This window comes from Sphingomonas silueang, assembly GCF_040049155.1.
GTDB lineage: Bacteria > Pseudomonadota > Alphaproteobacteria > Sphingomonadales > Sphingomonadaceae > Sphingomonas > Sphingomonas silueang.
Genome location: NZ_JBDZDK010000010.1, coordinates 57672 through 112399 on the forward strand (window position 1 = coordinate 57672; position 54728 = coordinate 112399).

Genomic DNA, 54728 nt, shown 5'->3' on the forward strand with positions numbered 1-54728 from the left:
CCGACCGCCCTATATGGCCCGATGCTCCGCATCACCGAACTGAAACTGCCGCTCAACCACCCGGAAGAGGCGCTGACCGCCGCGATTCGCGACCGGCTGCGCATCATGCCCCGCGACCTGATCCGCTATACGATCGCCAGGCGCGCGCATGACGCCCGCGACAAGGACGATATCCAGCTCGTCTATTCGATCGACGTGACCGTGAAGAACGAAAGCGCGGTGCTGGCGCGCGTGCGGCGCGACCGCAATGTGGGGCCGACCCCCGACACCGGCTACCGCTTCGTCGCCAAGGTTGGGCCGGACTATGCCGGGCCGCGTCCGATCGTCGTCGGGGCGGGGCCGTGCGGGCTGCTCGCGGGCCTCATCCTCGCGGAGATGGGGTTCCGCCCGATCATCCTCGACCGCGGCAAGGTGGTGCGTGAGCGCACGCAGGACACGTGGGGCCTGTGGCGCAGGAGCGAACTCAACCCCGAATCGAACGTGCAGTTCGGCGAGGGCGGGGCGGGCACCTTCTCCGACGGCAAGCTGTGGAGCCAGATCAAGGACCCGCGCCATCTCGGCCGCAAGGTGCTGGTCGAGTTCGTCAAGGCAGGCGCGCCCGAGGATATCCTGACCGAGGCGCATCCGCACATCGGCACCTTCCGCCTCGTACAGATGGTCGAATCGATGCGCGCCACCGTCGAGTCGCTCGGCGGCGAATATCGCTTCGGCCACCGTGTCGACGATCTGGAGATCGCGACGGCGGCGGACGGCAGCCGGCGGCTGACCGCGCTGCACCTGTCCACGGGTGAGGTGATGCCGGTCGATGCGCCGGTCGTGCTGGCGCTCGGCCACAGCGCGCGCGACACCTTCCACATGCTCCACGATCGCGGCGTCACGCTGGAGGCCAAGCCCTTCTCGATCGGGGTGCGCATCGAGCATCCGCAAAGCTGGATCGACCGCGCGCGCTTCGGGGCGTGCGCCGGGCATCCCGATCTGGGGGCGGCGGCCTATACGCTGTCGCACCACTGCGCCAATGAACGCACCGTCTACAGCTTCTGCATGTGTCCCGGCGGCACCGTCGTCGCCGCGACCTCCGAACCGGGGCGCGTCGTCACCAACGGCATGAGCCAGTATTCGCGCAACGAGCGCAATGCGAACTCCGGCATCGTCGTCGGCATCGATCCGGCGCGCGACTATCCGGGGCATCCGCTGGCGGGAATCGCGCTGCAACGCGAACTGGAGAGCCGGGCCTATGTCGCGGGCGGCGGCGACTATCGCGCGCCCGCGCAGCTGCTGGGCGACTTCGTGGCCGGTCGCCCGTCGAGTGCGCTCAGGAGCGTCATCCCCTCCTATCGCCCCGGCGTGACGCTGACCGATCTGGGGCAGGTGCTGCCGGACTTTGCGGTCACGGCGATGCGAGAGGCGCTGGTGGCGTTCGGGCGGACGATTCCGGGTTACGACCATCCGGACGCGGTGCTGACCGGCGTCGAGACGCGGACCTCCTCGCCGGTGCGGATCCCGCGGGGCGACGATTTCCAGAGCGTCAATACCGCCGGGCTGTATCCGGCGGGCGAGGGCGCGGGCTATGCCGGCGGCATCCTCTCGGCAGCGGTCGACGGGATCAAGGTGGCGGAAGCGGTGGCGCGCGCGCTTACGCGAGGCTAGGCGGCGCGCTCGCCACGATCGCGGCGACGGTGAGCAGGAAGCTCAGGATCGTCACCGCGACCGGATGGTTGCGGCTGGCGGTCATCACGCGACCGGCACGATCGGCGCGGCGACCGAGAACAGGACGGCGGAGACGAACAGTGCGGCCGAAAGGGCGGCGACGTTGCGCTGAAGGTCGACGAAACGGAACATGGTGCTTACTCCCTGAGGTTCCGGCCGAGGTCTTTCGTGCCGGTACCGAGAGATTTGCACGGAGCGTGCCAGTTTCAAAAACGGCGGATTTCCATCGTTTTCAGCCGGGATGGGCAAATCGCACCGCAAATCTGCGGTGAATCCCGTCAACTATTGGTGCATTTCACCAAGGGTGCGGTTGCGCCCGGCCTCCTTGGCGCAATAGAGGAACCGGTCGGCGCGCGCGATCGCCTCCGCCGTGCTCTCGCCCTCGCGCAGCGTCACGATCCCCGCCGACAGCGTCACCCCCTCGATCAGCCGGTCGTCCTCGCGCAGGCGATAGCGGCGCTCGGCCACGGCGAGGCGCGCATCCTCCAGCAGCAGCCGCGCATCGGCGGCGGAAATGCCGGTCATCAGCACGCAGAATTCCTCGCCGCCGTGGCGCGATACCAGATGGCCCTCGCATGCCCGCGCCAGCGTCGCGCCGATCGCTTTCAGCACCCGGTCGCCGACCGGATGGCCGTAGCGGTCGTTGATCGACTTGAAGTGATCGACGTCGCACAGCGCGATATGGCACGGGTCGACCGGGCGGGTCGCCATCGCCTCCTCGAACGCGCGGCGGTTGGGCAGGCCGGTCAGCGCGTCGCGCCGGGCATCGCCCTGCGCGGTCGCCAGCTGCCGCCGCAACTCGCCCGCCTCCAGCGTCGCCTGCGCCAGCTGCGATTCGGCGACATCGACCCGCTGGCGCATCGCCGCGGTGATCCGCGCCAGTTCGGCGATGACCGTGTCGGTGCCCGCCTGCTGCAATCCGGGGCGGCGCAGCGCGTCCTCGCTCGCCGCCAGGTCGCGGCCGAAGGCATGGGTCTCGTCGCGTATCGCGTGCATCATCGATTCGAATCCCGCCATCTGCCGCTGCGTCTCGGCTGCCCATGCCGCGGACACCGGGCCGCGCCGTTCGGGCAACCTGCCCCCCTCGATCCGCTCGCCGAGCGTCGCGATTTCGGCGCTGGTCAGGCGGAACCCGCCGTCGGTGCGCTCCGCCACCGCCTGCGCCAGCGGCCCGGCGGGGTCGCTGAGCACATGATAGGCGAAGGCATAGTTGACCGGCGTCGGCTCCAGCCGCTGGTCGGCGAGGAAATGGCCGATCGCATGGAACAGACCGTCGACCGCGCCCAGCGGTGCCGTTCCTTCCCATCGCGCCATGAACATCGCCTTCGCCTCCCTTCCGGTGCACGACAGGCTAGGGCGCGAGTGCTAAGATCGGGTTTCCGGCGCGTTAACCGGCTGTGAAGCCTCCGTTTCGGTGGCGTATCGAATCAGCGCAAGCCCTGCACCGCCGCCAGCGTGGTACGGACGTGATCGGCGGGGTTCATGTCGGAATGGACGAAGGTGATGCGCCCGTCACGGGCGATGACATAGCTGGTGCGCGTGGTCAGCATGCGCGGCTTGCCGTCCGGGCCGGCGGGGCGGGCGAGCGCCACGTCGAATCCCTTGATGACCCGCGCATCGGCGCTGGCCACCGCGAAGCGTCCGGCGCAATGCTCGCTGCTGAACGCCTGCAGCTTCTCGATCGGGTCGGCGGACATGCCGATCACGGTCGCGCCCGCCGCCTTAAAGCGATCGACCGCATCGGCGAACGCCTTCGCCTCGGCATTGCAGCCGCCGGTGAAGGCGGCGGGGAAGAAATACAGCACCACCGGACCCTTGCGCAGCTGCGAGCGCAGGTTGAGCGTGAACGCCTTGCCCGCGATCGCGGCGCGGGTGGTGAAATCGGGTGCCTTCGCGCCGGGGGCCAGCGCCGCCGACACGGGAACGGCGAAGGGCAGCGTGACGGCGGCGGCAAGCAGGGCGAAGCGCATCGGATCGGTCCTCGGGACGGCGGTGATGCGCGCGAGCCTAGCAGCTTCGCGCGGCGATGCCAGATCGGGCGCGTACCCTGGGGGTGGCGGATCGACATGCAACGCCACCCGTACCTACTCCCCTCTGGAAGGGAGGGGAGAAGTTGAGCGGGGGTTCTCGCTAAACGCCGCCCCCTACCGCGTGAACGCCACCCCCAGCCGCGCGCTGCTGCTGCGCAGGCGATAGTCGTCCAGCGCCTCGCCGTACCCGCTGAACCCCTGCGCGAAGAGATACAGCCCGGTGCCCCCGCCCGGCACCGCCAGCGGCCAGGACACGTACAACTCCCCCGCGCGCCTGGCGCCCAGCGGGTTGCGCAGCCGTGCCTCGACCTTCAGCCCGTCCGCCTGCACGATCGCTGCACCCAGCGACCAGTTGCCCCAGTACCGGTCGAGATCGCGATAGCCGGTGCCGACATAGGTCCAGACCTTCGGCGACCCCTCCACCCGCCAGCCGTCGCCGATCGGCAGCGCGTAGGTCGCCGCCGCATAGAGCCGGTTCACGTCGATCGAGCCGATATCGCCGCGCCCGTTCGAGTCGTGCGCATAGCCGACCGCGGCGACGACCCGCTCGCCGAACCCGCGCTCATAATAGACCTCGGGGCTGTAGGTCGTGGCGCGGAACGGCCCCGACGACTGCTCGATCGCCCAGAACATCGTCTGCGTCCATGCCAGCCGCACCCCGTCCAGCGCCCCGCCGGTGTCGAACGGGCGAAAGGCGAGGCTGAGTTGCAGCTTCGCCCCGTCCGATCCGCCGCCGAACGCGCCGTAGATCGGCTCGTGCGGCGCGAACCGGTCGAGGAAGCCGCTCGCGCTGCCCCGCGCCGCCGCGACCACCGTCTCGCCGCGCGGGGCGGGCGCGTCGGGTGCCGCCGCCGCCAGCGCGGGCGCGATGATGCGATAGCGCAAGGGGCGGAAACCGCCGGGCGGCACCGCCTGCGCCGCGGTATCGGTCGGCGCGAGGGTCAGCACTACGCCATCGACGGTCGTGACGCGGACCTCGGGTGGCGGCGTCACCTGGGTCGCGGTATCGCCACCGTTCAGCGCATAGACGGTGACGCCCTCCTGCGCCGCCGCGACGGTCGCGGGCGGTTCCGGCACGATCCGGACTTGCGGCGGGGCGGCGGCGAGCAGGGCGAGCGCGATCATGCCCGCCGGTGTGGCAGCGAATCGCGACGATCGCGAGCATCGTTTGCGCTTTGCCGCCTGCCCCGCCTATGCGCAGGGCGCACTCCTCGAAAGGCCTGCCATGCCCGTCACCGCCGCCGACCTCGCCCTCGCCGCCCGACTCGCCGATGCGGCGGGCGCGGCGATCCGCCCGCGCTTCCGCAGCGACTATGGCCTCGAGATCAAGGACGACGCCTCGCCGGTAACGCTGGCCGATCGCGAGGCGGAGGCGGCGATGCGGGCGATCATCGAGCGCGAACGCCCCTCGGACGGCATCCATGGCGAGGAATATGGCGTGGCCGAGGGGACCAGCGGGCGGAGCTGGGTGCTCGACCCGATCGACGGCACGCGATCGTTCATCGCGGGCCGTCCGATCTTCGGCACGCTGATCGCGCTGGTCGAGGACGGCTGGCCGGTGCTGGGCATCATCGACCAGCCGATCATCGCCGAACGCTGGGTCGGCGCGATCGGCCACGGCACGATGTTCAACGGCACGCCCGCCCGCACCCGGCGCTGCCGCGATCTGGCGCACGCGCTGCTCGCCACCACCAGCCCCGCGCTGTTCGACGACGGCCAGCTCCACGGGTTCGAGCATGTCGAGGCGCGGGTCGCCTCGACCGTACTCGGCGGCGACTGCTATTCTTATGGCACGCTCGCCTCGGGCCATATCGACGTGGTGGTGGAGGCCGGGCTGAAGCTCCACGACTTCGCCGCCCTCGTACCGGTGGTCGAGGGGGCGGGCGGCAGCATGAGCGACTGGGCGGGCGATCCGCTGCATGCGGGCAGCATCGGCGAGGTGATCGCGCTGGGCGACGCGGCGCGGCTGGAGGATGTCGTCGAACTGCTCGCCTGTCGCGGCCACTGACGCAACCGGCAGGCCCGCGCATCGTTGGGGGAGGATCGGAGTCTGATCCAGCAACGCTGGATCAGAGCGGTACCAGCCCGCTCCCCCACCCGACCACCCACAGCGTATCCTGATTGGGTGGCCGGGTGGGGGAGCGGGCTGGTACCGCTTCCACGCAAGTGGATCAGACTCTGGCCTCCAGCGACGAAGGAACCTGCCATGGGTCTGTTTTCCAAGGATATCGCGACGCTCGACGACCTGTTCGTCCACCAGTTGCAGGACGTGTATTACGCCGAGAACCAGATACTGAAGGCGCTGCCCAGGATGGCGGCGAAGGCGACCGACCCCGAGCTCAAGGCCGGGTTCGAGCAGCATCTGGCCGAGACCGAAGGGCAGATCCGCCGCCTCGACCAGGTGTTCGCGCTGCACGGCGCGACCAAGAAGGGCGTGACCTGCCCGGCGATCGACGGGATCATCAAGGAAGCGAACGAGGTCGCGGGCGAGATCGCCGACAAGAAGGTGCTCGACGCGGCGCTGATCGCCTCGGCGCAGGCGGTCGAGCATTACGAGATCACCCGCTACGGCACGCTGATCGCCTGGGCGCGGCAGCTGGGCCGCGAGGACCTCGCCGCGCTGCTTTCCGAAACCCTCGCCGAGGAACGCGCCACCGACGAGAAGCTGACATCGATGGCCGAGCACAAGCTGAACGCGAAGGCCGAACTGGCGTAGCATCAAGGGCGGGGTCGAACGGCCCCAACATCGTCATTCCCGCGGAGGCGGGAATCCATACACGCTACCACTCCGGTTCCTGCCGGACCATCGGAGCATATGGATTCCCGCCTGCGCGGGAATGACGAGCCAAGGCATGAGGCGCGGTTCCGCCGCCCCCTATTCCTTCGGCGCGGTCGACAGGATCGTGCGCGGCTTGCGGGTGCACAGTTTCAGGCCGATCAGCCCGCACGGCGCGCCGGTCGCGCGCAGCCCGTCCGACTTGCGGTCGAACGACTCGTCTTCGTCGCCCTCCAGCCGGTAGCGCGCCGGTCCCTTGCGACAGGCAAGCGCGCCCGGCGTCGCCGCGCAATCGACCGGATCGTCGATGCCGATCGTCGTGGCGCGCACCGGTGCACCCTGCAACAGCAGCGCGAGCAACAGCATCGACATCGGCGGCCCCTTCGGCGCGGGCGGCGGAAGAACCCGTTCCCGGTCGACAAGCTACCCGGTTTTCCCGGGCGGCGCTACTTTGCCAGCGGGCGCGGCGTCGCGCCGCCCGAAACCCCGCTGCGGCTGCTGGCGGTCGCGCCGACCATGCCGCAGCCGGTAAGGAACAGGTTCATGCCGCATGCCGGGCCGGGCACCGCCAGCAACCGCTCACGCTCGCCCAGCGCATCCACCGCCCTGGGATCGCCCGCGACCGGCGGGGTCTTGAGCGGCACGCGATAGCGATCGGCGGTGCGCCCGCCGCAGATCACGACCTCGTCGGCATCGGCGTCGCGGCGGCACGGGCGGTCGATCGTCGTCATCGCCCGGGCGCGGGCCACCGCCTGCGCCACGGCGGTTTCGTCGGCGGCGATCGCCAGCAGCATCCAGACCGGCATCGTGCATTCCCCCGCACCAACGGCATCGCCTGCGACTATCCGCCGACTTGCCTTGCCCGGCAAGGGCCGCGGGCCTATCGCGCGTCCAAAATATCGAACGGAGAGGACCACCGCCATGAACGCCGCCAGCAACACCCTCGACCGCGTGCTCGTGCTCGAGATGGTGCGCGTCACCGAAGCCGCGGCGATCGCCGCATCGGCGCTGGTCGGGCGCGGCGACGAAAAGGCCGCCGATGCCGCCGCCGTCGCGGCGATGCGCGCCGCGCTCAACGAACTCTACATGGACGGCACCGTCGTGATCGGCGAGGGCGAGCGCGACGAGGCGCCGATGCTCTACATCGGCGAGAAGGTCGGGCTGGGGAAGGGACCGCAGATCGACATCGCGCTCGATCCGCTGGAGGGCACCACCATCTGCGCGACGGCGGGGCCGAACAGCCTCGCGGTGCTGGCGATCGCGGAGAAGGGCGGGCTGCTCAACGCCCCCGACGTGTACATGGACAAGATCGCCTGCGGGCCGGGCTATCCGCCGGGGGTGATCGACCTCGACCGTTCGCCGACCGAGAATGTCCGCGCGGTGGCGGCGGCCAAGGGCGTCGATCCGCGCGACATCATCGTGTGCGTGCTCGACCGGCCGCGCCACGAGCGGATCGTCGCCGAGCTGCGCGCGATCGGGTGCGGCGTGGCGCTGATCGGCGACGGCGACGTGGCGGGCGTCATCGCGACCACCGATCCCGACACCACCATCGACCTGTACATGGGGCAGGGCGGCGCGCCCGAGGGCGTGCTGGCGGCGGCGGCGCTCCGCTGCGTCGGCGGGCAGTTCAAGGGGCGGCTGGTGTTCCGCAACGACGACGAGCGCGCCCGTGCCGCAAGGTGGGGCGTGACCGACCTCGACCGGCAGTACGACCTGACCGATCTGGCGCGCGGCGACTGCATCTTCGCCGCGACCGGCGTGACCGACGGCTCGCTGCTCGCCGGGGTGAAGCGCCGCCGCGACCGGATGACGACCGAAAGCGTGGTGATGCGCGCCAGCTCGGGCACGGTGCGCTGGGTGAAGGGCGAGCACCGGTTGTAGCCCGCTGCCTGCTCCCCTCCCTGGCAACGGAGGGGCCGGGGGTGGGTAGGTGTGGGGCGGGCGCGACGCTTCCCCGCAAGCCAACCCACCCCCAACCCCTCCCTTGTCAGGATTTCTCTGCGAAAGTCCTTTGCCGCACCCCCGCGCAGGCGGGGGGCCAGCAGTCGCGGACGCAAGCCGCTGTTCTACTTGGCTCTGGACCCCCGCCTGCGCGGGGGTACGGCAGGATCAAGCGCTGACCTTGGACTTGTGCATGGGAATCCTGTCAGGGAGGGGAGTCCATAGAACGCAACCCATGGGTTCACGCCGCGTTCAACGCGCCGACGCTACCCCCGCCCCATGATCCGGAGACCGACCATTCGCCCGTTTGGCCTTGCGCTCGCCCTTGCCGCCCCCGTCGCGCTGGCCGCGCCTGCCGTCGTCCATGCCCAGGCGCAGCAGAACGACCTCGCCGCCGTGCAGCGCCACCTCTCGGCGGTAGAGACGATGACGGCCGACTTCACCCAGACCGATCGCAGCGGGCGGGTGCTGTCCGGCCAGCTCACCCTCAAGAAGCCGGGCAAGATCCGCTTCCAATATCAGCAGGGTGTGCCGATCCTGATCGTGTCGGACGGCAAGTCGCTCTATTTTCTCGACTATCAGGTCGGGCAGAAGCAGCGCTGGCCGATCGGCAACTCGCCGCTCGGCATCCTGCTCAACCCCGCGCGCGACGCATCGAAATACGCCCGCGTCATCCGCTCCAGCGACCCGCGCGTCCTGAGCGTCGAGGCCTATGACCCGAAACGCCCCGAATATGGCCGGATCACGATGATCTTCGTGCGCCAGCCCTCGGCGCCGGGCGGGCTGATGCTGCAGAGCTGGGTCGCGCTCGATGCGCAGGCGAACCGCACCACCGTGCGGCTCAGCAACCAGCGCTTCAACGTGCCCGTCGCCGACAGCGCGTTCCGCTTCAACGAACCGCGTCGCGCGCGGCGTTGAGGGATTTTCCGACCCGCCCGGTCCGTTCGAGTCGAGCGCAGTCGAGACACCGCGGGCTGCGCTCGACACGAACGGACCCGGGTGTTGCTATCGATCGCTACGGTGATCGACAGGGTTCGCTCGCCGAACCACGCCGCCTGCGAAACCCATCGTTTCAATAAATATAAACAACGTTCATCCTGGCGACAGGTTTGCCGTCCTATCAATGCCCTTGCGGCGTCGGGGCGCGTCCGGGATTTTTCCCCCTGTTGCCCGGGACCTCGATGCCCGCCTGCGTGACCAACGCCAGGTCGGCCCTCGTTCCATGCCCCCGGAGCGAGGGCCTTTCCATGTCTGGCGCAGGCCATCGCCGCGCGATACAGGGTCGCGCATGGACACGCTTTCGGTCGCCTCGTGGAACATCAACTCGGTCCGCTTCCGCATGGACATCGTCGAACGCTTCCTCCGCGAAGTGTCGCCCGACGTGCTGTGCCTTCAGGAAACCAAGGTCGAGAACAAGGACTTCCCGCACGAACCGCTGCGGCGGCTGGGCTATACCCATATCGCGATCAACGGCCAGCGGATGCACCACGGCGTCGCGGTCCTCTCGAAGCTGCCGCTGGCGGAGGACGACCGGCTCGACTGGCAGGCGAACGGCGAGGCGCGGCACATCGGCGTCCGCCTTGCCAACGGTCTCAGGATCGAGAACGTCTATGTGCCCGCGGGCGGCGACGTGCCCGACCGCGACGTGAACCCGAAGTTCGGGCAGAAGCTCGACTTCCTCGAACGCATGATCGCGTGGTCGCAGGGGCTGTCGGGCGTGCCCACGCTGCTGGTCGGCGACTTCAACATCGCCCCGCTGGAAAGCGACGTGTGGAGCCACAAGGCGCTGCTCGACGTGGTGAGCCATACGCCCGTCGAGGTCGCGACGCTCGCCCGGTTGCAGGCGGCGAACGACTGGGTCGATCTCGGCCGCCATTTCGTCGCGGCGCCGCAGCGGCTCTACACCTGGTGGAGCTACCGCGCGAAGGACTGGGCGGCGTCGGACCGGGGGCGCAGGCTCGACCATATGTGGGCCAGCCGCGACGTGGCGGCAAAGGCCGTGGCGCACCGCGTGCACGAGGATTGCCGCAGCTGGCTGAAACCCTCCGACCATATCCCGATCGTCACGGAGTTCGCCTTTTGAGCGATCCCCGTGACGTCGCGCGCGCGATCGACGCGTTGCGCCGCGGCTGGCCGATCGCGATCGCGAACCCGCCGGAACCGGTGCTGACGCTGCTGCCGATCGAGACCGCCGATCCGGTGCGGCTCGACGCCTTCGATCCGGCGGGCGTGGGACAGGTGCTGCTGTCGTTCGGCCGGGCCGAGACGCTGAAGATCGTCAACCAGCGCGCCGCCGCCGCCCCCGACCAGCCGGTCGCGATCGCGCGGGAGCCGTGGACCGATTTCGCCGCGATGACCGCGCTCGCCGATCCGCAGCTCGATCTCGCCACGCCGCTGAAGGGACCGTTCCGCGGGGTCGCCAGCCCGTCGCCTGCCGCCGCCGCCGCCGCGCTGCGCCTCGCCCGGATCGCCGGGCTGCTCCCCGCCTATGTCGCGGGCGGATGGGGCGCGGAGGTGACGATCACCCCGCAGGCGATCGATGCGCATGAGGATGCCAACCGGCTGGCCGTCGTCGCGCGCGCCCGCCTGCCGGTGGCGGGGGCGGAGGATGCCGAGATTATCGCCTTCCGCACCCCCGATGCGGCGGGCGAGCATGTCGCGCTGGTCATCGGCCAGCCGGACGGCACGCCGCCGCTGGTCCGGCTGCACAGCGAGTGTCTCACCGGCGACGTGCTCGGCAGCCTGAAGTGCGACTGCGGCCCGCAACTCCACGCCGCGATCCGCGCCATCGCCGATGCGCGCTGGGGTATCCTGCTGTATCTCCGGCAGGAAGGGCGCGGCATCGGCCTCGTCAACAAGCTGCGCGCCTATGCCTTGCAGGATCAGGGGTTCGACACGGTCGACGCCAACACCCGTCTGGGCTTTGCGATCGACGCGCGCGATTTCGGCGTGGCCGGGCGGATGCTGGCGCTGCTCGGCCAGCGACAGGTGCGGCTGCTCACCAACAACCCGGCCAAGGTGGCGGGGCTGGAGGCGACCGGCGTGACCGTGCTCGAGCGCGTCGCCCACCACCTGCCGCCCAATCCGCACAACGAACGCTACCTCGCGACGAAGCGCGACCGGACGGGGCACCAGTTGTAGGGGGGGCGGGGCGGAGGTTCCGCCGATTGCGCCGTCGTTGCGATTGCCGACGTCATGTCTGGCCATTCGGGGCGCGTCGATCCCTTCGCCTCCCCGGCGGCACAGGCGGACCCGGTTTCCCGGAATCGATGGGAAATGGGAATGCGGCAAAATTCCCGATAGCTGGTTCACGGGAGCGCCGGGAGTTACGGCTGAAGCTCGCCTATGATCGAAAGGAAACGCTGTAGCGCGGGCGTCAGGTCATCCGTTCGCCAAGCCAGACCGATTTCCAGGCACGGCGCACCTTCTGCAAGGTCGATATACTGCACGTCGGACCGAGCCAGCTTGCGCAACGATGCCGGCACCAACGCGATTCCCATTCCCGCAGACACCAGGCTGATGATGGTCTGCATCTGGATCGCCTCTTGGGCAATTCGCGGTGAGCCGCCATGCGTCGAGAGATAGTCGGTAACGAGATCGTGGAGCGCGGGAGCTGATGGGCGGGGAAACATAACCAGCGGTACGTCCGCTATCTCCGCCGGGTGAAGGCGCCCCCCTTCAAGCGGCAGCCGTCCTTCTTCCGACCAATGTTCTGGAACGACTGCGATCAGCGGTTCCGATAGCAACCGACAATAGCTCAAGGTCGAATGTAGCGTACCCGCCGGAGGCGGGACGATAATTCCGGCGTGGCCTATTCCATCCAGCAGTCGCGCAATCTGCACTTCGCTGGTCGCCTCTTGGAGGACAAGGTCGACCTCGGGGTGACGGTCGGCAAAAGATCGGACTAGCGCCGGGAGGACGTTGTAATCGGCGACGCTGACGAACGACAATTCCAGCCTTCCGATTTCCCCGCGACGCAGGCGTTGTGCGGTTTCTGGCAGAAGGGAAAGGATGCGGAGAGCTTCGCGGACGTGGTTCAACCATTCCTGGCCGAACGGCGTCAGCGCGACGGTTCGCTTGGTCCGGACAAATAACGGTGCGCCAAGCTCACGCTCCAAGGCCATGATGGACTGGCTCAGCGGGGGCTGGGTCATATTCAACCGGATCGCCGCGCGATTGAAATGCAGCGTCTCGGCCACCGCCACAAACTGTCGAAGCTGTCGGACCTCCATCACTGAAACCTACAGCGACCTAATAAGCCGCTACAAGTATATTTCCCATATCATAGTCGGCAACGTAATCGGGACACACCGACGAATGGCGCGGTCGCAACCCGCATAAAATCAAGGACGCCGATCAGTGAGCAGAACCATCGTATCGTATGAAGGAAATCTGCGCTCGCAGGTGAAACATGATGGCTCGCATGCCGTCATCGTCATGGACGCACCCAAGGAACTGGGCGGTCTGGAGGAAGGGTTTTCAGCAAGCGATCTCTTGGGAGTGTCGCTGGGCGGCTGCATCCTTGGCATCATGGGCGTTGCTGCCCGTTCGATGGCTATCGACATTCCCGGAGCCACCGCAACGATCACCAAGGAAATGGCGAACGCGCCCCGCCGCTTCGCGCACCTGTCAGTCGTCGTCAGAATTCCAGGCTCGTTTGATGAAAGGCAGCGTCATAAATTGGAAGCAGCTGCGCACGCCTGTCCGGTTCACAATGCGCTCGGTATCGACGCCCCCATCATGTTCGAATGGGTCGACTGACTTGTAGGTTTCCCAATTGGGAACCAGCGACCGGAATCCCGCTGCGTCGATCATGCTGACCGTCGCCTGCGAGTTCCGCCTTGCCGAAATCCGTTCCCGATTGCGCTTTCCCGCTGCGTCCGGTCCCCGACCGCGGCCTCACCCCGCCGCCCGTTCCCCCGTCCGCAGCGTCAGCACCTCCACCCCGTCCGCCGTCACCGCCACGGTATGCTCGAACTGCGCCGACAGCTTCCCGTCCGCCGTCTCGACCGTCCAGCCGTCGTCGCGCTGCACGGTGCGGCGGCTGCCCTGGTTCAGCATCGGTTCGATCGTGAAGGTCATGCCCTCGCGCAGCACCTCGCCCGTCCCGCGACGGCCGAAGTGCAGCACGCTCGGCTCCTCGTGCATCTCGCGCCCGATGCCGTGGCCGCAATAGTCGCGCACGACGCTTAGCCCATGCGCCTTGGCATGGCGTTCGATCGCGAAGCCGATGTCGCCCAGCCGCGCGCCGGGCCGGACCGCACGGATGCCGTGCCACATCGCCGCCTGCGTGTGCTGCACCAGCCGCCGCGCCTGGGGTGCCACCTCGCCGATCAGGTACGTCTTGCTCGAATCGGCGATATACCCGTTCTTCTCCAGCGTGATGTCGAGGTTGACGATATCCCCGTCGCGCAGCACGTCGTCGGCGCTCGGCACGCCGTGGCACACGACCTGGTTGATCGAGCTGTTGAGCACGAAGCCGAAGCCGTACTGCCCCTTGCTCGCCGGGCGGCTGGCGAGGTCGTGGGTGATGTAGCGCTCGACCAGATCGTTGATCGCCAGCGTCGACATGCCCGCCATGTCCAGCGTGTCGAGCATCTCGAACACCTGCGCCAGCAACCGTCCCGACTGCCGCATCAGCGCCAGTTCGTGCGGCGTCTTGGGCGCGCTCATGCGGCGACGCCCGGGGTGTCGGCATGCGCGGCGGCGATCTCGCGCGCGACGATCTCGTTGAAGCTCAGCGTCGGGCTGGCTTCGGCGAGCATGCCGATCTTCATCCAGAACTCGGCCTGCGCGTTGATCGATCGGCACAGCACCGTGGCGGAGCGCCGCGCCGCTTCGTGCAGCGCGTCGTCGATCTTCACGATACCCATGCGGCGACCCCTGCCAGTATATGAAACATATATGGTCCATATACGGACACGGGCCGTTCCGCGCAACCTCAAGGTCTGATCCACTTGCGTGGAAGCGGTACCGGCCCGCTCCAGCTTTGCTGGATCGAACGCCTATGCGGGCGGCAACCCCAGCAGCGCCGCCACCTCGTCGAAGCCATGCGCGATCTCGGTCACGCCCAGCGCCCGCAGCCGCGCGTCATGCCCGACCCCGCAGTGCGTGCCCGCGCACAGCCCGATCACCCGCGCGCCCGATGCCACCGCCCCGGTCACGCCGACCGGCGAATCCTCGAGGATCGCGCAATCGCCGATCGGCACGCCCAGTTGCTGCGCGCCGTACCAGTAGAGGTCGGGCGCAGGCTTGCCGTTGGCGACATGCTCCTTGCCGCTGTAGATATGGTCGCCGAACGCATCGCGCAGGCCCAGATGGTCGAGATGCGCCCCGATCCAGCGCGTCGTGCTGGACGAGACGATCGCCCGCGGCAGGTCGGCGGGCAGCGCACGGACGAAGCCGATCGCCCCCGCCACCGCCGCGACGCCTTCGGCCACCACCCGCGCATCCTCGATCGCGCGCGCCTCGGCGAAACCGGGGGGCAGGGGGCCGCCGATCCACCGCTCGATCGCATCGGTGAACTGGCTGCCCGACAGGCCCATGAAATTGGCCATCGAGTCTTCCGGCGTCGTCGGATGCCCCGCTTGCGTCAGGAACTCGGCGATATGGCGGTTGCCCGCGAATTCGCTCTCGATCAGCACGCCGTCGAAGTCGAACAGCAGCGCCTTGGGTCGTTGCCCGCCCATCTCAGCCCCGCGCCCCGAACAGCGCCGACCCGACCCGGACATGGCTCGCCCCCAGCGTCACCGCGGTCGGATAATCATCGGACATGCCCATGCTGAGCCCCTTGAGGCCATGGTCGCGCGCCAGCCTGGCGGTCAGCGCGAAGTACGGCGCGGCGTCGAGCCCCGCGGGCGGCACGCACATCAGCCCGGCGACCGGCAACCCCGCCGCCTGTGCCTCCGCCAGCAGCGCGGGCAGATCGGCAAGCGCGCAGCCGCCCTTCTGCGGCTCGTCCCCGATATCGACCTGGAGGAAACAGGCGGGCGCCCGCCCGACCTTCCGGATCGCCCTGCCCAGCGCCGCGACCAGCGACGGGCGGTCGACGGAATGGATCGCGTCGAACAGCCGCACCGCATCCTCGGCCTTGTTCGACTGGAGCTGCCCGACGAGGTGGAGTTCGATTGGCCCCGTCTCCGCGATCAGCGCGGGCCATTTGCCCTGCGCCTCCTGCACCCGGTTCTCGCCGAACGCGCGCTGCCCGGCATGGATCAGCGGGCGGATGGCATCGGCGTCGTGCGTCTTGCTGACCGCGATCAGCGTGGTCGCGCCTGCCGGACGGCGGGCGATCCTTTCGGCATCGGCGATCGCCTTGCGCACGGCGCTCAGGCGGGTCGGGGCATCGGTTTCCTGCATGCGCCGCGCTATAGGGGGCCGCATGCCTCCCCGCCACCCTTTGCCGCGCCGCTGGCTGATGACCGACGAACGGATCGGCGATGCGCTGCTGCCGACGCTCGCCGCCCTGCCGCGCGGCAGCGGGGTGGTGTTCCGCCACTATGCCACGCCCGCGGCCGAACGCCGTGCGCTGTTCGCGGCGGTCCGGCGGATCGCGCGTGCCCGGCGGCTGGTGCTGCTGGTGGCGGGACCGTCGCTGGCGCGCGCCGGGGGCGTGCATGGCCGCAGCGCCCGGCGCGGCAGGGGGCTGGCGACCCGTCCCGTCCACAGCATCCCCGAACGCATCGCCGCCGAGCGGGCCGGGGTGGACGCGATCTTCGTCTCGCCGGTGTTCGCCACCCGCTCGCATCCCGGTGCCCCGGCACTGGGGCGGATACGCTTCGGCCTGCTGGTGCGGGGCACGCGGCTGCCGGTGATCGCGCTCGGCGGGATGACGCCTGCCCGTGCCGCGACGCTGCGCCCGTTCGGCATCGCCGGATGGGCCGCGATCGATGCGTTTACCGTGGGGGCGGAACATAGTAGGGACGGCGACTGACGGGCGCTTCGCCGGCGCCCCCCAATCTCCAAGGACAAGAAACGGCATGGCAGGCAGCGTCAACAAGGTCATTCTGGTCGGCAACCTCGGCCGCGATCCCGAATCGCGCTCGTTCCAGAACGGCGGCAAGGTGGTGAACCTGCGCATCGCGACGTCGGAATCGTGGAAGGACCGCAACACCGGCGAGCGCAAGGAAAAGACCGAATGGCATTCGGTCGCGATCTTCAACGAAGGCCTCGCCAACGTCGCCGAACGGTTCCTGCGCAAGGGCAGCAAGGTCTATATCGAGGGCCAGCTCCAGACCCGCAAGTGGCAGGACCAGAACGGCCAGGACAAGTACAGCACCGAAATCGTGCTGCAGGGGTTCAATTCGGTGCTGACGATGCTCGACGGTCCCGGCGGCGGCCAGGGCGGCGGTAGCGGCGGCGGCGGTGGCCGCAGCGGCGGCGACTGGGGCAACGACGACTTCGGCGGCGGATCGTCGGGCGGCGGCGACCGCGGCGGATCGTCGCGCGGCGGCGGCTACAACTCGGGCGGCAACAAGAGCGGCGGCAATTTCGGCGGCGGCTTCGGCGACGATCTCGACGACGACGTGCCGTTCTGATCGTGCCTGCCGGGCGGCATGCGTCCGCCCGGCAGGTTCCTCAGGGTCCGTTCGGAAACTCGCCGAAGGGCGAGTTTCGTGCGGTGCCTGCCCGCTCCGCCAGCCGGCCACCCATCGAGTGTACCCTGTGGGTGGCCGGGTGGGGGTAGCCCAGCAAAGTACTACTTTGCCGGGACCCGTGGGGGTAGCCCAGCAAAATACTACTTTGCTGGGACCCGTGGGGGAGCGGGCCGGTACCGTAAAACGTGCGACATGCACGTTTTCAAACAGGTTCCCTACAGCTTCGGGCCAGCCACCGCCGCCTTGGGCTTCGCGGCCGGTGCCTCGTCGATCAGCTTGAGCAGCACCGGCGTCCGCGTATCCCGCCTGGCATATTCACGGGCGGACATGCCCGCGATCACATCGGCCTGATCGGGGTTCGCGCCCGCCGCCACCAGCGCGCGGACCATGTCGGGGTTGCGCAGCTGCACCGCGCGGATCAGCGGCGTCTCGCCGCTGGCGTTGCCGAGGTTCAGGTTCGCCTTGCGCGCCGCCAGCGCGTTGATCGCCTCGACCGACCCCGATTCGACCGCATAGATCGCCGGGGTATTGCCGCGATTGTCCTGGATATTGGGGTTCGCCCCCTTGGCCAGCAGGAAGCGCAGATAGGTCAGGTTGCCGCTCTTGGCGACGATGTGCAGCGCCGCCTCGCCGGTCGTGCGGTCCTTGGTGTTGATGATCGTCTGGCCGGGCTGGCCGAGGATGTCGTTCACCTTGTTGCCGTCTTCCTCGCGCACCGCCTTCAGGAAGGTGTAGCTGGGCGACTGCTGCTGCGCGTGCGCAACGCCGGGCAGCAGCAGCGCGGCGGCGAACAGGACACGGATCGGCGACATCGGGGCAACTCCATCGGGCAGGAATACAGGCACGGCTTGCATGGATGCGCCTATCAGATCATGGCTGGCAATGCCATGAACACCATCCTGCGTATCCTTGCCCCCGTGCTCGCGCTCGGCCTCGTCGCCTGTGGCGGGGGCGGCGAACCGCCCGCCACGCCGCCGCTCTCGGGCGCGCGCATCGGCGGCCCGTTCGTGCTGACCGACGGGCGTGGCCAGGTGGTGCGCGACACCGATTTCGCGGGCCGGTGGCGGATCATGTATTTCGGCTATACCTATTGCCCCGACGTCTGCCCGGTCGATCTCCAGACGATCGCGGCGGGCCTCAAGGCGTTCGAGCAGGACTCGCCCGACCTCGGGGCAAAGGTCGTGCCGGTGTTCGTCACCGTCGATCCCGAGCGCGATACGCCCGCCGTCGTCGGCAAGTACGTCGCCGCCTTCCACCCGCGCATGGTCGGGCTGACCGGCAGTCCCCAGGCGATCGCCGATGCCGCGCGCGCGTACGGCGTCACCTATGCCAAGTCGCAGCCGCCCGGCGCGTCGGAATATCTGATGGACCACAACCGCACCGCGATCCTGATGGACCCGCAGGTGCGCCCGGTCGCGCTGCTGCCGCAGGACGAGAATGCGCAGGCGGTCGCCGCCGAACTGGCGAAGTGGGTGCGATGAGCGGCGGGCGCTTCTGGGAGGACGTGCCGCTCGACCGGCTCGACCGCGCGCAGTGGGAGGCATTGTGCGACGGGTGCGGCAAATGCTGCCTGCACAAGCTGGAGGACGAGGATACGGGTGAGGTCCATGCGACCAATGTCGCGTGCAAGCTGCTCGACCGGCGGATGGGGCAGTGCAGCGACTATCGCCACCGCCATGCCTATGTCCCCGAATGCGTCCGGCTGAACGCGCGTAATGTGGCGCAGATCGAATGGCTGCCCTCGACCTGCGCCTATCGCCTGCGCGCCAACGGCGAGCCGCTGCCCGACTGGCATTATCTCAACAGCGGCGACCGCGAGAGCGTGCACGCCGCCGGGCAATCGACCCGCGGCTGGACGGTCAGCGAGGTCGATGTCGGCGATATCGAGGATCACCTGACCGACCGGGTGCTGTGATCGAGGGGGTCGAGGTCGTCCGCAACCCGCGGGCGAAGGTGATGCGGCTGTCGATCGATCCCGCCACCGGTCGGGTACGGCTGACGGTGCCGCGCCGCATGCCGCTGGCGAAGGCGGAGGCATGGGCGCGCGAGAAGGCCGACTGGATCGCCGCCCGGCGCGCAGCGCTGCCCGAGGGGCGGCCGTTCGTCGATGGCGCGGTGCTGCCGGTCGCGGGGCGGGCGGTGCGGCTGGTGTGGGATGCAGGGGCGTCGCGCACACCGATCCTCCGACCTTCCGGCGAAGAAGGGGGTGACAGGATGCAGGTTGCGCGCGTTCCGGCCGATCCCGCACCACCAACCCCGTTCCTCCCGAGCGCAGTCGAGGGACGTGCCACAGGCGCTGCGCACGGTGTCTCGACTGTGCTCGACACGAACGGTCGGGAGCAAGGCTTCGGCACGCTGCAAGCTGTCCTGCTTTGCGGCGGCCCGCCCGAAGCCTTCGCCGCCCGCATCGAACGCTGGCTCCGCCGCGAGGCGCTGCGCGTCCTGACCGAGGATACCGCCTACTATGCCGCGAAGGCCGGCGTCACCGTCGCGCAGGTGGCGGTCGCCGATCCCAGGGCGCGCTGGGGCAGTTGCAGTGCGACCGGCGCGATCCGCTACAGCTGGCGGCTGTTGTTGGCCCCGGTCGCGGTCCGCCGCGCGACCGCCGCGCACGAGGTGGCGCACCGGGTTCACATGCACCACGGCCCCGCCTTCCACGCATTGGTCGCCGACCTGTTCGAGGGCGATCCCGCCGCCGCCCGCCGCTGGCTGCGCACGCACGGCGCGCAGCTTCACTGGTACGGGCGCGGTTCCTCCTCATAGGGGCGCTCGGGCGCGCGCCGCTCGGGCGGCGGTGCCCGGCGCGGTTGCGGCGGCGGGGCGGCATCGCCGCGCGGGCTCCGACCCAGCGCCCGGTCGATCCAGTCCTGGTCGAGCTGTTCGTCGGGGACGCGCTGCACCGTGCCCGGCTCCTCGGGCGCCTCGCCGTCCTCGGGCGCGGCGCGCGGGCCCTGCTGCTGCGGCGGCGGCACCGGATTGCCGTCCTGATCGACATAGACCTGGTCGTCGGGCTGGCCGTAATAGCTCTCGGCGTCGGGTTCCTCCTGCCATTCGGGCAGCGTCACCTTGGTATCGAACTCCTCGACCGGGCGGCTGGCCACCGCCTGCCGCATGAACGCGGCGAAGGCGCGGGCCGGGGCGGTGCCGCCCTGCAACCCGCCGACGGTCTTGGCATCGTCGCGCCCCATCCATACGCCGGTAGTGATCCCGGAGGAGAAGCCGAGGAACCAGCCGTCCTTGTTCGACGTGGTCGTGCCGGTCTTGCCCGCGACCGGCCGCCCGATCTGCGCCGCGCGCCCGCTGCCGGTGTTCACCGCCGTCTGCAGCAGGTCGGTCATCTGCTGCGCGACATAGGGCGCGACCAGCACGCGCGAGCTGTCCACCTGATGCTGGTAGATGACCGATCCGTTGGCCGTCACCCGTGTGATGCCATAGGGCACCACCGCCGTGCCGCCGCTCGCGACCGAGGCATAGGCGCGGGTCATGTCGATCAGCCGCACGTCCGACGTGCCGAGCACCATCGCCGGACGGGTATCGACCGGGGTGGTGATGCCGAAGCGGCGCGCCATGTCGGCGACCGTGCCGAAGCCGACCTGCTGCCCCAGCCGCGCGGCGACCGTATTGAGCGAATAGGCGAAGGCGGTGCGCATCGACACCTGCCCGCTGAAGCGGCGCGAATTGTTGCGCGGGCTCCACCCGTCGATCGTGATCGGCGCGTCCTGCACCTGGCTGTCGGGGTTCATCCCCGCCTCCAGCGCCGCGAGGTACACGAACAGCTTGAACGCCGACCCCGGCTGGCGCGTCGCCTGCGTCGCGCGGTTGTAGATCGAGGACACGTAATCCTTGCCGCCGACCATCGCGCGCACCGCCCCGTCGCGGTCGAGCGCGACCAGCGCCCCCTGCGTCCCCGCCGGGGCGTTGGCGCGGATCGCGGTGTCGGCGCTCTGCTGCATGGCCGGATCGAGCGTGGTCCACACGTCGAGCGGGGCCTCGGTCTCGTCGATCAGCGTCTCGAGCTGCGGCAATGCCCAGTCGGTGAAATAGCGCACGCTGTTCTGCTGCGGCTCGGGCGCCAGCTTGATCGCCTCCGGGTCGGCGTCCATCGCCTCGCTGGCGCTGATCGCCCCGGTTTCCTGCATCAGTTTCAGCACCACGCCCGCGCGGCCCACCGCCGCCTCGGCGTCGGCGGTCGGGGAATAGCGCGACGGTGCCTTGACCAGCCCGGCGATCACCGCCGCCTCGGACAGCGACAGCTCGCTGCCCGGATGGTTGAAGAAGCGCCGCGACGCCGCGTCGATGCCGTACGCCCCGCCGCCGAAATAGACCTTGTTGAGATAGAGTTCGAGGATCTGGTCCTTGCTGAACTTACGCTCCAGCGCCAGCGCAAGGATCGCCTCGAGGATTTTGCGCCCGACCGTATAGCTGTTCGACAGGAAGATGGTGCGCGCCACCTGCTGCGTGATGGTCGATGCGCCCTGTAACCGCCGCCCGGTGCCGCGCGTCTCGATCGCGAATTTGGTGATGCGCGCCAGCGCCACCGGATCGACGCCCCAGTGCGAGCGGAACCGCCGGTCCTCCACCGCGACCATCGCGTCGCGCATCACCGGCGGAATCTCGCTGTACGGAATCCATTCGCCATAGCTCGGGCCGATCGACACCAGGATCGTGCCGTCGGCGGCGCGCACCCGGATCATCTGGCCGTTGGGCGAGGATTTGAGCTGGTCGAAGCTCGGCAGGTTCGCCTTGGCGTTATAGACCGCGACGACCAGCGCGATCGCGCCGATCAGCGCGACGGCGAAACCGATCCCCAGCACCCAGCGCAGGATGCGCCGCCAGCGGGGGGTCGCGGCGGGCCGCTTGGGGGTGCGTTTCGGGGAGCGTGCCATGCAGATGCGCCGGATACCGCGCGGACCCCGTCGGGCACAAGCCCCGCCGCCCCGCGACCATGGAAAGCAGGCGCGGTAGGCGCGACCGGCTGAACGGAGCATGACCTTCCTGTCGCGCGGGAATGACGACGGAAGCGGTCGGATTGCAGCAGGGCTATGCGCCGATCCGCGTCCAGCGCGCCAGCCGGTCGGTCAGCCCCGGCACCGCCCCGCCGACCAGCAGCGCCGCGCCGTGCCGCTCGGCCACGCCACGCAGCAGCCCCGCGACCGCCAGCGGGCGTCGCAGCGCCCGCGCCAGATCGCGCTGGAACGCCTCCGCCGTGCCGCCCGCCAGCGCGGCCTTCGCCGCACGCATCCCGCTGGCGATCGCGATCCCCATGCCTTCCCCGGCCAGCGACGGGATGACCCCCGCCTGATCGCCCAGCCGGAACACGCCCGGCAGCGTCCGCGCCGTCCGCCAGCCATAGGGCACGTTGGCGACGGCATCGATCGCCTGGCCCCGTGCCAGCTCGGCCAGCCGCTCGCCCAGTTGCGGTGCCTCCGCCGCGAGGACGTGCAGCAGCCGGGGCAGGTCGCCCGCCGCCTGCAACCGCGACCGCCGCACCGCCATGCACAGATTGGCGCTGCCGTCCTCCTGCAACACGATGCCCGCATAGCCGCCGCGCAACGGATGCAGCTCGATCGCATCGCCGACCAGGGCGGCAAGGCGCGGCGAGGGGGCAAGCCGCACCCGCACCCCCATGGCCGGATCGGCCTCGCGCGTCGCATCGCGGGCCAGCCCCCGCAGTTCCTGCTTGCCGGTGGCGAGGAACAGCGTCTCGCCCGCGACCGTCGCGCCATCGGCCAACCGTAGCGTGCGTCCCTCCGCCGATCGGATCGCCACGCCGCGCTCGACGCCCGCGCCCTGTGCCGCGGCATGCGCCAGCAGCAGCGTATCGAGCCGCCGCCGCGACAGCCCGATCGCAGGGGCAGGCAGCGCCGCCTCCGCCCGCCGTCCGCCGACATGGATCGTCACCCGCCGCACGACCTGCCCGCCGAGCGTCCCGGCGTCCACGCCGACCTGCGCCAGCGTCTCCAGCGTGCGCCACGACAGGAAACCGCCGCACAGCGCATCGCCCGTCTCGCGGGTCCGCTCGATCACCAGCGTGTCGGTGCCGCCGCGCGCCAGCAGCGCCGCCGCGACCGCCCCGGCCGGGCCGCCGCCCGCGATCAGCGCCGTCGTTCGACGCATAGCCGGAAGGGGAAACGGCGCACCACCCGCGCTTGCGCCGCGCCCGCTTGCGCGAGGATCGGCACCCATTCGTCGGGGCGGTACGACCGCGCGATCGACAGCGTCCCGTCGGCGCGCACGATCGGATGCCAGCCCATGATCCGCGCGAGCAGCGGATAGCCCCGATGCGCGAAGCGGTGCCGGTGGAGATCATTGACCAGCCAGCCGCGCCACGTCTCTTCCTCCATGAACCGCACGAACGCGACCAGCTGCGCGTGCGTCATGTGATGCGCGACGAGGCTGGAGACGATCACGTCCCAGCCTTCGCCCGCCAGATCGGCATAGTCGCCGGTGCGATAGGTGATGCCCATGTCGGCGGGCGTATCGGCGCGGGCGATCGCTTCGCTGCGGGGATTGAGGTCGATGCCGTGCAGTTCCGCCGCCACCCCCCGCCGCGCCGCCCAGCGCGCGATGCGGCGCAGCATGTCGCCGTCGCCGAACCCCACGTCGAGCAGCTTGAGCCGCTGCCCGCGCAGCGCCAGCGAATCGAGGAAGCCGATCGTCGGGCGCGCCGCCATGGTGACGGTGTTGACCCGCGCGAGATCGCGCAGCACCGCGGCATAGACGGCGGGATCGAGATCGGGGGCGTCCATCGCCTCCTCGACATCCACCGCGCGCGGAAAGCTCATGCCGCGCTCCGGAACGCGAACCCTTCGGCGGCGAGCCCCGGCCCGAACGCCAGCGCGACGCCGCGTTCGACGCGCGGCCCCGCCAGCATCGCCGCCAGCACGAACATCAGCGTCGCCGACGACATGTTGCCGTTCGCCGCCAGCACGCCACGCGACGCCGCCAGCGCATCGGGGCCGAGCGACAGGCTGCGCTCGACCGCATCGAGGATCGAACGGCCCCCGGCATGCACCGCCCAGCCGTCGACGCTGGCGGGTGCCGCCCCGCCGGTCGCGGCGGCGGCGAAGCCGGGGTCGGTGAGCGCGGTCGCGATCCGGCCCGGCACCTCGCCCGACAGATGCATCGCGAATCCGGCGTCGGTGATGTCCCAGCGGATCAGTTCCGCCGAATCGGGCAGCGTCGCGGCGAACGGCGCGTCGATCGCGAAGCCGGTCGCGTCCCGGCTGACCAGTGCCGCCGCCGCGCCGTCGCCGAACTGGAGCATCGCCAGCAACGGCTCCAGCGCCACGGCGGGTTGCAGGTGCAGCGTCGACAGCTCCACCGTGACCACCAGCACCCGGGCATCGGGTTCGGACCGCACGATATGGCGCGCGCTGCGCAGCGCGGCGACCGCGGCATAGCAGCCCATGAACCCCACCAGCAGCCGCTCGACCGAAGGGGAGAGGCCGAGCCGCGCGGCGATCTTCTGGTCGATGCCGGGGGCCACGAAGCCGGTGCAGCTGGCGACGACCAGATGGCTGATCCCGTCCAGCGCGACCTGTTCCCCCAGCGCCTCCACCGCGCGGATGGCAAGGGCGGGGGCGGCATCGGCATAGATCCGCATCCGCGCGGCGGTGCCGGGCATCGCATCGGCATAGAAGCCGCCCGCCGCGACCGGCGATCCGCCGTTGGCGCTTTCGGGCAATACCGACCAGCGATGGCCGATCCCGGCCCGCTCGACCATCCGGTCGAACAGCCGCGCCTCGCGCCGGGGCAGGCGTTCCCGCGCCCAGCCGATGAAGGCATGGTGGATATCGTGCCCCGGCGTGGCGGTGCCGACGGCGTTCAGCCAGGCGGTGGGATCGGAAGCCATTGCGCCACTAACGCATGGCACCGGTGAAAGTCGTTAGCGCGCCGCAACAATTTTGCGGCGGCTGCTCAATCCTTCCACGCCCACCACAGCTGGGCGGGGGGGACGTTCCACCATTCCATGTCATGGTCGATCCGGGGGAACTGCCGGTCGAGGAAGTCGCGCACGCGCGGATTGAACTGATAGACGAGGAACGCCCCGCCGGTGCGCAGCACCGCCTGCGTCGCGGCGGCGATCCGGTCGCCGACGCCGGGCGGCAGCGTCGAGAAGGGCAGGCCCGACAGCACATAGTCGGCATGGTCGTGGCCGTGCTCGGCGACGATCCGCTCGACGTCGGTCGCCGAACCATGGACCGCGAAGAAGCGCGAATCGAGGATCGTCGCGTTCAGATAGGCGATGAAATCGGGATTGGTGTCGATCACGATCAGCTTGGCATCGGCGCTGAGCCGTTCGAGGATCGGGCGGCAGAAGGTGCCGACGCCGGGGCCATATTCCACCACGACCTTCGCCGCCGACCAGTCGATCGGCGCCAGCATCTTGCGGATCAGCTTGTTCGACGAGGGGATGACCGATCCCACCATCACCGGATGCTTCACGAACCCGCGCAGGAAAATGCCCGCCGGCGAAGGAACACCGCGCGGCTTTCGTCGGGTCGCGGTGGTGGAACTCGTCGTCATGGAAATCCTCGAAGGATGGTGCTGTCGCACCCGGTGTCACCGCGTCGTCGCAAAAGCGCAACGAACTTGCAAGCCGATCGGTTGCGTGGGGGCGGACGGGTACGACGAGTGGAGGGCGAAGGTGCCGTCATTCCGGCGAGGGCCGGAATCCATTGTGTCGGGTCTTCACGGCAAAACCGCGACGTTGCCGCATCCATGGATTCCGGCCTGCGCCGGAATGACGAAGATCACCCCTTCGGCCCGCGCCCCTCGACCATGCCCGGCGCGATGAAGCCCAGCGGCTGGATCGCCAGCGCCTCCTGCTTCAGCCGCGCGGACATCTGGCGATATTCCTCCTCCATCTCCGCCGTCACCGACGCGCGCGATTCACCCAGCGCCGCATCGAAATGCGCCATCGTCACCTGCTGCGTATCCAGCCCGTCGCGCAGCGCGAACAGCCCCGCGCGCCGCACCACATCCTCCAGATCCGCGCCGGTGAAGCGTTCGGTCCGCCGCGCCACCGCGTCCAGATCGACGTCGGACGCCAGCGGCATCTTCTGCGTCTGGATCGCGAGGATGCGCGCGCGCCCCGCCGCATCGGGCACGCCGACATAGACCAGCTCGTCGAACCGCCCGGGCCGGAGCAGCGCCGGATCGACGAGGTTGGGCCTGTTGGTCGCACCGATCACCACCACCGACTGCAATTCCTCCAGCCCGTCCATCTCCGCGAGGATGGTGTTGACCACCCGTTCCGTCACCTGCGGCTCGCCCATGCCGCCGCCGCGCGCGGGCACCAGTGAATCGAGTTCGTCGATGAAGATCACGGTCGGCGCGACCTGCCGTGCGCGGGCGAACAGCCGGGCGATCTGCTGCTCGCTCTCGCCATACCATTTCGACAGCAGGTCGCTCGACTTGGTGGCGATGAAATTCGCCTCCGCCTCGCGCGCGACCGCCTTGGCCAGCAGCGTCTTGCCGGTGCCGGGCGGGCCGTAGAGCAGGAACCCCTTGGCCGGGCGGATGCCCAGCCGCCGGAACGACTCGGGGCTCTTCAGCGGCAGCTCGACGCCTTCCTTCAGCCGCACCTGCGCCGCGTCCAGCCCGCCGACATCCTCCCAGCGGACGGTCGGGGCCTGCACCATCACCTCGCGCATCGCGCTCGGCTGCACGCGCTTCAACGCCTCGACGAAGTCCTCGCGCGTCACCGACAGGCTGTCGAGCACGTCCTGCGGGATGGTGCCCGCCGACAGGTCGATGCGCGGCATGATCCGCCGCACCGAATCGATCGCCGCCTCGCGGGTCAGTGCCGCCAGATCGGCCCCGACGAAGCCATAGGTCGTGCGCGACAGCTCGCCCAGATCGACATTCTCGTCGAGCGGCATGCCGCGGGTATGGATGCCGAGAATCTCGCGTCGCCCGCGCTCGTCGGGCACGCCGACCACGATCTCGCGGTCGAACCGTCCGGGACGGCGCAGCGCCTCGTCGATCGCCTCGGGCCGGTTGGTCGCGGCGATCACGACGATGTTGGCGCGCGATTCGAGCCCGTCCATCAGCGTCAGTAGCTGTGCGACGACACGCTTCTCCGCCTCGCCCGACACCTGGCCCCGCTTGGGCGCGATCGAATCGATCTCGTCGATGAACACGATCGAGGGCGATGCCTTGGTCGCCTCCTCGAACACCTCGCGCAGCCGCTTTTCCGATTCGCCGTACGCCGATCCCATGATCTCGGGACCGTTGATGAGGAAGAACTCGGCGTCGCTCTCATTCGCCACCGCCCGCGCGAGCCGGGTCTTGCCGGTGCCGGGCGGCCCGTGCAGCAACACCCCCTTGGGCGGATCGACGCCGAGGCGCTGGAACAGCTCGGGATAGCGCAAGGGCAACTCGACCATCTCGCGCAGCTGGTCGATCGTCTGGCCCATGCCGCCGATATCGTCGTAGGTCACGTCGGCGCGGCGCGCCTCGCGCGGTTCCTCATATTCGGGGCGCAGCTCGATCTCGGTCGATTCGTCGATATGGACCACGCCCTTGGGCTGCGCGGAGACGACCAGCAGGCGGATTTCCTGCAGCGAGAAGGCGGGTGCGTTGACGTAGCGCCGCACGCCGGGCGACAGATTGTCGACCCGCTGGTGCCCGGTGGTCGCGACGATATCGCCCTGCGCGAGGGGGCGTCCGAAGAAGGTGCGCTTCAGCGCGTTGGCCGAACCCTGCAACCGCAGATTCTGCTGCGCGGGCGCGAACACCACCCGCGTCGCGGCGCGCGATTCGACCTTGCGCACCTCCACCTGATCGCCGGAGCCGACCGCGGCATTGGCGCGCTGCAACCCGTCGATGCGGACGATGTCCAGCCCCTCGTCCTCGGGATAGGGCGCGACGGCGCGCGCGGGGGTGGATTTCTTGCCGACGATCTCGACCACGTCGCCTTCGTTGACGCCCAGCAGCGCCATGACCGAGCGGGGCAGATGGGCGATGCCGCGTCCGCTGTCCTCGGGCCGCGCGTTCGCGACCTGCAACCGCCGCCCACCCGTTTCGCTGTCTGCCATCCGATTCATCCCATGCGTCCAGAGCGACGAACGGCGAAGATGGGTGGCGGCGGGCCGGGAACAAGGCGAAAAAAAAGGCCGATCGAAACGACCGGCCTGGAAAGTTTTAGGAGAGGATGCCTGAAAGGCACGTCCTATGTGCGGTGCAGCGTGTTTTTGTGCAAGTGCGAAGAATTCAATATCGATTGCAGATTATGCAATCACCCTGCGCAGCATAGTTGCGCAACCGGTGTTTGCAGTGCAGCGTATGCACGACACGGCAACAGGATAACGGATGCGCAGGCTCCCTCCGCTCACGGCCATCGAAGCGTTCGTCCATGTCGCGCGGCTGGGCTCGGTGAAGCTCGCCGCCGACGAACTGGCACTGTCGTCGCCCGCGCTCAGCCGACGGGTGCAGGCGCTCGAACGCTTCATCGGCAAGCCGTTGTTCGAGCGGCGGCATCAGGCGTTGCGACTGAACGACGACGGCGAACGGCTGCTGTCGCTGCTGTCGGGCGCGCTCGACACGCTGTCCGACGCGGTGGAGCAGATGTCGGGCGCGACCGAGGTGCTGCGGCTGCGGCTCGGCGTGCTGCCGCTGTTCGCGATCCAGCGGCTGATGCCGCGGATGGGCGACCTGCACGACAAGCATCCCGAACTGCACCTCGACTTCGATACCGCGCACCATGGCCTCGGGCGGCTGGGCGAGGGGATCGACGTCGCGATCGTGCTCGACCATGCGATCGATCCGGCGCTGTACGCGCGCAGGCTGGATCGCAACCGGGTCTATGCGATCGCCGGACGCGCGCTGATCGATCGCATGCCGATCACCGATCCGGCGCAACTGTCGCAGCATACCGCGCTGATCCACCGCGACATGCCCGATACCTTCGCCGACTGGATGCATGCCGCGGGGCACCCCGACCTCGAACCCGCCGCGATCGACCGGTTCGATTCGGGCACACTGATGCTGGAGGCGGCGGCGCAGGGGCTGGGCGTCGCCTTCATGCTCGAATCGCATTTCGAGACGGCGCGCGACGAACGGCTGGTGCCGTTGTTCGACCGGGCGGTCGAATCGACCTACAGCCACTGGTTCGTCTGCCGCCCGCGCATGTTGCAGCAGCGCCCGGTGAGGCTGTTCCACGACTGGCTGGTGCAGGCGCTGGGGGCACCGGCGGAGTAATCCGATCGGATCGTCACCCCCGCGAAGGCGGGGGTCCATACACGCTGACGCTGAGGGTCAAGCCGCACCGTCGGCGGATATGGATTCCCGCCTTCGCGGGAATGACGAATCAAGGGCTTCCCTTACGCTTCCGAACGCGCGGTCACGATCTTGCCCGGGTTGCGCGGCGGCTCGCCCTTGGGCAGCGCGTCGACCGCTTCCATGCCGCTCTCGACCACGCCCCACACGGTGTACTGGCGATCGAGGAAGGTGGCATCGTCGAGGCAGATAAAGAACTGGCTGTTGGCCGAATTGGGGTCCATCGTCCGCGCCATCGAGCACACGCCGCGCACATGCGGTTCGGCATTGAACTCCTGCTTGAGGTTGGGTTCCTTCGACCCGCCGGTGCCGTTGCCGTTACCGCCATCGCCGCCCTGCGCCATGAATCCGTCGATCACGCGGTGGAACGGCACGCCGTCGTAGAAGCCCGAATCGGCGAGCTTGACGATGCGTTCGACATGGTTCGGCGCCAGATCGGGGCGCAGCTTGATCCGCACTTCGCCGGTATCGAGCGTCATGACGAGCGTGGAGGGGGTATCGGCCATTGGTTGCTCCTTGAAAACGAGGGCCTAGCTAGGGACTGGCGGTCCCAAGGGCAACCGCAGGGGGCGTTGGCACGGCGGTGCAGCATGGCTACAGCGGACGAGCCGTGCCAGAAGGAGGGTTGCGCCGATGACCGAACTCGACCTTCCCGAAGCGGAAACCAGCGAACTGGACGAGGACGACCGGCTGAAGCCCGAATTCGTCCGCGCGGTGTGCGAGGCGGTCGACGTCGGCGACGACGAGGCGGTGCGCGACCTCGTCGAACCGCTGCACCCCGCCGACCTTGCCGACCTGTTCGAGCTGGTGCCCGGCGAACAGCGCGCGGCACTGGCGGCGGCGATCGCCGAGCGGCTGAACGGCGACGTCCTCGCCGAGATGAACGACTGGGTGCGCGACGCGGTCGTGGCGGCGCTGACCGCGACGCAGGTCGCCGACCTTGCGGCACAGCTCGACACCGACGATGCGGTCGCGATCATCGAGGATCTGGACGACGCGGAACAGCGCGCGGTGCTGCGCGCGCTCGACCCCGACGATCGCGCCGCGATCGAGGAGGCGCTGTCCTACCCCGAGGAATCGGCGGGCCGCCTGATGCAGCGCGAGCTGGTCGCGGTGCCCGAACACTGGACCGTCGGCGACGCGCTCGACTATCTGCGCGCGGACGAGGTGCTGACGACCGATTTCTGGGAAATCTTCGTGGTCGATCCGGGCCACCGGCCGGTCGGCACCTGCCAGCTCTCATGGATTCTCCGCACCCCCCGCTCGGTCGCGATCGCCGACGTGATGGCGCGCGAACAGACGCTGATCCCGGTCGACATGGACCAGGAAGAGGTGGCGCTGCGCTTCCAGAAATATGCGCTGATCTCCGCCGCGGTCGTCGATGCGCCCGGGCGGCTGGTCGGGATGATCACCGTCGACGACGTGGTGCACATCATCCAGGCCGAGGCGGGCGAGGACGCGCTGCTGCTGTCGGGTGCGGGCGAAGGCGACATCAACGAACCGATCCGCGATTCGTACAAGGCGCGGGTGCGCTGGCTCATCACCAACCTGATGACCGCGCTGCTGCCCGCGACGATCATCGGCGCGTTCGGCGCGACGATCGACCGGATGGTGACGCTGGCCGCGCTGATGCCGATCGTCGCGGGGCTGGGCGGCAATGCGGGGACGCAGACGATGGCGGTGACGGTCCGCGCGCTCGCCACCAACCAGCTGACGCAATCGAACACGCTGCGCGCGATAAGGCGCGAGATGGTGATCGCGCTGATGAACGGCGCGACCGTCGCCGCGCTGATCGGGACCGGGGTGACGCTGTGGTTCGGCAATCCGCAGCTTGGGGCGGTGATCGGCACCGCGATGCTGCTGAACGTCGTCATCGCCGGGTTCGCGGGCGTGTTCGTGCCGCTGACGCTCGACCGGTTCAACGCCGATCCGGCGGTCGCCTCGTCGATCTTCGTCACGATGACCACCGATTCGATGGGGTTCCTCGTCTTCCTCGGCCTTGCGACGGTCAGCGGGCTGACGGGATAGGCATTGGCGGGTTGAGCGCAGGCGACGCGCTTCCCATCTGGGCCGCGTGCCGCTGCATCTCACCAAAGTCGCCTTCGCCATCGAATCGGTCGAACAGCTCGCCGAGCGGCTGGCGACGCGCCATGCCGAGGGCGGGTTCCTGACGACCCGCTACCTGCCCAAGCGGGTGGCCGAGATCGAGGGCGGCTCGCTGTTCTGGATCCTGAAGCACCGGCTGGTCGCGCGCTCGCCGATCCTCGGCTTCGGCGAGGCGGAGGGCGGACGGGTGGCGATCCATCTCGGCCCGAAGCTGGTGCTGGTCGAGGGGCGTCCCAAGCGCGCGCATCAGGGCTGGCGCTATCTGGAGGAAGCCGATGCGCCCGCCGATCTCGGCGGCGAGGGCACCGGCGCGGACGCACTCCCGCCGCGGCTCGTGGGTGAGCTGATGGCGCTGGGGTTGCTGTAGAAGAAGCAGGATCGGTTCGCGCGGAGGCGCGGAGGCGCGGAGGGGTTGCGCTCGGCGCTGCCCGGTCGCGTAGCGACTGTCGTTCGGCAACGGTTCGGCGAATACGACGGTTCCGCTGACGCGGAACGGCAGGACGCCACGCCTCCTCCGCGTCTCCGCGCCTTCGCGTGAACCCGAATCCTTCCCTTAAACCACCAACCCCGGAAACGCCGCCCTGGCCGCCGCGATCTTCGGCCTGTCCCACCGCACGATGTACGGATGCGACGGATTCCGCCGCGCGAAGTCCTGATGATAGGCCTCCGCCGGATAGAAGGCTCCGCCCTCGATCCGGGTCGCGATCGGCCTGGGGAACGCCTTCGCCCGCGTCAGTTGCGCGATATAGCGCACGGCGGTCAGCTTCTGCGCGCCGTTCTGCGGAAAGATGGCGGAGCGATAGCTCGGCCCCGAATCGGGATATTGCCCGTTCACCTGCGTCGGATCGTGCGCGACCGCGAAATAGACGCGCAGCAACGTGCCGTAGCTGACGATGCGCGGGTCATAGGTGATGCGGATCGCCTCGGCATGGCCGGTGCGCTCGGTCGATACCTGGTCATAGGTCGCGGTGGCGCGGGTGCCCCCGGCATAGCCGCTGGCGACGGACTTCACGCCCTTCACCTGCTCGAACACCGCTTCCATCCCCCAGAAGCAGCCGCCCGCCAGCACGGCGGTGGCCAGGCCGGGGGAGGGCGGCACGTCGCTGGCGACCGTGGGGATCGGCACCGCGCGGGTGGCGGCGGCGGGGGACAGGTTCAGCGCGGCGACGATGCCGATCGCGGCAAGCGCGGCGGGTACGACAGGATGCATCGGCGACTCCTCGGTCAGGCCGCCGATATGGGGCGCGCGGGCGCGCCCCGCCAGATCAGCCGATCCGCTCGACCACCGCCGGTGCGCCATGGACCGTCTTCGCATCGCTCGGCCCGGCGACCTGCACCGCGACCAGCGCGACCGCGCCGAGAGCGAAGCCGCTGATGAAATGGCGAAGGAAACCGGTGCGCGTCTGGGTCATCTGCCTCGTCCTCTTGCCGCCGTCGCGCGACCGGATGGTCGCGCCACCGGGCGGCAGGGGCCACCCGTTCGTTCGCGGCAAGACATAGTCTGTCGGGAGTGAACCGGCGCTGGCGCGTCCGTTCATCACCGCGACAGCCTCAACCATGTTGCGCTTGCGAAATCAAGCGGTGTGGATGGTGCGTTCCGGCAACGCTGCGTTGCCGTTCGTCGCCGCCGCGACGCGCGCGTTTGGCGACGTACATCGCGGCATCCGCCTCGGCCGTCAGTCGCCCGATCTCGGCCAACGGTCCGCACGCGGTGCCGATGCTGACGCTGATCGGCAGGTCGTCGGGCGCCACGGCGCGGACCGCCGCGTCGAACCGCCGCGTGATGCATGCCCGCGCCGCCGCCGCCGCGGCGTGGTCCGCGCCGGGCAGCACGCCGACGAACTCGTCGCCGCCCCAGCGGAACACGCTGCCGCCCGCGGCCAGCACCTCCTGCGCGACCCGGGTAGCGATGCCGAGCGCGGCATCCCCCGCCGCATGGCCGCAGCGGTCGTTCAGCTGCTTGAACAGGTCGAGGTCGATCACCAGCACCGCGCCCTCGCCCCGCCAGCGTTTGCGCAGCCGGTCGAATGCGGTGCGGTTATAGGCGCCGGTCAGCGCGTCGCGCTCGACCAGCCGGGCCAGATGCTGCTGCCCGCGTTCGGCCTCCAGCGCGAACAGCGCGAATCCGCGAAACAGCACGAACGAGATGATGACCGCCACCAGCCACGCCGCGGTTCCCCCCTGCGGGCCGGTCAGCTTCGTGCCGACCTCGCCCTGGAATGCATAGGCGGCGCGGTACAGGAACAGCGGCACGGTCGGCAGGAACAGCGCGAGCACGATCCATCCGGTATGCAGCGATTCGCGCCGCGCTACCCGCCATGCGGCAAGCGCGGTCGCGCCGTCGAACAGCGCGTGCACGACGCACAGATAGCCGACCCGCGATCCGACCGCCGCCGGATCGGTCGACAGCAGCAGCGGGATCGTACCGACCGCCGCGGCGATCAGCAGCGACCGGTTGCGCGCATCCGGCCGCGCGAAACTGCGCATGCCGATGAAGATCGCGGCATAGGCGAAGATGGCCAGCGGGTTGCCGATCCACCCGATGATATAGGGCGCGCCCGCATTGCGGAACAGCGCGACCGAGGACGTCAGCCCGAGCAGGACATGGCCGAATCCCCACCACGCCGCCCATCGGCCGAATCGCCCGGTCGCCCATGGAATGACATGGACGACCCCGGCGATGATCGAGGCGAACGATACCATGACATACAAGGTGGACAGATCGAGCAAGCGCGCCTCAGGATGGCTGAAGCGCCGACGACTATTCCCGAAACGCTAATAGTCCGTTCCGACAGGATCGTTTCTTCGGCGTTACTTCAGCGCGTCGCACGCCGTGCGGATCCGCGCGCACGCCTCGCGCAACAGTTCGTCCGACGTGGCGTAGCTGATCCGCATCGCGGGCGAGAGGCCGAAGGCGGCACCCTGCACCGCCGCGACCTTCGCATCCTCCAGCAGATAGCCGACGAAATCCTCGTCGGTGGCGATGCGCTTGCCCCCCGGCGTCGCCTTGCCGATCAGCCCCGACACGTCGGGATAGACGTAGAACGCGCCTTCCGGCGTCGGGCAGGTGACGCCTTCGATGGCGTTCAGTTCGGCGACCACCATGTCGCGGCGGCGCTGGAACGCGGCATTGCGCTCCGCCAGGAACGACTGGTCGCCGTTCAGCGCGGCGACGGCGGCGGCCTGCGCGATCGAGCAGGGGTTCGAGGTCGACTGCGACTGGAGCTTGGCCATCGCCTTGATGAGCCATGCCGCGCCGCCTGCGTATCCGATGCGCCAGCCGGTCATCGCATAGGCCTTGGAACAGCCGTTCACCGTCAGCGTGCGGTCGTACAGGCCGGGGTTGACCTCCGCCATGGTGGCGAATTCAAAGCCCGGATAGACGATGTGTTCGTACATGTCGTCGGCGAACACCCAGACATGCGGGTGCCGCTCGATGACCTGCCCCAGCGCGCGCAGCTCGTCACGGGTATAGCCCGCGCCGGTCGGGTTCGACGGCGAATTGAGGATGACCCACTTGGTCCGCGCGGTGATCGCGGCTTCCAGCTGTTCGGGCGTGATCTTGTAGTTCTGCGCCGCACCCGCCGCGACGAACACCGGGGTGCCGCCCGCGAACTGCACGACGTCGGGGTAGCTCACCCAATAGGGCGCGGGCACGATCACCTCGTCGCCCGCGTCGATGGTCGCGACCAGCGCGTTGAACAGCGTGTGCTTGCCGCCGACGTTCACGCTGATCTGGTTCGGCGCATAGGTCAGGCCGTTGTCGCGCCTGAACTTGGCGGCGATCGCGTCCTTCAGCTCGGGGGTACCGTCGACGTTGGTGTACTTCGTTTTGCCCGCGCGGATCGCCTCGATCGCGGCTTCCTTGACGAAGTCGGGGGTGTCGAAATCCGGCTCGCCCGCGCCCAGCCCGATCACGTCGACGCCCTGCCGCTTCAGCTCCAGCACCTTCGACGTGATGGCGAGGGTGGGCGACGGATTGATGCGGTCGAGCGCGGCGGAGGGCTTCATGGGACGTCCGATGCTTTGGAAAAGATGCGCGCCGCTTAGACGGGCGAGCCGCTTTCCGCAACCAGCCGCGCATGAATCAGTCCGCGAACCGCGTTGCCGATGTAAAATCCTTGCGCGAGATCGGCCGGGGTCAGCGGCATTTCCACCGCATCGCCGCGCGCGATCAATTCGCTGCGCAACACGCCGGGCAGCAGCCCCTGCGCGAGCGGGGGGGTGAGCAACTGCGCGCCGCCGTCGACGAATACCGAGGTGAAGCTGCCCTCGGTCACATGGCCGTCGGGCGTCACGAACACCGTCTCGAAACAGCCCGGCGGCGGCTTGGGCCAGAAGCGCCGGTCGCTGGTCTTGTGCGCCAGCCGCAGGTCGCGTGTCCCCAGCGGCAGGGGGGCGAGCGCGACGGCGACCGGCCCCGCCGGTGCGGGCGGCAGGGTCGTGACCTCGATCGCGCTCGCGCCGCTGCGCGACAGCAGCAGCCGGACGCGCGCCGGCTCGCGCAGGCGGAAGGTCGCCGCCTGCAAGTCGTTGCGGGTCGCATGCCGGTCGAAGGCGAAGCCCAACGCCTGCGCGCTCGCGCGCATCCGCGCCAGATGCCGTTCGAGCAGCGCGATCCCCGTCACCGGATCGAACGCCATCGTCTCGATCAGGTCGAACCGGGGGGCGGGCAGGTCGAGGAACCGCGCCTTGGTCAGGCATTCGCGCCATTCGTCGCCGGGCACCGAATCGGCGACGATGCCCGATCCCAGCCCCAGCGTCGCATGGGTCGCGCCGTCGGACAGGTGCAGCGTGCGGATCGCCACGTTGAACCGGGCGTCGCCGTCGGCATCGATCGCACCGATCGCACCGGTGTAGATGCCGCGCGCGCGCCCCTCGATCGCATCGATCGCCTGCATCGCCCGCCGCTTGGGCGCGCCGGTGATCGATCCGCAGGGGAACAGCGCGCGGATGGCATCGCCCGCGTCCGTGCCGGGCAGCAGCCGCGCCGTGACCGACGACACCATCTGGTGCACGCTCGGATAGGTTTCGACCACGAACCGCTCGGGCACGGTCACGCTGCCCGCCACCGCCACCCGTGACAGGTCGTTGCGCATCAGGTCGAGGATCATCAGATTCTCGGCGCGCTGCTTGGGATCGGCGGCCAGCGCCCGCGCGGCGGCGGCATCGCGCACGGAATCGGGGTCGCGCGCGGCGGTGCCCTTCATCGGGCGGGCGGAGATCGTATCGCCGCCGATCGCGAAGAACAGCTCGGGCGAGAAGGACAGCAGCCATTCCGCGCCGGTCCACACCAACGCGCCATGCCCCGCCGCCGCATGGCCACGGATCGCGGCATAGAGCGCGCGCGGGTCGCCCGCCACCGCCGCGCGCGCGCCGAAGGTCAGGTTCGCCTGATACAGGTCGCCCGCCGCGATCAGTTCGAGCACCGCCTCGCACTGCGCGCGATAGGTCGCGGCGTCGATGTCGGGCACCATCGGCCCGATCCACGCCCCCGCCGGATCGGGCAGCGCGGCGGCGGCGTCGATCGTACCGGCACCGTCGAACACCCCGAACCACAGCAACGGCCCGTCGCCGTCGCGCGCGGGCGTGCCCGGCACCAGCGCCGCGCCCGCGTCATAGCGCAGGAACCCCGCCACCGCCTTGCCCGCATCGCGTGCCGCCGCCAGCGCGTCCAGCGCCGGGCCGACGGCTTGCGCCGTATCGGCACGAATCACGCGCTCGGGATCGCGGAAGAGCCGCGCGCTGCCCCCCGGCCGGGCATCGTCGAGCAGCACGAAGGGCCGGTCGGTATCGAACATTCCGCCCGCTTGCCGCGTCCCCGCCCCGGGGGCAAGTATCGCCGCGCGGCTTTTCTGTACGCACGATTAAGCATGCCCCCGGTTTTGGTGCGCGGCGATCGGCGATATGGAGAGGGTCATGACTCCTTCCCCCATCCGCGCGGCCGTGGTGCCGGTGACGCCGCTCCAGCAGAATTGCACCCTGATCTGGTGCACGAAGACGATGCGCGGCGCCTTCGTCGATCCCGGCGGCGACCTGCCGAAACTGCTGCGCGCCGCGCAGCAGCACGGCGTGACCGTCGAGAAGATCCTGCTGACCCACGGCCATATCGACCATTGCGGCGAGGCGAAGCCGCTCGCCGACCAACTGGGCGTGCCGATCGAGGGCCCGCACGAGGCCGACCGCTTCTGGATCGCGCGGCTGGACGAGGACGGGCGCAACTGGGGCCTGAACGGCGTGCCGTTCGAGCCTGACCGCTGGCTGGTCGAGGGCGATACGGTCACGGTCGGCGAGGCGGTGTTCGCGGTGTACGAGACGCCGGGCCATACGCCGGGCCATGTCGTCTTCCACCATGCGGCGACGAAATTCGCGCTGGTCGGCGACGTGCTGTTCCGCGGATCGGTCGGCCGCACCGACTTTCCGCTGTCCGATCATCAGGCGCTGATCGATTCGGTCGTCACCAAGCTGTGGCCGCTCGGCGACGATACCGCCTTCGTCCCCGGACACGGGCCGGGCAGTACCTTTGCCCATGAACGCGCGACCAACCCGTTCGTCGGCGATGCGGCGCTCGGGGCACGCTGAGGCTTCTCCCTTGCAACCTTTGCCAGAAACGCTATAGGCGCGGCTCGCTTCGCGACCAGCCTGCCTGCCGGTCCGGCGGGTCGTCGGTCGTGAAAGCGGTCCGGCGCTTGCCAGGGCCGCGTTTGCAGTTGGTGGCGAAACCAACCGATACCCAAGTGATAAAGGTGCCGAAATGGCAGTTCCCAAGAGAAAGACCACGCCCTCCAAGCGCGGTATGCGTCGCAGCCACGATTCGCTGAGCGTCGAGTCGTTCCAGGAATGCCCGAACTGCGGCGAACTGAAGCGTCCGCACAATCTGTGCAACGCCTGCGGCCACTATAACGGTCGCGAAGTCGTCTCGGTCGAAGCGTAAGCATTCCACCGGGCAGGGAAGGACGCATGGCCGACGGGTCCTGGATCGCCATCGACGCGATGGGCGGTGATGAAGGGCTCGCCACCATGCTGGCGGGCGTCGCGCATGCGCGGCACCGCCACGAAGGCATGCGCTTCCTGCTGGTCGGCGACGAGACGGCGATTCGCGCCGGTCTCGAAGCGCACCCCAACCTCTCGGCCGCGTCGGAGATCGTCCACGCGCCCGAGGTGGTGGGCTCCTCCGACAAGCCCAGCCAGGCGATCCGCCGCGCCAAGACCACCTCGATGGGGGTCGCGATCAACCTGGTGAAACAGGGGCGCGCCGCCGCCGCCGTCTCCGCGGGCAACACCGGCGCGCTGATGGCGATGGCCAAGCTCGCGCTGCGCACCATGCCCGGCATCGATCGGCCCGCGCTCGCCGCGCTGCTCCCCAGCCTCGGCGACAACGACCTGGTGATGCTCGACCTCGGCGCCAATGCCGAGTGCGATGCGCGCAACCTCGTCCAGTTCGCGGTGATGGGCGCGGCCTATGCCCGCACCGCGCTCGACCTCGAATCCCCCCGCGTCGCGCTGCTGAACATCGGCACCGAGGAGCTGAAGGGCATCGACAGCGTGCGCGAAGCGGCGGCGACACTGCGTGCCTCGCCGCATCTGCCGATGACCTTTTCGGGCTATATCGAGGGCGATCGCCTGTCGCGCGGCCAGGTGGACGTGGTGGTGTGCGACGGCTTCTCGGGCAATATCGCCTTGAAGACCGCCGAGGGCACCGCGCGATTCGTCGCCGATCTGCTCAAGCGTGCGTTCCGCTCGTCGGTCCGCTCGAAGATCGGCTTCCTGATCTCGAAGCCCGCCACCGAATTGCTGCGCCATCACCTCGACCCCAACAACCATAACGGCGCGGTCTTCCTCGGCCTCAACGGGCTGGTGGTGAAGAGCCACGGCAGCGCCAATGCCGCGGGCGTGTCCAACGCGATCCAGGTCGCGGCGAAGATGGTCCGCGACGATCTGACCCGCAGCATCGCCGCCGATCTGGCGGCGATCGAGGCGCAGGCGGCATGATCCGTTCGATCGTCACCGGCACCGGATCGGCGCTGCCCGAACGGCGCGTGTCGAACGCCGAGATGGCGGAGATGGTCGACACCTCCGACGAATGGATCGTCGAGCGCACCGGCATCCGCTTCCGTCACCTCGCGGGCGAGCACGAGACGACCGCGACCCTCGCCGCCGATGCCGCACGTGCGGCGATCGCCGCCGCCGGGCTGGAGGCGGCGCAGATCGACCTGATCGTGCTGGCCACCGCCACCCCCGACCAGACCTTTCCCGCCACCGCGACCAAGGTGCAGGCGATGCTCGGCATCGCCGATTGCGTCGCGTTCGACGTGGCGGCGGTGTGTTCGGGCTTCCTCTATGCGGTGCAGGTCGCCGATTCGATGCTGCGCGCGGGCGTCCACGCCAAAGCGCTGGTGATCGGTGCGGAGACGTTCAGCCGCATCCTCGACTGGGAGGATCGCACCACCTGCGTCCTGTTCGGCGACGGCGCGGGCGCGATCGTGCTGGAGGTCGATGCCTCGGGCGGCGAGCGCGGCATCCTGTCCACCCGGCTCCATGCCGACGGGCGGCACAACGAACTCCTCTATGTCGACGGCGGCCCCTCGACCACCGGCACCGTCGGCAAGCTGCGGATGAAGGGGCGCGAAGTGTTCCGCCACGCGGTCGTCAATCTGGCGGCGGTGATGGGCGAATCGCTCGAACTCGCGGGCCTCGCACCCGGGGACGTCGACTGGGTCGTGCCGCATCAGGCCAATGCCCGCATCCTCGATGCGACCGCGCGCAAGCTGGGCCTTGCCCCCGAAAAGGTCGTCGTCACCGTCGACCGGCACGCCAACACCTCCGCCGCATCGGTGCCGCTGGCGCTCGACACCGCGGTGCGCGACGGGCGGGTGCAGCCCGGCGATATCGTCGTACTGGAGGCGATGGGGGGTGGATTTACCTGGGGCGCCGCCGTAGTGCGTTGGTAACGTTCATACTTTTGGCTTTTTGAAAGTTCGTATACCCTGTGCTAGCCGATGCTACGGCTTTAGCAGGAGATTTGCATGACGACCGCCGGTACGCTGACCCGCGCTGACCTCGCCGAAGAAATGCACCGCGAGATCGGTCTGTCGCGTGCCGATTCCGCCCGCGTGGTCGAACAGATCCTCGAACATATGTGCGAGGCGCTGTCCAAGGGCGAGAACGTCAAGATCTCCGGCTTCGGCAGCTTCGTGCTGCGCGACAAGGGCGAGCGGATCGGCCGCAATCCCAAGACCGGCGTCGAGGTGCCGATCGCCCCGCGCCGGGTGCTCACCTTCCGCGCCAGCCAGATGATGCGCGACCGCATCGTCGCGGCGAGCTGACGCGACCGCGCGTGGCCGGCAAGTCCGCCACCGCCTATCGCACCATCGGCGAGGTCGCGCGCGACCTCGGCGTGCCGCAGCATCGGCTGCGCTATTGGGAAAGCCGCTTTCCCCAGGTGAAGCCGGTCACGCGCGCGGGCGACCGCCGCTATTACGCACCCGAAGACGTGGCGCTGCTGCGCCGCATCCACGCGCTGCTGGGCGAGGAGGGCTATACCGTGCGCGGCGTGCAGGCGCTGCTGGCGCGCGAGGCGGAACCGGTGCCGCCGTCGCGCGTGGACGCGCTCCGCGCGATCCGGACCATGCTGGCCGACGCGCTGCGGGCGGACGGATAGGCGGGTCAGTCGTCGGATGAAGGCGTGAACGGCGCTTCGTAGTGCACGACATAACCGACCTTGGCACTGAGATGGATAGGCAATGCCGCGGCCAGGGCGAACATCGCATCGTCGGTCATCGGCGGAAAGACGAGGACGACCAGCCCGTCGTTGCCCGGCTCGATCCGTGACGGCGGGAAACCGCGTTCGGTGACATGCGCCACCGCGGCGGCTTGATCTTCCGGGACGACCGAAAAATATGTTTCCGACGGCTCCATCATGCGCGGATCATCCGGTCGCCGTCGCGCCTAGTCATGCCCCGGCCCCAGCGTCGGATCGAGGTCGCGCGGGCGCACGAAGCGCACCAGATGGCCGCACCCGTCCGCGGCATCGGCCCAGTCGCCGTCCAGCTCCAGCACCGCGACGGCGGCGGTCGGGAACTTCTCCTCCACCGCGCCGCGCAACGGATTGCTCTCGGCGCTGAGCAGCAGCACCAGATCCTCCAGCCCCGGATTATGCCCGACCAGCAGCGCGCGTCCGGCATCCGCGGGCAGCGCGCGTACCGCATCGAGCAGCGTCGCGGCGGAGGCGAGGTACAGCCCCCGGTCCTGCCGCACCGGCGGCAGCGTGCCATAGCCCCTGGCGAAATGATCGAGCGTCTCGGCCACCCGCACCGCCGGGCTGGCCACCAGATGGTCGAACGCCAGCCGTTCCTGCCGCAGGTGCCGCCCCATGGCGGTCGCGGCGCGCGCGCCCTTGGCGTTCAGCGGCCGGTCGAAATCGCGCGCCACCGAATCGTCCCAGCTCGACTTGGCGTGGCGCAGCAACGTCAGCGTCTTCATGCGTGTGGTTCCATCGGCAGGGCAGCGGTCCCATGCCCCACTTCGGTGCCCAAGGAAAGGGCGCGCGCGACCGCTTCGTCCAGCGTGCAGCGCCGCACCGGCGTCCCCTCGGGAAAGGCCGACAGCAGCCGCGAGGGCATGGCGGCGGACAGCAGCACGAACAGCCCGGAATCGTCGGCGCGGCGGATCAGCCGCCCGAACGCCTGCGCCAGCCGCGCGCGCACCACCCGGTCGTCATAGGCGCTGCCGCCGCCCGCCAGCCGCCGTGCGGCATGCAGCACGCCGGGCTTGGCCCATGGCACCCCCTCCAGCACCACCATCCGCAGCGAATGCCCCGGCACGTCCACCCCGTCGCGCAGCGCGTCGGTGCCGATCAGCGAGGCGCGCGGATCGTCGCGAAAGATGTCGACCAGCGTGCCGGTGTCGATCGGATCGACATGCTGGGCGTAGAGCGGCAGTCCCTCGCGCGCCAGCCGGTCGGCGATGCGGGCATGCACCGCGCGCAGCCGCCGGATCGCGGTGAACAGCCCCAGCGTGCCGCCGCCCGCCGCGACGATCAGCCGCCCGTACGCATTGGCCAGCGCCCCCGGATCGCCGCGCGTCACGTCGGTGACGATCAGCACCTCGGCCTGTTCGGCGTACGCGAACGGGCTGACCGCCTCGAAATGCGCAGGGCTGCGCAGCAGGTGCGGCGCGCCGACGCGCGCGTCCGCGGTGTCCCAGTCGCCGCCCGCCCGCAGCGTGGCGGAGGTGACGAGCACGCCATGCGCGGGCTTCAGCACCGTTTCGGCGAAGGGGCGCGAGGGGTCGAGCCAGTGGCGGTGCAGCCCCATGTCATACTCGCGCCCCTCGGCCCGGTCGACCGCCAGCCAGTCGACGAAATCGGGGTCCGCCGGGCCGCCGATCCGCGCGAGCAGCCGCGCCCATGCGCCGACCGTCTCCGCGCGCCAGCCGAGCGATGCGATCGCCCCCTCGCACCGCGCCCGCGCCGGGCCGTCGAGCCAGTCCGGCCCTTCCGCCAGCACCGCCTCCAGCCGCTTGCCCAGCGCCACCAGCGGGCGCAGCAGCGCGTCCAGCGCCTGTGCGGCGGGGGCGGCGGCCTCGACCAGCGCAGGCGGCGGCTCGGCCAGTTCGGTCTCCAGCGCATAGCCCGCCTCGCCATCCTTCGCGCGGGCGAACACGACCCCGCGCACCGCGGCGAGCAGTTCCTCGAGCGGCCCGAACGGCGCGCCTTCCTGCACCCGGCCCAGCCAGCCGTCGGCGGGAAGGGCGCGCGCCGCCTCGACCGCCGCCGCCACCGCCTCGCCGCCCGCCGCGTCATAGCTCGCCACGTCGGACAGCCGCGCGGCAAGACCCCGCCGCCGCCCGCGCCCGCCGCTCTCCGGCCCCAGCACCCAGCGGCGGATCTCGATCGCCTCCGCACCGGTCAGCGCGGCGGAGAACATCGCGTCGGCGGCATCGAACAGGTGATGCCCCTCGTCGAACACATAGCGGGTCGGGCGGGTGCCGGTCTCGCGCCCGCGCGCGGCATTGACCATCACCAGCGCGTGGTTGGCGATGACGATATCGGCCTGCGCCGACGCCCGCGCCGCGCGCTCGATGAAGCATTTGCGGTAATGCGGGCACCCGGCATAGATACACTCGCCGCGCCGGTCGGTCAGCGCGGTCGATCCGTTGCGGCGGAACAGCGTGGGCAACCAGCCGGGCAGGTCGCCGCCGACCATGTCGCCGTCGGCGCTATACGCCGCCCAGCGCGCGACCAGCTGCGCCAGCACCGCCGCCCGCCCCTGGAACCCGCCCTGCAACGCATCCTCGAGGTTGAGCAGGCACAGGTAATTCTCGCGCCCCTTGCGGGTGACGACACGCGCGCGCCGTTCGGCGGGGTCGGGAAAGACGCGCTCGCTCTCCTGCGCCAGTTGCCGTTGCAGCGCCTTGGTGAAGGTCGACACCCATACCGCCCCGTCCGCTTGCCTCGACCACAGCGAGGCGGGGGCGAGATAGCCGAGCGTCTTGCCGATGCCGGTCCCGGCCTCCGCCAGCACGAGGTTGGGGGTGTCGCGCGCCACGCGCGGGGCGAACGCCTGCGCCGCGGCGGCGGCGAAGGCGCGCTGTCCGGGCCGCGCCTCCGCGCTGGCCCCTGTCAGCTCGGCGAGCCGTTCGACCACCGCCGGTTCGGGCAGGGTGACGGTGCGGGGGGACGCGCGCGGCGGCACCTCCTCCCATTCGGGCAGCTTCGTGAACAGCCAGCGCTCGGCGGTGTCGGGCTTCGGCAGCACCTGCCCCAGCGCGGGCGCCCATGGCCAGCGCAGCCGGAACAGCGCCTGCGCGGCGGTCCACGCCCCCTCCTGCTCCGCCCATGGCGCCGAGGCGGTCGCGATCAGCGCCGCCGCCGCCTGTCGCAACAGCGGCGCGACCCCTGCCTCGTCGACCGGCGCGGGCAGCCCCAGCGCGTGGGCGATCCCCTTGGGCGTCGGCACCGCAAAGCGCGCCGGATGGACGAAGGCGAAGAGTTCGAGCAGGTCCAGCCCCGACAGATCGGCATAGCCCAGCCGCTGCCCGATCAGCGGCGCGTTCAGCACGATCGTCGGCGTATCGGCGGCCAGCGCGATCGCCTCGCCGCGCCCCACCTCGCGCACGCCGTCGTCGTCGGCGATCCAGACGCCCGAATGACCGGCGTGCAGGGCGGGATAGCGCAGCATCGCTGCCTACATAGCGTGTAGGCCGGAGAACGGAAGCCGAACGGATATCCTTTACGCGGTCGCCAACGTACCCCCGCGCAGGCGGGGGGCCAGGGTCACGATCGCCGACGGCTGCGATGCTTGGCTTTGGACCCCCGCCTGCGCGGGGGTACACGGCAGAACGAGTTGTGCCGGTCGGCCAGAAGTCTGGCCTCGACCGCGCGAGGGCACACGCCCCCAAACCCCGACGCTTTCCCCCGCGCGCAAACCTGCTACACCGCGCGGGCGATGCGCGTATCCCGTCCCGACACCGACTCCCCGCCGCCCGCGTCGTCGCGCGCGGCCCGTTTCGCCCATATCCGGCGGCGCTGGTGGTTCCGCCTGCCCGCGATCGGCCTGCTGCTCGCCGGGATCGGGGTGTTCCTCATCTGGCTGCTGCTGTGGCGCACGCTGCCCTCGGTCGATTCGCTGCGCGCCTATGAACCGCCGCTGCCGACCAACGTGCGCGGGATCGACGGGTCGCCGGTCCACAGCTATGCCCGCGAACGCCGGGTGCAGCTGTCCTACGCCGAATATCCGCCGCTGCTGGTCAAGGCGTTCCTCGCCGCCGAGGACCGGACCTTCTTCGAGCATCACGGCGTCGACTATCCCGGCATCGCCGCCGCGATGCTGACCAACCTGCGCAACGACGGCCGCCCGATCGGCGCGTCGACGATCACGCAACAGGTCGCCAAGAACCTGCTGCTGACCAACGAGGTGAGTTACGTCCGCAAGGCGAAGGAGGCGCTGCTCGCCTATCGCATCGAGGATGCGCTGACCAAGCAGCAGATCCTCGAACTCTATCTCAACCAGATCGCGCTCGGGCGGAACGCCTTCGGCGTCGAGGCGGCGAGCCACGCCTATTTCGGCAAGGAGTTGCGCGAACTGACGCTGCCGCAGATGGCCTATCTGGCGATCCTGCCCAAGGGCCCGTCCAACTACACGCCCGAACGCGGCTATGACCGCGCGATCACCCGGCGCAACTGGGTGCTGGGCGAAATGGAGCGCAACGGCTTCATCACGCCCGCCCAGCGTGCCGAGGCCGCCGCGCAGCCGCTCGGCACCATCCCGCGCCAGACCCCGCGACAGGAACTGGCGGGCGGCTATTTCATCGAGGAGGTCCGCCGCCAGCTGCTCGACCGCTTCGGCGAGGGGAGCAAGGACGGCCCGCACAGCGTCTATGCGGGCGGGCTGTGGGTGCGCACCTCGCTCGACCCCAAATTGCAGGCCGATGCGCAGGACGCGCTGCGCGCCGGGCTGATCCGCTATGATTCGGGGCGCGGCTGGTCCGGCCCGCTCAACAAGCCGCGCACGAAGATCGAGGGCGATCGCTGGCAGCAGGCGCTGCTCGGCACCAACATCGGCATCGATTATCAGGACTGGCAGGCGGCGATCGTCATCGCCAGGGACGGCGGCGCGGCACGGATCGGCTTTGCCGACGGGCGCACCGGCACGCTGCCGCGCGCGGGCGCGACCATGCCGGTGCGCGGGGAGGGCGGCACCGCCTTCGCCGCGCTCGAACCGGGCGACATCGTCGCGGTGGCCCCCTCGGGCGGGGACTGGGCGCTGCGTTCGGTCCCGCGCGTGTCGGGCGGCATGGTGGTCGAGGACCCGCGCACCGGCCGGGTGCTGGCGATGCAGGGCGGCTTCGACAGCCGGTTGCAGTCGTTCAACCGCGCGACCCAGGCGATGCGCCAGCCCGGCTCGACGATCAAGCCGATCGTCTATGCCGCCGCGCTGGAGGCGGGGATGACCCCGGCGTCGATCATCGTCGATGGCCCGTTCTGCGTGAACCAGGGCGGGCGGCTGGGCCAGAAATGCTTCCGCAACTTCAGCGGCGGCGGCGCGGGGCCGCACACCATGCGCTGGGGCATCGAACAGTCGCGCAACCTGATGACGGTGCGCGCCGCCGCGCAGACCGGCATGGACAAGGTCAATTCGCTCATCCAGCGCGTGGGGGTGAGCGACGAGAAATTCCCGCCCTACCTGTCCTATGCGCTGGGTGCGGGCGAGACGACGGTGCTGCGCATGGTCAATGCGTACGCGATCCTCGCCAACCAGGGCCGCGAACTCAAACCCACGCTGATCGATTACGTGCAGGACCGGCGCGGCAAGGTGATCTGGCCGGAGAACTGGCGCGCGTGCGACCGCTGCAACGCGCCCGACTGGGACGGCAAGGCGATGCCGCGCCCGCAGATCCGGTCGCGTCAGGTGATGGACGCGATGAGCGCCTACCAGATGGTGCACATCATGGAAGGCGTGATCCAGCGCGGCACCGCCACCACGCTGCGCGACCTCAACCGCCCGATCATGGGCAAGACCGGCACCTCGACCGGCCCGACCGACGTCTGGTTCGTCGGCGGCGCACCGCAGATGATCGCCGGGCTGTATCTGGGCTACGACACCCCACGCAATCTGGGCGGCTATGCGCAGGGCGGCACCATCGCCGCGCCGATCTACAAGGCGTTCGCGGTCAAGGCGTTCAAGGACATGGAGGTGCTGCCGTTCCGCGCGCCCGCGGGTATCCGCATGGTCCGCATCGATCGCGCCAGCGGCCGCCCGGTCTATGGCGCATGGCCGACCACCGATCCCAAGGCAGCGGTGATCTGGGAAGCGTTCAAGCCCGAGACCGAGGCGAAGCGCGCCACCGGACGGCTCGGCGAGGCCCGCGCCCCCGTCACCCGCGATCCCGAACGCGCCACCCGCCCGCGCGCGACGGCGGCCCCGCGCGACAGCGACTTCTTGCAACGCGAGGGGGGAATCTACTAGGTCGTGCCCCATATTGGCCGCAACCGTTCGTCCTGAGTAGCCATTGAGCGAAGTCGAAATGGCGTATCGAAGGACCGGCACCATGCTTCGATACGGGTCTTCGGCTTCGCTCAGCCCCTACTCAGCACGAACGGTTCGGGTAAGGTGCGTCGGTCTCGAGCGACGGACCAGTTAGATACGTCTTTCCGTTGGAGTTTTCCCATGCGCGCCGAAGCGCAAGCCCATGTAGACAAGATCAACGATGCGCTCTCGTTGCTGCGCCGCTTCCTCGACTGGGACCGCGCGCTGCGCCGGCTCGACGAGCTGAACGCGCGCGTCGAGGACCAGGCGTTGTGGAACGATCCCAAGGCCGCGCAGGAGGTGATGCGCGAACGCCGCCGTCTCGACGAGGCGATCACCGCGACCCGCGACATCGAGCGCGAGCTGAGCGACACGGTCGAGCTGATCGAGATGGCCGAGGCCGAGGGCGATGCCGAAATGGCCGAGGAGGGCGTCGCCAACCTCGCCGAACTGGCGAAACGCGCCGATCACGACAAGGTGCAGGCGCTGCTGTCGGGCGAGGCCGACGGCAACGACACCTATATCGAGATCAACGCGGGCGCGGGCGGCACCGAGAGTCAGGACTGGGCGGGCATGCTGCAACGCATGTACACCCGCTGGGCCGAGCGCCGCGGCATGAAGGTCGAGCTGATCGACCAGCATTCGGGCGAACAGGCGGGCATCAAGTCGGCGACGCTGCTGCTGAAGGGCGAGAACGCCTATGGCTTCGCCAAGACCGAGGGCGGGGTCCACCGCCTCGTCCGCATCAGCCCGTACGACAGCGCGGCGCGGCGGCACACCTCGTTCGCGTCCGTCTGGGTCTATCCGGTGATCGACGACAATATCGAGGTCGAATATAACGAGAGCGACCTGCGCATCGACACCTATCGCGCGTCGGGCGCGGGCGGGCAGCACATCAACACCACCGATTCGGCGGTGCGCATCACCCATATCCCGACCGGCATCGTCGTGCAGTGCCAGAACCAGCGCTCGCAGCACAAGAACAAGGCCGAGGCCTATAACCAGCTGCGCGCCCGCCTCTACGAGCGCGAACTGGCGATCCGCGAGGCGGAGGCCAATGCCGAGAATGCGACCAAGACCGACATCGGCTGGGGCCATCAGATCCGGTCGTACGTCCTGCAACCGTACCAGATGGTGAAGGACCTGCGCACCGGCGTCGTCTCGACCGCGCCGGGCGACGTGCTGGACGGCGCGCTCGACCCGTTCATGGCCGCCGCGCTGTCGCAGCGCGTGACCGGCGAAGCGGTCGAGGTCGAGGACGTCGACTGACATGCGCCATGTCCTTTCCCTCGCGCTGCTGTTGCTGGCGGGCTGCGACGCGACGCAGCCGCGCGCGGCCAATGCCCAGCGCGAGGCGGACAAGCCCGACTTCCCCAAGGCCGACCGCCCGGTCGCGACGATCGTGTCGGCGCGCTGGTCGACCGAGGAGGCGCGCGACCGGCTGAACGAGGCGGAAGCGGTGATGGACCGCGCGGGGATCGCGCCGGGCATGACCGTCGCCGACATCGGCGCGGGCGAGGGCTATTACACCATCCGCCTCGCGCAGCGCGTCGGCCCCGACGGGCGGGTGCTGGCAGAGGACATCATCCCCGAGATCCGCGACGCGCTGGCGACCCGTGTCGCGCGCGAGCGACTCGATAACGTCAGCGTGCGGCTGGGCGAGCCGGACGATGCCAAGCTGCCCGAGAACAGCTTCGACCGGGTGCTGATGGTGCACATGTACCATGAGATCGCCGAGCCCTATGCGTTCCTGTGGAACCTGCGCCCGTCGCTGCGGCCCGGAGGACGGGTGGTGGTGGTCGACGCCGACCGCCGCACCCAGAACCACGGCACCCCGCCCGCGCTGCTGCGCTGCGAATTCGCTTCGGTCGGCTATGCGCAGGTCGCGGTGCAGCGGATGCCCTCGGCGGGCGGCTATATCGCGATGTTCACGCCGCAGGGCCCGCGCCCCAGGCCCGAGGACATCAAGCCGTGCCGCCTGCCCGACGCGGCGGCCCCGGCCTCCTCGCCCGACCGCGGCTAAGGCGGCTTCGCCCCGATCCCGATCCTCCCGTTCGTTCCGAGCCCAGTCGAGGGACGGGCCGCACGCGCTGCCCGCAGTGTCCCGACGACGCTCGACACGGACGGTCGGGGCCGGATCGAGAGGATCGGGAACGGCTTGCGGGGCTGTCCTACACGCCCGAAATCTGCTTGGCTGGCGGCACCCCGCCATATCGCTGCCCGCCCGCCGGGCATGCGGGCGACCCGAAAAACCCGCGTCCAGGTGTAAATTTCGTAAACTTCGGCGCTCGAACCCCTATCCCAACAGGTACGGCGACAGCAGCAACAGCAGCTTCACGTCGACCGCCGTGCCCGCCGCGCGCTGCGCCGCGACGAACCCCGGCAGCGCGTCCAGCGCCACCCGGTGGACGACGATATGCTCGTCCTCCACCCCGCCGCCCGCCGCGACCTGCACCAGTTCGCCCGCGCGGAACAGGGTGAAGCTCTCCGACACCATGCCCGGCGACGAGTGATAGTCGCCGAGCGACACCATCGTCCCCGCGCGATAGCCGGTTTCCTCCTCCAGCTCGCGCGCCGCCGCCGCCGCCGCCGCCTCGCCCGCCATGTCGTCGCCGACCAGCCCCGCGGGCAGTTCGATGCAGTTGCGGCCCAGCGGCACGCGATACTGCTCGACCAGCAGCACATGACCGCCGTCGATCGCGACGATCACCGCCGCGCCGATCCCGTTGGCGCGCCCGACATATTCCCAGCGGCCCCGCTTCTTCGCGGTGATGAACCGCCCGGACCACATCACCTCTTCGGGGGCATCGGCATCGATCACAGTTCGATCACCCGGTCGGGCAGTTCGTTCACGTCGTCGTCTCCTCGCGGGAAATGTTCGGCCAGCACGGTGCCGATGGCACCCACCGCCGCGACGATCCCGTCGGCGGCGCGGCCGTCGCGCAACCCGCCCAGCACCGCCGCCAGCGCATCGCCCCACACCGCCGCATCGACCCGGTCGTGGATCGACGCATCGGCGATCAGCTCGGCACGATGCTCGGCCATCGACAGGTAGAGCAGCACGCCGGTCGCGGCGACGGTGCGCTGCTCGGCGGCGGCACGGAACAGCATCAGCGCCCGCGCATGGACCCGCCGCGCCTTGGTCGCCCGCGGGGTCAGCGCCATGCGCAGCGGGGGCCAGCCGACGCCGTAGCGCACGATCAGGAACACCGCCGCCTGCACCCACGCCATCACGGTGAACAGGAAAGCGGGGGAGGGTGCCTCGCCCCACGGCTCGACCCAGCCGTGCACCGCATGGAGCCAGCCCGGCCACAGCGCCGATCCGGCGAGTACCAGCAGCATCGCCAGCACCGCGAAGTGCAGCGGGACATCGTGATAGCGATCCGATTCGGGTGCGGTGATGACGACGATCTCGCCGTTGGTCGCCGCCTCCGCCGCTGCTACCGCCGCGCCGATCCGCGCATGATCCTGTGCCGACAGCCGCATCACCAGTCCCCCGAAGCGCCGCCGCCACCGCCCGATCCGCCACCGCCGCCGGTGAAGCCGCCGCCGCCCCAGCTGCCGTCGGAACCGCCATCGGACGATCCGCCGCCCCAGCTACCACCACCGCCGCCCCAGCCACTGCCGCGCGTGGCGTTACGGGCGATCTCGTCGGCGATCGACCACAGGATGATCGGCATCACCCCGCTGTCGCTGCTACGATGCCGACGACCCCATGGGCCTGCCGCGCGTCGCTTGCGCCGCCCGGAAAAGATCGATGCGACGATAACGCCAAACACGATCAGCATGAACACGCCCGCCACCGGGAACCCGCCGCCGGATCGCTGACGTCGGTGCTGCTGGTTGAATTGCTTGACCGCGGCGTCGACCTTCGCCTGCGCTTCCTCGGGGCTGGCACGCAATTGCGCGATCACCGCATCGGTGCCCGCCGTCATCGCGCCGGGTATATCGCCGTTGCGCAGCATCGGCGTCATCAGCCCGCGGGTAACGGTAGAGGAGAAGGCGTCGGTCAGGATCGGCTCGAGGCCATAGCCGACTTCCAGTCGCGGCCCGCGCTGCCCCGCCGGATTATTGGGGGCGATGAACAGGATCGCGCCATTGTCCGCACCCTTCAGACCCACGGCCCAGGTCCGCAGCAGCCGATTGCCGTAATCCTCCAGCGGATAGCCCTGCAGATCGCCGATCGTGGCGACGACCAACTGCCGCTTGGTATCCTTCTGCAACGCCGTCAGCTTCTGCGTCAGTTCCGCGCGCGTCTCGGGCGGCAGGACGTTGGCGTCGTCGACCACCAGCCCGGTGAACTTGGGGAAGGTCTGCGCCTGCACCCCCGCCGCCCCGCCGATCAGCAGGAGCGCGAGCCACAGGCGCCACAGGATGCGCAGCATCGGACCGCTCAGCTTGCGTTCCCGAAGTTCACCTGCGGCGCGACTTCCGCCCCGCCCTGTGCCTGGAAGCTCTGCTTGGGCTTGGCGCCGTAGAACACCCGCGCCCCGATCGCATCGGGGAAGGTGCGGATGCGGGTGTTATACGCCTGCACCGCCTCGTTATAGTCGCGCCGCGCGATGGCGATGCGGTTCTCGGTCCCCTCCAGCTGCGATTGCAGGCTCATGAAATTCTGGTTCGAGGTGAGCGCCGGATACGCCTCCACCACGGTGCGCAGCTGGCCCAGCGCCTGGGTCAGCTGGTTCTGTGCCGACTGGAAGCGCTGGAAGGTCTGCGGGTCCGACAGGTCGTTGGTGGTGACGTTGATCGACGTCGCCTGTGCCCGTGCCCGCGTGACGTTGGTCAGCACGCGCTCTTCCTGCCCCGCGAACCCCTTCACCGTCGCGACCAGATTGGGGATCAGGTCGGCACGGCGCTGATACTGGTTCTGCACCTCGCCCCATTTGGCGTTCACATTCTCTTCCGCCGTGGGAACGCTGTTGACCCCGCACGCCGCCAGCGGGACCGCCGCCGCAACCACGATCGCCATCCGCATCCGCATCATCCCGTTCCTCAATTGCTTGTCCACGCCACCGTATCGCACCATTATGACACCCTCAACAGCGTTGGAGGACTATATGGCGATCCTGAAGGAGTTTCGCACCTTCGTCGCGCGCGGCAACGTGCTCGACCTCGCCGTCGGCGTCATCATCGGTGCCGCGTTCGGCACGATCACCAAGTCGCTGACCGACGACATGATCATGCCGGTGGTCGGCTGGCTGTTCGGCGGGTTCGACTTCTCCAGCTATTTCGTGCGGCTGGCCCCGATCCCGGCGGGCTATACCGGATCGCCGACCAACTATGCCGCGCTGAAGGCGGCGGGGGTGCCGTTGTTCGGCTATGGCGCGTTCGTCAGCGTGGTCATCAACTTCCTGATCCTCGCCTTCATCGTGTTCCTGCTGGTCAAGTTCGTGAACCGCGCGATCGCGGTGGTGCACGAGGAACAGAAGAAGGGCGACGCCCCGCCCGCCGCCGATCCGGCCGATGTGGCGCTGCTGCGCGAGATCCGCGACGAGCTGCGCGCGGCGCGGGCGAACGGGGTTGACCCGGCCAAATCCTGATCCGGTCCGTTCGTATCGAGCGCAGTCGAGACACCCTGCGCAGCGCTTGCGGCACGTCCCTCGACTTCGCTCGGGACGAACGGCGTGGCTCAGGCCGCCGCCAGTTCCTGCGCCGCCGCCATCGCCAGGCTGGTGCCGTCGAGGATGCGTGCCGTCTCGTCGCGCACCCGCGCCATGGCGAGGCGGATCGCGCAGCTCGCCTCGTCCTTGCAGTCGCCGCAGGGGCGATAGGCGGTGCGGCTGACGCACGGCACCAGCGCCAGCGGCCCCTCGATCACGCGGATGATCTCGCCCAGCGAGATGAGGTGCGCCGGGCGCGACAGATGGTATCCGCCCGCCTTGCCGCGCGTCGAATGCAGGAACCCGGCCTCGCGCAGGTCGGCGAGGATCAGTTCGAGGAACTTGCGCGGCACATTGGCGGCGGTGGCGATCCGGTGCATCGGCATCGGTGCCTCGCCCGCGGGTTGTTCGGCGAGGAACAGCATCGCGCGCAACGCATAGCGGGAACGCTGGGTCAGCATGATCCCATGCCCCATGCCAGTTTGCGCGCTTCTAGGGAAGGGCGGTTCTTTTCAAAGCCGTTTGCGTCGCCTATATCGGTCGGTGACGGCTTCCAGCCGCCTATGGCGATAAACTGCGGCGTGCAATAGACGCAGCGGACCCGGGGGCAGTACCCGGCGGCTCCACCATAAGGTGGTGTTTCTGGACACCGTTTCTGACGGGGCCGAACCAGGATCGACGTGTGTTGAAAAGCGCTGTTTTCGCTCGGAATGGGACCACCGCAACGGCCCATACACACAAGTGCCAACGATAACGAAGCACTCGCGATTGCGGCGTAACTAAGGGCCTCACGGCCTGAAGTTACTCCAAGATAGCGCGGTTGGACCGAACCGGGCAACAGAATCGGATTCCAGCGGCCGCCGGGGGGGCCGGGCAACAGAACCCCCCGGACCTCCGCAAACCAGCGGGGCACCGGGGAACAGAAGCTCCCCACTTTCCGTGATGCTGCGCGTGCGATAGGCCGCCGCCATGGACCTCCAGATCATCCTGCTCCTGATGCTCGTGGCGTTCGTCGCGGGTACGATCGATGCCATGGCGGGCGGCGGCGGGCTGCTGACCTTGCCCGCACTGCTGGCGGCGGGGGTGCCGCCGGTCATGGCGCTCGGCACCAACAAGCTGCAAAGCGTCTGCGGCACGGCGGGCGCGACCTTCGCCTTCTGGCGGCACGGGCAGATCGATCTCCGCCGCTTCGCCTTGCCTGCGCTCGCGTCGCTGATCGGGGCGGGGGTGGGGGCGGCGCTGGTCCAGCGGATCGATCCGGGGTTCCTTGCCGGGCTGCTGCCGATCCTGCTGGTCGCGATGGCGGCCTATTTCCTGTTCGGGCCGAAGCTGTCGGACGTCGACACTCATGTCCGCCTCGCACCCGCCGGGCTGCTGCTCGCGGTCGGTGCGATCGGCATGTACGACGGCTTCTTCGGACCCGGTACCGGATCGTTCTTCACCTTGCTGCTCGTGACTGCCGCGGGCCTCGGCGCGACGCGGGCGGTTGCGCATGCCAAGCTGCTGAACTTCGCCAGCAATCTAGCGGGCATGGCGGTGCTGGTCGCGGGCGGGGCGGTGTGGTGGACGCTCGGCCTTGCCATGGCGGTGGCGAGCATGGCGGGCAACCAGCTCGGCGCGGCGCTGGCGATCCGCTTCGGCGGGCGGGCGATCCG

General features: G+C 69.6%; 58 protein-coding genes and 1 other RNA gene (1 of these 59 only partly in view). 28 read left to right on the forward strand and 31 right to left on the reverse strand.

Annotated features, from left to right (window positions below):
• The first annotated feature begins 21 nt into the window (after positions 1 to 21).
• A complete protein-coding gene (locus ABLE43_RS11355) occupies positions 22 to 1647 on the forward strand; it encodes an NAD(P)/FAD-dependent oxidoreductase (protein WP_348978621.1) in 1626 nt (541 codons plus the stop codon).
• 342 nt (positions 1648 to 1989) lie between these two features.
• Here ABLE43_RS11355 and ABLE43_RS11360 read toward each other — a convergent pair whose 3' ends face one another.
• The 3 genes from ABLE43_RS11360 to ABLE43_RS11370 all read right to left on the reverse strand — a co-directional run bounded on the left by ABLE43_RS11360 (position 1990) and on the right by ABLE43_RS11370 (position 4862).
• A complete protein-coding gene (locus tag ABLE43_RS11360) occupies positions 1990 to 3021 on the reverse strand; it encodes a GGDEF domain-containing protein (RefSeq protein ID WP_348978622.1) in 1032 nt (343 codons plus the stop codon).
• A 113-nt stretch (positions 3022 to 3134) separates the two neighbouring features.
• Positions 3135 to 3677 (reverse strand): peroxiredoxin, encoded by a 543-nt coding sequence (locus tag ABLE43_RS11365; protein ID WP_348978623.1) that lies wholly within the window; start codon positions 3675 to 3677, stop codon positions 3135 to 3137.
• 174 nt (positions 3678 to 3851) lie between these two features.
• Positions 3852 to 4862, reverse strand: coding sequence for a phospholipase A (locus ABLE43_RS11370; protein WP_348978624.1), 1011 nt, complete (start codon positions 4860 to 4862; stop codon positions 3852 to 3854).
• Between the two features lie 100 nt (positions 4863 to 4962).
• On the opposite strand from ABLE43_RS11370, the gene hisN reads away from it, so the two are divergent.
• Entirely contained in the window at positions 4963 to 5745 is a 783-nt protein-coding gene (gene hisN / locus ABLE43_RS11375; RefSeq protein ID WP_348978704.1) for a histidinol-phosphatase, read from the forward strand.
• Between the two features lie 198 nt (positions 5746 to 5943).
• Complete coding sequence (locus tag ABLE43_RS11380) at positions 5944 to 6453, forward strand: YciE/YciF ferroxidase family protein (protein ID WP_348978625.1); 510 nt, start codon at positions 5944 to 5946, stop codon at positions 6451 to 6453.
• A gap of 159 nt (positions 6454 to 6612) precedes the next feature.
• Here ABLE43_RS11380 and ABLE43_RS11385 read toward each other — a convergent pair whose 3' ends face one another.
• Positions 6613 to 6885 carry a hypothetical protein gene (locus tag ABLE43_RS11385; RefSeq protein WP_348978626.1) on the reverse strand — a complete coding sequence of 91 codons (273 nt, stop codon included), beginning with the start codon at positions 6883 to 6885 and terminating at the stop codon, positions 6613 to 6615.
• A gap of 74 nt (positions 6886 to 6959) precedes the next feature.
• Positions 6960 to 7319, reverse strand: a complete 360-nt coding sequence (locus ABLE43_RS11390; protein WP_348978627.1) for a hypothetical protein — start codon at positions 7317 to 7319, stop codon at positions 6960 to 6962.
• A 115-nt stretch (positions 7320 to 7434) separates the two neighbouring features.
• On the opposite strand from ABLE43_RS11390, the gene glpX reads away from it, so the two are divergent.
• The 4 genes from glpX (at position 7435) to ribA (ending at position 11595) form a co-directional block, all read left to right on the forward strand.
• Positions 7435 to 8394, forward strand: coding sequence for a class II fructose-bisphosphatase (gene glpX / locus ABLE43_RS11395; protein ID WP_348978628.1), 960 nt, complete (start codon positions 7435 to 7437; stop codon positions 8392 to 8394).
• Between the two features lie 339 nt (positions 8395 to 8733).
• On the forward strand, positions 8734 to 9372 hold the full coding sequence (locus tag ABLE43_RS11400) for a LolA family protein (RefSeq protein WP_348978629.1): 639 nt from the start codon (positions 8734 to 8736) through the stop codon (positions 9370 to 9372).
• 370 nt (positions 9373 to 9742) lie between these two features.
• Positions 9743 to 10537, forward strand: a complete 795-nt coding sequence (locus ABLE43_RS11405) for an exodeoxyribonuclease III (protein ID WP_348978630.1) — start codon at positions 9743 to 9745, stop codon at positions 10535 to 10537.
• Positions 10534 to 11595, forward strand: coding sequence for a GTP cyclohydrolase II (gene ribA, locus ABLE43_RS11410; RefSeq protein WP_348978631.1), 1062 nt, complete (start codon positions 10534 to 10536; stop codon positions 11593 to 11595). The genes ABLE43_RS11405 and ribA overlap by 4 nt, the downstream gene beginning before the upstream one ends.
• A 185-nt stretch (positions 11596 to 11780) precedes the next feature.
• Here the strand turns inward: ribA and ABLE43_RS11415 are convergent, their stop codons facing one another.
• Positions 11781 to 12686: a LysR family transcriptional regulator gene (locus ABLE43_RS11415; protein ID WP_348978632.1), complete on the reverse strand. Its 906-nt coding sequence runs from the start codon at positions 12684 to 12686 to the stop codon at positions 11781 to 11783.
• A gap of 127 nt (positions 12687 to 12813) precedes the next feature.
• Here ABLE43_RS11415 and ABLE43_RS11420 point away from each other — a divergent pair, with 127 nt between their 5' ends.
• Entirely contained in the window at positions 12814 to 13215 is a 402-nt protein-coding gene (locus ABLE43_RS11420; RefSeq protein WP_348978633.1) for an OsmC family protein, read from the forward strand.
• A 138-nt stretch (positions 13216 to 13353) separates the two neighbouring features.
• Here the strand turns inward: ABLE43_RS11420 and map are convergent, their stop codons facing one another.
• The 4 genes from map to ABLE43_RS11440 all read right to left on the reverse strand — a co-directional run bounded on the left by map (position 13354) and on the right by ABLE43_RS11440 (position 15813).
• Positions 13354 to 14127, reverse strand: a complete 774-nt coding sequence (gene map / locus ABLE43_RS11425) for a type I methionyl aminopeptidase (RefSeq protein WP_348978634.1) — start codon at positions 14125 to 14127, stop codon at positions 13354 to 13356.
• Positions 14124 to 14327, reverse strand: coding sequence for a ParD-like family protein (locus ABLE43_RS11430; RefSeq protein ID WP_348978635.1), 204 nt, complete (start codon positions 14325 to 14327; stop codon positions 14124 to 14126). Before ABLE43_RS11430 ends, map begins: the two co-directional genes overlap by 4 nt.
• Positions 14328 to 14459: 132 nt before the next feature.
• Complete coding sequence (locus ABLE43_RS11435; protein ID WP_348978636.1) at positions 14460 to 15143, reverse strand: HAD family hydrolase; 684 nt, start codon at positions 15141 to 15143, stop codon at positions 14460 to 14462.
• A gap of 1 nt (position 15144) precedes the next feature.
• The gene (locus tag ABLE43_RS11440; RefSeq protein WP_348978637.1) at positions 15145 to 15813 is read right to left on the reverse strand and encodes a YggS family pyridoxal phosphate-dependent enzyme; all 669 of its coding nucleotides are present in this window, start codon (positions 15811 to 15813) and stop codon (positions 15145 to 15147) included.
• 22 nt (positions 15814 to 15835) lie between these two features.
• Here ABLE43_RS11440 and ABLE43_RS11445 point away from each other — a divergent pair, with 22 nt between their 5' ends.
• Both ABLE43_RS11445 and ssb read left to right on the forward strand, forming a co-directional pair.
• Complete coding sequence (locus ABLE43_RS11445; protein ID WP_348978638.1) at positions 15836 to 16387, forward strand: thiamine phosphate synthase; 552 nt, start codon at positions 15836 to 15838, stop codon at positions 16385 to 16387.
• 46 nt (positions 16388 to 16433) lie between these two features.
• Positions 16434 to 16991 carry a single-stranded DNA-binding protein gene (ssb, locus tag ABLE43_RS11450; RefSeq protein ID WP_348978639.1) on the forward strand — a complete coding sequence of 186 codons (558 nt, stop codon included), beginning with the start codon at positions 16434 to 16436 and terminating at the stop codon, positions 16989 to 16991.
• A gap of 275 nt (positions 16992 to 17266) precedes the next feature.
• Here ssb and ABLE43_RS11455 read toward each other — a convergent pair whose 3' ends face one another.
• Positions 17267 to 17863, reverse strand: coding sequence for an ankyrin repeat domain-containing protein (locus tag ABLE43_RS11455; protein ID WP_348978640.1), 597 nt, complete (start codon positions 17861 to 17863; stop codon positions 17267 to 17269).
• A 75-nt stretch (positions 17864 to 17938) separates the two neighbouring features.
• Here ABLE43_RS11455 and ABLE43_RS11460 point away from each other — a divergent pair, with 75 nt between their 5' ends.
• From ABLE43_RS11460 to ABLE43_RS11470, 3 genes are read left to right on the forward strand one after another with little or no spacing between them, the layout of a single operon-like run.
• Positions 17939 to 18532 carry an SCO family protein gene (locus tag ABLE43_RS11460; RefSeq protein ID WP_348978641.1) on the forward strand — a complete coding sequence of 198 codons (594 nt, stop codon included), beginning with the start codon at positions 17939 to 17941 and terminating at the stop codon, positions 18530 to 18532.
• A complete protein-coding gene (locus ABLE43_RS11465; RefSeq protein WP_348978642.1) occupies positions 18529 to 18966 on the forward strand; it encodes a YcgN family cysteine cluster protein in 438 nt (145 codons plus the stop codon). Before ABLE43_RS11460 ends, ABLE43_RS11465 begins: the two co-directional genes overlap by 4 nt.
• Positions 18963 to 19814: a M48 family metallopeptidase gene (locus ABLE43_RS11470; protein ID WP_348978643.1), complete on the forward strand. Its 852-nt coding sequence runs from the start codon at positions 18963 to 18965 to the stop codon at positions 19812 to 19814. The genes ABLE43_RS11465 and ABLE43_RS11470 overlap by 4 nt, the downstream gene beginning before the upstream one ends.
• Here the strand turns inward: ABLE43_RS11470 and ABLE43_RS11475 are convergent.
• The 6 genes from ABLE43_RS11475 to ABLE43_RS11500 form a co-directional block, all read right to left on the reverse strand.
• The gene (locus ABLE43_RS11475) at positions 19784 to 21937 is read right to left on the reverse strand and encodes a transglycosylase domain-containing protein (protein ID WP_348978644.1); all 2154 of its coding nucleotides are present in this window, start codon (positions 21935 to 21937) and stop codon (positions 19784 to 19786) included. The two genes, ABLE43_RS11470 and ABLE43_RS11475, sit on opposite strands and share 31 nt — an antisense overlap.
• A 154-nt stretch (positions 21938 to 22091) precedes the next feature.
• On the reverse strand, positions 22092 to 23168 hold the full coding sequence (locus ABLE43_RS11480) for an NAD(P)/FAD-dependent oxidoreductase (protein ID WP_348978645.1): 1077 nt from the start codon (positions 23166 to 23168) through the stop codon (positions 22092 to 22094).
• Complete coding sequence (locus ABLE43_RS11485; protein WP_348978646.1) at positions 23147 to 23836, reverse strand: methyltransferase domain-containing protein; 690 nt, start codon at positions 23834 to 23836, stop codon at positions 23147 to 23149. Before ABLE43_RS11485 ends, ABLE43_RS11480 begins: the two co-directional genes overlap by 22 nt.
• Complete coding sequence (locus ABLE43_RS11490; RefSeq protein WP_348978647.1) at positions 23833 to 24906, reverse strand: type III polyketide synthase; 1074 nt, start codon at positions 24904 to 24906, stop codon at positions 23833 to 23835. Before ABLE43_RS11490 ends, ABLE43_RS11485 begins: the two co-directional genes overlap by 4 nt.
• Positions 24907 to 24971: 65 nt before the next feature.
• Positions 24972 to 25580: a class I SAM-dependent methyltransferase gene (locus ABLE43_RS11495; RefSeq protein WP_348978648.1), complete on the reverse strand. Its 609-nt coding sequence runs from the start codon at positions 25578 to 25580 to the stop codon at positions 24972 to 24974.
• Positions 25581 to 25807: 227 nt separating this feature from the next.
• Complete coding sequence (locus ABLE43_RS11500) at positions 25808 to 28096, reverse strand: CDC48 family AAA ATPase (protein WP_348978649.1); 2289 nt, start codon at positions 28094 to 28096, stop codon at positions 25808 to 25810.
• 274 nt (positions 28097 to 28370) lie between these two features.
• Between ABLE43_RS11500 and ABLE43_RS11505 the strand changes: the two genes are divergently transcribed.
• A complete protein-coding gene (locus ABLE43_RS11505) occupies positions 28371 to 29258 on the forward strand; it encodes a LysR substrate-binding domain-containing protein (protein ID WP_348978650.1) in 888 nt (295 codons plus the stop codon).
• A gap of 122 nt (positions 29259 to 29380) precedes the next feature.
• On the opposite strand, the gene ABLE43_RS11510 is transcribed toward ABLE43_RS11505, so the two are convergent.
• The gene (locus ABLE43_RS11510) at positions 29381 to 29842 is read right to left on the reverse strand and encodes a peptidylprolyl isomerase (protein ID WP_348978651.1); all 462 of its coding nucleotides are present in this window, start codon (positions 29840 to 29842) and stop codon (positions 29381 to 29383) included.
• A 127-nt stretch (positions 29843 to 29969) separates the two neighbouring features.
• On the opposite strand from ABLE43_RS11510, the gene mgtE reads away from it, so the two are divergent.
• Positions 29970 to 31364 (forward strand): magnesium transporter, encoded by a 1395-nt coding sequence (gene mgtE, locus ABLE43_RS11515; protein WP_348978652.1) that lies wholly within the window; start codon positions 29970 to 29972, stop codon positions 31362 to 31364.
• 46 nt (positions 31365 to 31410) lie between these two features.
• Complete coding sequence (locus ABLE43_RS11520) at positions 31411 to 31809, forward strand: DUF1489 family protein (protein ID WP_348978653.1); 399 nt, start codon at positions 31411 to 31413, stop codon at positions 31807 to 31809.
• A 186-nt stretch (positions 31810 to 31995) separates the two neighbouring features.
• Here the strand turns inward: ABLE43_RS11520 and msrA are convergent, their stop codons facing one another.
• The 5 genes from msrA to pabB form a co-directional block, all read right to left on the reverse strand.
• A complete protein-coding gene (gene msrA, locus ABLE43_RS11525) occupies positions 31996 to 32652 on the reverse strand; it encodes a peptide-methionine (S)-S-oxide reductase MsrA (RefSeq protein ID WP_348978654.1) in 657 nt (218 codons plus the stop codon).
• A gap of 55 nt (positions 32653 to 32707) precedes the next feature.
• On the reverse strand, positions 32708 to 32854 hold the full coding sequence (locus ABLE43_RS11530; RefSeq protein WP_348978655.1) for a hypothetical protein: 147 nt from the start codon (positions 32852 to 32854) through the stop codon (positions 32708 to 32710).
• 139 nt (positions 32855 to 32993) lie between these two features.
• Positions 32994 to 34172 (reverse strand): GGDEF domain-containing protein, encoded by a 1179-nt coding sequence (locus ABLE43_RS11535; protein ID WP_348978656.1) that lies wholly within the window; start codon positions 34170 to 34172, stop codon positions 32994 to 32996.
• 81 nt (positions 34173 to 34253) lie between these two features.
• Positions 34254 to 35453, reverse strand: coding sequence for a pyridoxal phosphate-dependent aminotransferase (locus ABLE43_RS11540; RefSeq protein ID WP_348978657.1), 1200 nt, complete (start codon positions 35451 to 35453; stop codon positions 34254 to 34256).
• A 35-nt stretch (positions 35454 to 35488) separates the two neighbouring features.
• Entirely contained in the window at positions 35489 to 37243 is a 1755-nt protein-coding gene (gene pabB / locus ABLE43_RS11545) for an aminodeoxychorismate synthase component I (protein WP_348978658.1), read from the reverse strand.
• A 118-nt stretch (positions 37244 to 37361) separates the two neighbouring features.
• Between pabB and ABLE43_RS11550 the strand changes: the two genes are divergently transcribed.
• The 6 genes from ABLE43_RS11550 (at position 37362) to ABLE43_RS11575 (ending at position 41103) form a co-directional block, all read left to right on the forward strand.
• On the forward strand, positions 37362 to 38024 hold the full coding sequence (locus ABLE43_RS11550) for an MBL fold metallo-hydrolase (protein ID WP_348978659.1): 663 nt from the start codon (positions 37362 to 37364) through the stop codon (positions 38022 to 38024).
• Between the two features lie 172 nt (positions 38025 to 38196).
• Positions 38197 to 38376, forward strand: a complete 180-nt coding sequence (gene rpmF, locus ABLE43_RS11555; RefSeq protein WP_110153286.1) for a 50S ribosomal protein L32 — start codon at positions 38197 to 38199, stop codon at positions 38374 to 38376.
• Between the two features lie 26 nt (positions 38377 to 38402).
• Complete coding sequence (plsX, locus tag ABLE43_RS11560; RefSeq protein WP_348978660.1) at positions 38403 to 39434, forward strand: phosphate acyltransferase PlsX; 1032 nt, start codon at positions 38403 to 38405, stop codon at positions 39432 to 39434.
• On the forward strand, positions 39431 to 40393 hold the full coding sequence (locus tag ABLE43_RS11565; RefSeq protein ID WP_348978661.1) for a beta-ketoacyl-ACP synthase III: 963 nt from the start codon (positions 39431 to 39433) through the stop codon (positions 40391 to 40393). Before plsX ends, ABLE43_RS11565 begins: the two co-directional genes overlap by 4 nt.
• Positions 40394 to 40468: 75 nt before the next feature.
• Positions 40469 to 40768, forward strand: coding sequence for an integration host factor subunit alpha (locus ABLE43_RS11570; protein ID WP_348978662.1), 300 nt, complete (start codon positions 40469 to 40471; stop codon positions 40766 to 40768).
• 11 nt (positions 40769 to 40779) lie between these two features.
• Positions 40780 to 41103 carry a MerR family transcriptional regulator gene (locus ABLE43_RS11575; protein WP_348978663.1) on the forward strand — a complete coding sequence of 108 codons (324 nt, stop codon included), beginning with the start codon at positions 40780 to 40782 and terminating at the stop codon, positions 41101 to 41103.
• Positions 41104 to 41108: 5 nt separating this feature from the next.
• Here the strand turns inward: ABLE43_RS11575 and ABLE43_RS11580 are convergent, their stop codons facing one another.
• Genes ABLE43_RS11580 through ABLE43_RS11590 form a run of 3 tightly spaced genes read right to left on the reverse strand, consistent with a single transcriptional unit; the run spans position 41109 to position 44623 of the window.
• The gene (locus tag ABLE43_RS11580) at positions 41109 to 41363 is read right to left on the reverse strand and encodes a hypothetical protein (RefSeq protein ID WP_348978664.1); all 255 of its coding nucleotides are present in this window, start codon (positions 41361 to 41363) and stop codon (positions 41109 to 41111) included.
• Between the two features lie 27 nt (positions 41364 to 41390).
• Entirely contained in the window at positions 41391 to 41924 is a 534-nt protein-coding gene (locus ABLE43_RS11585; protein WP_348978665.1) for a SixA phosphatase family protein, read from the reverse strand.
• The gene (locus tag ABLE43_RS11590; RefSeq protein WP_348978666.1) at positions 41921 to 44623 is read right to left on the reverse strand and encodes an ATP-dependent DNA helicase; all 2703 of its coding nucleotides are present in this window, start codon (positions 44621 to 44623) and stop codon (positions 41921 to 41923) included. Before ABLE43_RS11590 ends, ABLE43_RS11585 begins: the two co-directional genes overlap by 4 nt.
• Before the next feature lie 267 nt (positions 44624 to 44890).
• Between ABLE43_RS11590 and ABLE43_RS11595 the strand changes: the two genes are divergently transcribed.
• The 3 genes from ABLE43_RS11595 to ABLE43_RS11605 all read left to right on the forward strand — a co-directional run bounded on the left by ABLE43_RS11595 (position 44891) and on the right by ABLE43_RS11605 (position 49493).
• Positions 44891 to 47410, forward strand: coding sequence for a penicillin-binding protein 1A (locus ABLE43_RS11595; protein WP_348978667.1), 2520 nt, complete (start codon positions 44891 to 44893; stop codon positions 47408 to 47410).
• A 201-nt stretch (positions 47411 to 47611) separates the two neighbouring features.
• Positions 47612 to 48739, forward strand: coding sequence for a peptide chain release factor 2 (gene prfB / locus ABLE43_RS11600; RefSeq protein WP_348978668.1), 1128 nt, complete (start codon positions 47612 to 47614; stop codon positions 48737 to 48739).
• A gap of 1 nt (position 48740) precedes the next feature.
• Positions 48741 to 49493 carry a class I SAM-dependent methyltransferase gene (locus tag ABLE43_RS11605; protein WP_348978669.1) on the forward strand — a complete coding sequence of 251 codons (753 nt, stop codon included), beginning with the start codon at positions 48741 to 48743 and terminating at the stop codon, positions 49491 to 49493.
• Positions 49494 to 49766: 273 nt separating this feature from the next.
• Here ABLE43_RS11605 and ABLE43_RS11610 read toward each other — a convergent pair whose 3' ends face one another.
• From ABLE43_RS11610 to ABLE43_RS11625, 4 genes are read right to left on the reverse strand one after another with little or no spacing between them, the layout of a single operon-like run.
• Positions 49767 to 50261: an NUDIX hydrolase gene (locus ABLE43_RS11610; RefSeq protein WP_348978705.1), complete on the reverse strand. Its 495-nt coding sequence runs from the start codon at positions 50259 to 50261 to the stop codon at positions 49767 to 49769.
• Positions 50262 to 50287: 26 nt separating this feature from the next.
• A complete protein-coding gene (locus ABLE43_RS11615; RefSeq protein ID WP_348978670.1) occupies positions 50288 to 50956 on the reverse strand; it encodes a TPM domain-containing protein in 669 nt (222 codons plus the stop codon).
• Positions 50956 to 51855: a TPM domain-containing protein gene (locus tag ABLE43_RS11620; protein ID WP_348978671.1), complete on the reverse strand. Its 900-nt coding sequence runs from the start codon at positions 51853 to 51855 to the stop codon at positions 50956 to 50958. Before ABLE43_RS11620 ends, ABLE43_RS11615 begins: the two co-directional genes overlap by 1 nt.
• A gap of 8 nt (positions 51856 to 51863) precedes the next feature.
• Complete coding sequence (locus tag ABLE43_RS11625; RefSeq protein ID WP_348978706.1) at positions 51864 to 52454, reverse strand: LemA family protein; 591 nt, start codon at positions 52452 to 52454, stop codon at positions 51864 to 51866.
• A 76-nt stretch (positions 52455 to 52530) separates the two neighbouring features.
• On the opposite strand from ABLE43_RS11625, the gene mscL reads away from it, so the two are divergent.
• Positions 52531 to 53013 carry a large conductance mechanosensitive channel protein MscL gene (gene mscL, locus ABLE43_RS11630; RefSeq protein ID WP_348978672.1) on the forward strand — a complete coding sequence of 161 codons (483 nt, stop codon included), beginning with the start codon at positions 52531 to 52533 and terminating at the stop codon, positions 53011 to 53013.
• Between the two features lie 89 nt (positions 53014 to 53102).
• Here mscL and ABLE43_RS11635 read toward each other — a convergent pair whose 3' ends face one another.
• Positions 53103 to 53534: an RrF2 family transcriptional regulator gene (locus ABLE43_RS11635; protein WP_348978673.1), complete on the reverse strand. Its 432-nt coding sequence runs from the start codon at positions 53532 to 53534 to the stop codon at positions 53103 to 53105.
• Between the two features lie 44 nt (positions 53535 to 53578).
• On the opposite strand from ABLE43_RS11635, the gene ssrA reads away from it, so the two are divergent.
• Positions 53579 to 53925: a transfer-messenger RNA gene (ssrA, locus tag ABLE43_RS11640) on the forward strand.
• A gap of 117 nt (positions 53926 to 54042) precedes the next feature.
• Positions 54043 to 54728, forward strand: partial view of a TSUP family transporter gene (locus ABLE43_RS11645; RefSeq protein ID WP_348978674.1) — the 5' portion only. The gene runs 88 nt beyond the window's last position; only the first 686 of its 774 coding nucleotides appear in the window; it begins with the start codon at positions 54043 to 54045; its stop codon lies off the right edge, out of view.

Coding starts and splice junctions, on each gene's coding strand:
- ABLE43_RS11355 (WP_348978621.1), top strand. CDS start 22: ATGCTCCGCATCACCGAACTGAAACTGCCGCTCAACCACCCGGAAGAG.
- ABLE43_RS11360 (WP_348978622.1), bottom strand. CDS start 3,021: ATGGCGCGATGGGAAGGAACGGCACCGCTGGGCGCGGTCGACGGTCTG.
- ABLE43_RS11365 (WP_348978623.1), bottom strand. CDS start 3,677: ATGCGCTTCGCCCTGCTTGCCGCCGCCGTCACGCTGCCCTTCGCCGTT.
- ABLE43_RS11370 (WP_348978624.1), bottom strand. CDS start 4,862: ATGATCGCGCTCGCCCTGCTCGCCGCCGCCCCGCCGCAAGTCCGGATC.
- hisN (WP_348978704.1), top strand. CDS start 4,963: ATGCCCGTCACCGCCGCCGACCTCGCCCTCGCCGCCCGACTCGCCGAT.
- ABLE43_RS11380 (WP_348978625.1), top strand. CDS start 5,944: ATGGGTCTGTTTTCCAAGGATATCGCGACGCTCGACGACCTGTTCGTC.
- ABLE43_RS11385 (WP_348978626.1), bottom strand. CDS start 6,885: ATGTCGATGCTGTTGCTCGCGCTGCTGTTGCAGGGTGCACCGGTGCGC.
- ABLE43_RS11390 (WP_348978627.1), bottom strand. CDS start 7,319: ATGCCGGTCTGGATGCTGCTGGCGATCGCCGCCGACGAAACCGCCGTG.
- glpX (WP_348978628.1), top strand. CDS start 7,435: ATGAACGCCGCCAGCAACACCCTCGACCGCGTGCTCGTGCTCGAGATG.
- ABLE43_RS11400 (WP_348978629.1), top strand. CDS start 8,734: ATGATCCGGAGACCGACCATTCGCCCGTTTGGCCTTGCGCTCGCCCTT.
- ABLE43_RS11405 (WP_348978630.1), top strand. CDS start 9,743: ATGGACACGCTTTCGGTCGCCTCGTGGAACATCAACTCGGTCCGCTTC.
- ABLE43_RS11415 (WP_348978632.1), bottom strand. CDS start 12,686: ATGGAGGTCCGACAGCTTCGACAGTTTGTGGCGGTGGCCGAGACGCTG.
- map (WP_348978634.1), bottom strand. CDS start 14,127: ATGAGCGCGCCCAAGACGCCGCACGAACTGGCGCTGATGCGGCAGTCG.
- ABLE43_RS11430 (WP_348978635.1), bottom strand. CDS start 14,327: ATGGGTATCGTGAAGATCGACGACGCGCTGCACGAAGCGGCGCGGCGC.
- ABLE43_RS11435 (WP_348978636.1), bottom strand. CDS start 15,143: ATGGGCGGGCAACGACCCAAGGCGCTGCTGTTCGACTTCGACGGCGTG.
- ABLE43_RS11440 (WP_348978637.1), bottom strand. CDS start 15,813: ATGCAGGAAACCGATGCCCCGACCCGCCTGAGCGCCGTGCGCAAGGCG.
- ABLE43_RS11445 (WP_348978638.1), top strand. CDS start 15,836: ATGCCTCCCCGCCACCCTTTGCCGCGCCGCTGGCTGATGACCGACGAA.
- ssb (WP_348978639.1), top strand. CDS start 16,434: ATGGCAGGCAGCGTCAACAAGGTCATTCTGGTCGGCAACCTCGGCCGC.
- ABLE43_RS11455 (WP_348978640.1), bottom strand. CDS start 17,863: ATGTCGCCGATCCGTGTCCTGTTCGCCGCCGCGCTGCTGCTGCCCGGC.
- ABLE43_RS11460 (WP_348978641.1), top strand. CDS start 17,939: ATGAACACCATCCTGCGTATCCTTGCCCCCGTGCTCGCGCTCGGCCTC.
- ABLE43_RS11465 (WP_348978642.1), top strand. CDS start 18,529: ATGAGCGGCGGGCGCTTCTGGGAGGACGTGCCGCTCGACCGGCTCGAC.
- ABLE43_RS11475 (WP_348978644.1), bottom strand. CDS start 21,937: ATGGCACGCTCCCCGAAACGCACCCCCAAGCGGCCCGCCGCGACCCCC.
- ABLE43_RS11480 (WP_348978645.1), bottom strand. CDS start 23,168: ATGCGTCGAACGACGGCGCTGATCGCGGGCGGCGGCCCGGCCGGGGCG.
- ABLE43_RS11485 (WP_348978646.1), bottom strand. CDS start 23,836: ATGAGCTTTCCGCGCGCGGTGGATGTCGAGGAGGCGATGGACGCCCCC.
- ABLE43_RS11490 (WP_348978647.1), bottom strand. CDS start 24,906: ATGGCTTCCGATCCCACCGCCTGGCTGAACGCCGTCGGCACCGCCACG.
- ABLE43_RS11495 (WP_348978648.1), bottom strand. CDS start 25,580: ATGACGACGAGTTCCACCACCGCGACCCGACGAAAGCCGCGCGGTGTT.
- ABLE43_RS11500 (WP_348978649.1), bottom strand. CDS start 28,096: ATGGCAGACAGCGAAACGGGTGGGCGGCGGTTGCAGGTCGCGAACGCG.
- ABLE43_RS11505 (WP_348978650.1), top strand. CDS start 28,371: ATGCGCAGGCTCCCTCCGCTCACGGCCATCGAAGCGTTCGTCCATGTC.
- ABLE43_RS11510 (WP_348978651.1), bottom strand. CDS start 29,842: ATGGCCGATACCCCCTCCACGCTCGTCATGACGCTCGATACCGGCGAA.
- mgtE (WP_348978652.1), top strand. CDS start 29,970: ATGACCGAACTCGACCTTCCCGAAGCGGAAACCAGCGAACTGGACGAG.
- msrA (WP_348978654.1), bottom strand. CDS start 32,652: ATGCATCCTGTCGTACCCGCCGCGCTTGCCGCGATCGGCATCGTCGCC.
- ABLE43_RS11530 (WP_348978655.1), bottom strand. CDS start 32,854: ATGACCCAGACGCGCACCGGTTTCCTTCGCCATTTCATCAGCGGCTTC.
- ABLE43_RS11540 (WP_348978657.1), bottom strand. CDS start 35,453: ATGAAGCCCTCCGCCGCGCTCGACCGCATCAATCCGTCGCCCACCCTC.
- pabB (WP_348978658.1), bottom strand. CDS start 37,243: ATGTTCGATACCGACCGGCCCTTCGTGCTGCTCGACGATGCCCGGCCG.
- ABLE43_RS11550 (WP_348978659.1), top strand. CDS start 37,362: ATGACTCCTTCCCCCATCCGCGCGGCCGTGGTGCCGGTGACGCCGCTC.
- rpmF (WP_110153286.1), top strand. CDS start 38,197: ATGGCAGTTCCCAAGAGAAAGACCACGCCCTCCAAGCGCGGTATGCGT.
- plsX (WP_348978660.1), top strand. CDS start 38,403: ATGGCCGACGGGTCCTGGATCGCCATCGACGCGATGGGCGGTGATGAA.
- ABLE43_RS11565 (WP_348978661.1), top strand. CDS start 39,431: ATGATCCGTTCGATCGTCACCGGCACCGGATCGGCGCTGCCCGAACGG.
- ABLE43_RS11570 (WP_348978662.1), top strand. CDS start 40,469: ATGACGACCGCCGGTACGCTGACCCGCGCTGACCTCGCCGAAGAAATG.
- ABLE43_RS11580 (WP_348978664.1), bottom strand. CDS start 41,363: ATGATGGAGCCGTCGGAAACATATTTTTCGGTCGTCCCGGAAGATCAA.
- ABLE43_RS11585 (WP_348978665.1), bottom strand. CDS start 41,924: ATGAAGACGCTGACGTTGCTGCGCCACGCCAAGTCGAGCTGGGACGAT.
- ABLE43_RS11590 (WP_348978666.1), bottom strand. CDS start 44,623: ATGCTGCGCTATCCCGCCCTGCACGCCGGTCATTCGGGCGTCTGGATC.
- ABLE43_RS11595 (WP_348978667.1), top strand. CDS start 44,891: ATGCGCGTATCCCGTCCCGACACCGACTCCCCGCCGCCCGCGTCGTCG.
- prfB (WP_348978668.1), top strand. CDS start 47,612: ATGCGCGCCGAAGCGCAAGCCCATGTAGACAAGATCAACGATGCGCTC.
- ABLE43_RS11605 (WP_348978669.1), top strand. CDS start 48,741: ATGCGCCATGTCCTTTCCCTCGCGCTGCTGTTGCTGGCGGGCTGCGAC.
- ABLE43_RS11610 (WP_348978705.1), bottom strand. CDS start 50,261: ATGTGGTCCGGGCGGTTCATCACCGCGAAGAAGCGGGGCCGCTGGGAA.
- ABLE43_RS11615 (WP_348978670.1), bottom strand. CDS start 50,956: ATGCGGCTGTCGGCACAGGATCATGCGCGGATCGGCGCGGCGGTAGCA.
- ABLE43_RS11620 (WP_348978671.1), bottom strand. CDS start 51,855: ATGCTGCGCATCCTGTGGCGCCTGTGGCTCGCGCTCCTGCTGATCGGC.
- ABLE43_RS11625 (WP_348978706.1), bottom strand. CDS start 52,454: ATGCGGATGCGGATGGCGATCGTGGTTGCGGCGGCGGTCCCGCTGGCG.
- mscL (WP_348978672.1), top strand. CDS start 52,531: ATGGCGATCCTGAAGGAGTTTCGCACCTTCGTCGCGCGCGGCAACGTG.
- ABLE43_RS11635 (WP_348978673.1), bottom strand. CDS start 53,534: ATGCTGACCCAGCGTTCCCGCTATGCGTTGCGCGCGATGCTGTTCCTC.